Source organism: Micromonospora sp. NPDC047467 (assembly GCF_040643095.1).
Taxonomy (GTDB): domain Bacteria; phylum Actinomycetota; class Actinomycetes; order Mycobacteriales; family Micromonosporaceae; genus Micromonospora.
Genome location: NZ_JBEYTO010000002.1, coordinates 331,499 through 388,884, shown reverse-complemented (window position 1 = coordinate 388,884; position 57,386 = coordinate 331,499). Strand labels below are relative to the sequence as shown.

The window sequence follows — 57,386 nt, the reverse complement described above, 5'->3', positions numbered from 1 at the left end:
CACGGACCTGAAGGGCCCGGACGGCAAGCGCGGCATCGACCTCTCCGGCCGCACGATGCACAACATGTACCTGGAGATGTCCAAGAACGCGTACACGGTCGCCGGGCAGGCCAGCCCGTGGATCACCGTGCCGCACTCGGAGGGCTGGTACGCGGCCTCGCGCTGCTTCCAGGACGAGAGCGGCAACTGGGTCGCCGGCCGCCAGCAGGCGATGAACGGCCACCCGGACAACCCGGCCGGCGCGGGCCGGCTGGCCACCGACGCGATCGACGCGCTCGCCGCGCAGGACCCCAACTTCCCGTGGGCCGACTACGACATCGAGGACCAGGCCGACCGGGACGGTGACGGCAACCTCTTCGAGCCGGACGGCGTGATCGACCACCTCGTGCTGGTGCACGCCGGGCAGGGCAAGTCCCGTGGTGGCGGCACCGAGGGCACGTACGCCGTGTGGGCGCACTCCTCCTCGGTCGCCGGCGGTTACACCATCCCGGGCACCAGCCTGAAGGTGTCGAACTACATCGTGCAGCCCGAAGACGCCGGCGTCGGCGTCTTCGCCCACGAGTTCGGCCACGACCTCGGCCTGCCGGACCTCTACGACACGTCCGGCAACGCCGACTCCGACGTGGACTTCTGGGACCTGATGGCCTCCGGCTCACACTCGGGTGAGATCTTCCAGGCGCTGCCCACGCACATGGGCATCTGGGACAAGTGGGTGCTCGGCTGGGCCGACCCGCTGACCGTGACGCCCGGCTCACGCCCGCGCACCGTGGAGGTCGGGCAGACCTCGCGTACGCCCGTACGCACCGAGGACGGCATCAAGGTCGACCTGCCGGACAAGGTGACCACGCTGGCCACGCCGCACAGCGGCACGAAGATGTGGCACAGCAACAACGACCAGGGGTGGGCCGACGTCAAGCTCAGCCGCTCCGTCGACGTGCCGGCGGCCGCCGACGCGAAGTTCTGGATGTGGAACAACTACATCATCGAGCAGGACTGGGACTACGGCTTCGTCGAGTTGTCGACCGACGGCGGCACGACCTGGGCCGAGCAGAAGGTCTACAGCGAGGCCGGCGCCGTGGTCACCACGCCCGACGGCTACCCCGACCCGAACGGCCGGATGAACGACTTCGGCGGCAAGAAGTACGGCCTGACCGGCAGCACCGACGGCTGGCGGCACGACTACGTGGACCTGTCGGCGCACGCCGGCACGACGGTCCAGGTGCGGCTGCGTCTGGCCACCGACGAGGCGTTCGAGGAGCGCAACTGGTTCGTCGACGACTTCTCGGTCACCGGCGGCGGCGCCACGACCTGGAGTGACGACGTCGAGGGCGGCGACAACGGCTGGACCGCCACCGGCGGCACCTGGGTCGACACCACCGGCGCGGGCTGGAAGGTGAGCAGTGGCACTGAGGTGCACGCGCACTACTACCTGGCCGAGTGGCGCAACTTCGACGGCTTCGACGAGGGCCTGAAGTACACGTACGACACGATCTACTCGCACGAGGCGTGGAAGGTCGACCGGATCTCGTACAACGCGCCGGGCATGCTGGTCTGGTACCGGGACACCGCGCTCGGCGACGTCAACCACGTCACCGGACAGATGACCGCCCTACCCAGCTACGGGGCGAAGGGCGGGCTGCTCATCGTCGACTCGCACTTCGACCCGTACCGGCGCACCGGCGAGGCGGCGGTGAAGGACCCGTCGGTGACGGACAACCTGCCCAGCCGTCCGCAGTCGTCGAACGCGGCGTTCTCGCTGAAGCCGACGTACCCCTTCACGGAGTGCCTGGAGGCGGCGGACGAGCCGTACAGCGCGTACTGCACGAAGTTCAAGGCGCTGCCGCCGGTGAAGGGTTTCACCGACGCCAAGGGCTGGTACCCGGGCATCGAGATGCGTGACGGTGCCGCGTACGCGCGGGACAACGACGCCTCGGTAGTGCTGCCGTCGCGCGGCAACGCGCCGTACACCACCCGGGTCACCTACCCGGACGGTCGCCCCGCGCCGGAGTTCTACGGCGTGACGCTGGGCGGCGGTGCGATCGTGCTGGGCACCGGCAACCCCGGGGACCAGGGCGTGAACTACGGCGTCTCGCTCACCATCAAGAAGGCGGCGAAGGACAACACGTCCGCCACGATCCACGTCACCTCGGCGAGGCAGTGACGGTTTCGCGCAACTGACAGCAGCGGTATCGGTGGGGCCGGTGGCGGGAACGCCTCCGGCCCCACTGTCGTACACCCGATCACGCTTATCGAAATGCATCGCTATATGCGCTCGCGGCTAATCGACCCTGGTCAACGCGCAGATGAGGCGCACGGGTGTGACGGTGAAAAGCATTCCCAACAAAATCTTGCAACAAATCGACGCGTTCGTCTTCCCAGCCGACCCAGCAGTGTCTATGTTCACCATTGGTCCCACTAGTGGGATCGATCTATCCCCGGCCCGTACCCCCGTTGGGTCGGTTCCCTCACACCGGAGGTACCACGTGCGCAAAGTCGCAGTGGGTCTGCTCGGGCTCTCACTGACGGCGACAGGCCTGGCGTTCGGCCCGTCCGCCTCGGCAGCGCCTGCGCCCAAACTGCCGGCAGCCTCGACCGCCGCCGAACCGCAGCTACTGAAGGACGAACTCCCCGACAAGCTCGAGGCCAAGCGCCGTGCGCTGCGCGAGCAGGGTCTCAGCGACGTGCTGAGCGGTCGCAGCAAGCCGATTCAGCGCAACGGCAGCACGGTCGTCAAGGTCGGCAAGGTCGGCAAGGGCCCCAAGGCAGGCCCCAAGGCAGGCCCCCAATCCGCCCCGCAGCCGACCCAGGACCAGTACGTCGAGCTCCAGCGCGAGCGGACCGACAAGATCTTCGTGATCCTGACCGAGTTCGGTAACCAGCGGCACCCGTCCTACCCGGACAAGGACCTGAACCCGGACATCGCCGGGCCGACCACCTTCGAGGGGCCACTGCACAACCAGATCCCGCAGCCCAACCGGGCCGTGGACAACTCCACCATCTGGCAGCCGGACTTCAGCCCGGACCACTTCCGCCAGCTGTACTTCGGCACCAACCCCGGCGACGAGTCGCTGAAGCAGTACTACGAGGCCCAGTCCTCCGGCCGCTACACGGTCGAGGGCCAGGTCACCGACTGGGTCAAGGTCCCGTACAACGAGGCCCGCTACGGTCGCTCCGACGACCCGAAGGCCGACGACGACCCGACCGGCGACCCCGCCGTCTGCGGCGACAGCGTCTGCTCGAACAACTGGGCGCTGATCCGCGACGCGGCCAACCAGTGGGTCGCCGACCAGAAGGCCAAGGGCCGGACGGACGCGCAGATCGCCGAGGAGATGCGGTCCTACGACCAGTGGGACCGGTTCGACTACGACGGCGACGGCGACTTCAACGAGTCGGACGGCTACATCGACCACTTCCAGATCGTCCACTCCGGCGGCGACCAGGCCGACGGTGACCCGCACCAGGGCGAGGACGCCATCTGGAGCCACCGCTGGTCGGCGTTCAACAGCTCGCCGGTCGGCCCGCCGAACTTCCCGATCGGTGGCACCCAGATCGGCAACACCGGCGTCTGGATCCGCGACTACACGATCCAGCCGGAAAACGGTGGCCGCAGCGTCTTCTACCACGAGTACGCCCACGACCTGGGCCTGCCGGATGACTACGGACCGGCCGACAACAACAACGAGCACTGGACCCTGATGGCCCAGAGCCGGCTCGGCGCCAAGAACGACGCCGGCATCGGCGACCGTGGCGGCGACCTCGGTGCGTGGAACAAGCTCCAGCTCGGCTGGCTCGACTACGAGGTGGTCGTGGCGGGGCAGAAGCGCACCCTGGACCTCGGCCCGCAGGAGTACAACTCCGCCAAGGCGCAGGCCGTGGTGGTGGTGCTACCCCAACGGGAGTACACGTTCAACTACGGCGCACCGTTCGAGGGCTCCAAGCAGTACTTCTCCGGTAACGACGACGACCTCAACCAGACCATGACGAGGACGTTCGACCTCACCGGCAAGTCCTCGGCGGCACTGTCGCTCAAGGGCAAGTACGCCATCGAGGAGAACTACGACTTCCTCTACTTCGAGGCCTCGACGGACGGCGGCCAGACCTGGGTCGACCTGGACGGCACGGTCAACGGCCAGCCGATCGGCGTCGACGGCGCCGGCCGCCCGGCCCTGGACGGCAGCAGCAACGGTGCCTGGGCGGACATCAACATCCCGCTGACGTCGATCGCCGGCAAGGTGGCGCAGGTCCGCCTGCACTACGTCACCGACGGTGGTGTCGCCGATGGCGGCTTCTTCGGTGACGCGATCACCGTGACCGCCGACGGCCAGACGGTGTTCAGCGACGGTGCCGAGACCGCCAACGCGGGCTGGGCCCTGAGCGGTTGGTCGGTGGTCGGCGCTACCTACAGCCGGCTGTTCGACAACTACTACATCGCCGGCAACCGGTCGTACGTCTCGTACGACAAGTACCTGAAGACGGGCCCGTACTTCTTCGGGTACGCGAACACCCGCCCGGACTACGTGGACCACTACGCGTACCAGGAGGGCCTGCTCATCTCGTACTGGAACACCCGCTGGACCGACAACAACACCGTCGCCCACCCGGGTGAGGGTCGGAACCTGTACATCGACGCGCACCCGCGCCCGATCTACAACCTGACCGGTGCCCCCTGGCGTGCGCGCATCCAGGTGTACGACGCGCCGTTCAGCCTCAAGAAGGCCGACTCGTTCACGCTGCGCCTCAACAGCCAGCCGCAGTACATCCGCGGTCAGGATGCGGAGCCGCTGTTCGACGACACCAAGAAGTACTTCTACGAGGAGCTGCCGAACCACGGCGTCAAGCTCCCCGCAGCCGGTGTCAAGATCAAGGTTCAGGAGCAGAACGGCACTTCGATGAAGATCCGTATCTCCTAGTTCCTCAGCAGTGACGACAGCGGCGCCCGGGCTTCCCCGGGCGCCGCTGCCGCTTCCGGCACCGGCGGGCCGACCATGCCTGGCCTCGCCTCCCGCCGGAACCGCAGCACCCTGATCAGCGTCAAAGAGGCGTGCCGACAACCGCCCGCGCCCTGGTCCTGCTCCTTCCACTGCTGACCATGGTCGCGTGCGCCAGCCCCGGGGACGGCGGCACGCCACCCGAGGACCGCCCCGCCCCATCCGCCACCCCGCCCCCGCCGAGCGCGACCCCGACGCCATCGCTCGCCCCGCCCAGCCCGTCAGCACCGACCGCCACCGCCGCTCCGGTCCGGCCGCCGCTGTCCGCCACCGAGCCGCCGACGATGCGTCCACCCGTCGCCAAACCGAGCCCGCCCAGCGACCTGCGGCAGACCGACCTGGTCAGCGGCACCGTCACCCGGGGCGGCACCGGGCCCTGCTACGGGCTCGTCAGCGAGGACGGAATCGAGTACGCCCTGCACGGCCCGGACGCCGGCGAACTACGGACCGGGAGCTTCGTCACGCTGCGGCTCGGCCCGGCGCGGGCACGCATCAGCTGCGGCCCGGGCCTGGCACGAAGCATCGTGTCCCGGTGAGCCGTCGAACGGTTGCCGACTGAACAGCGGCCACGGCGGACGGGCCCGGGCCGCGCGCTGGGCCAGGGCACCTAGGCTGGGTGCATGACCGACCAGCGCGGCGATGCCGTCGACGAGTCCTGCGTCCTCACCGAGGGGCCATGGACGCACCGCTTCGTCGGCGCCAACGGCAGCCGCTTCCACGTGGTCGAGGCCGGCACCGGCCCGATGGTGCTGTTCCTGCACGGCTTCCCCGAACACTGGTGGGCCTGGCACCAGATGCTTCCCGCGATCGCCGACGCCGGCTTCCGGGCGGTCGCCGTCGACCTACGCGGCTACGGCGCGAGCGACAAACCACCCAGGGGGTACGACGGCTACACGCTCGCCGCCGACATCGCCGGGCTGATCCGCGCGCTCGGTGAGCGGTCGGCGACGATCGTCGGCAGTGGCGTCGGCGGCATGGTCGCCTGGACGGTGGCCTCGTTCCACCCATCCCTGGTCCGCCGGCTGGTGGTGCTGGGGGCACCGCACCCGCTGCGGCTGCGCGCCGCCATCTTCGCCGACCCGCGTGGTCAGTTCGCCGCCTCCACCCCCGCGTTGAAGTTCCAACTCCCCCGCTACGAGCACGTACTGACCCGGGACGGCGCGGCGGCCGTCGCGGAGATCCTGCGCCGCTGGAGCGGGCCACGGTGGGCGGCTGGGCCGGACTTCGAGGCGTACGCCGAGCGGTGCCAGGAGGCGATGCGTATCCCCCAGGCCGCGTTCTGCGCGTTGGAGGGGTACCGCTGGGCGTTCCGCTCGCTGCTGCGGCTGCACGGTTACCGGTTCGTCCGCCTGATGCAGAAGCCCCTGGTCACCCCGACCCTGCAACTGCACGGCGCACGGGACGTCGCCGCCCTGCCGCGGACCGCCCTCGGTTCCGGCCGGTACGTCGTCGCACCGTACGAGTGGCGGCTGCTCGACGGGGTGGGGCACTTTCCACACCTGGAGGCCCCGGACCTGGTGCTCGGCGAGATCCTGCGCTGGGCCAAGTCCTGAGCTCAGACCCGCTGTTCCCGCAGGTCGGTGACCTCGGCGGCCGGCGCCCAGCCCTGGTAGACACCGAAGTCGAAGACCTCCAGCCGCATCGCCTCGGCCACCGGCCAGCGACCACCCGTGTACTCCACGCGAAGCCAGGCGTCGTGCTCACCGAGCACGATGAACGGCTGCCCCTGCCACGTGCAGGTGGTCCGCACGTACGCCAGGTCCTCGATCTCGCTCGCCGGCAGCACCCGCACGTACCGGCCAGGACGGACCTCCTCGAAGCCCTCAGCCGGCTCCGGCTGGTACAGCCGGATGTCGTCGCCGTCCGGGCTGGCCTGGTACTCCCGGCCCCGCCAACGGGCCACGTAGCCGTCCCGCATCACGCCTCCCCGACCCGTCGCCACACCACCGCGTCCGTGTCGAGCACCGCGACCACCCGCTCGGTGCCGTCCCCGCCGATCCGCCAGAGCTGCGCGCCGTGCGGGAGCCGCACGCTGTCCACCTTGAACTCCGCCACAACGTCGCTGCTCTCGCCCGGGGCGAAGCCGTTGCCGCGAAACGGCGGACGCTCGATGACCCAGCCCTCCATGGCACGCATCGCCGCCTCGTTCTGCCCCCCGTACGGGATCCGGTAGAGGCTTGGCCGGTGAGCCGGCCAGCGCAGCACGTAGATCTCCTCGGCGTCCCGTACGAACGGCGATTCCGGATAGCTGAGACCGAGCGCGTCGTGCAACTGGGCCGGCGTGGTCAGGTGGGCCAACTCCCCCGCGCGGTGCACGAAGCCGGAGACCCGGTCGTACCCGCGCTCCAGGTAGTACGCGAGCTGGCTCGGCGCGATCGCCTTCTGCATCACTGTCGGTCGGGTCGGGTCGACGGCCGCCGGGGCGTACCGGGGACGGGCGGTGGGTTCCTCCACGGCGGCCGGCTCCTGCGGATCCACCTCGAGGTCGTCGCCGAGCCCCACCTCGGCAGCCCAGTTGGCCAGCGCGACGATCTGCTCGCCGGGCAGCTTGGCGCCGACCGGAGTGCCCGGATTGACGGCGAACGACCAGTCCTCGTCCGGCCAGCGCCGGATCAGCTGGGCGAACTTCACCCGGACCGTGTCGACGTCACCCTCGGCATGGTCGGCGAGGCGCTCGGGCGAGGTGTAGACCACGACGTACGTCTCGCCGTCGAGCTGCGCCGTGCGCCAGACGAATCCCGGGTCACCGGGCCGGCTGCCGCGCGCCGAGTCCGGTGCCGCCGGCAGTAGGACCCGGGCCAGCAACAGGGTGGACAGGAACGTGTCCGTGCTGCCGGCACCGGCTGCGTTGAGCAGGTCCTCCTCGACCGTGTTGGCCGGCTCGAACTCCACCGGCGCGGGTCCGTCGGCTGGCGGGCGTTGCCCGTCCGCGACCGTGCGCTCTCCGCTGTCGGCGGCGTCCGCGTCGGTGCGTGCCGTCTCCGGGCCGCTGCCCACGAGGGGTCGGTGAGGCGTTGCATCGACGTCCGCGTCACCGATCCGGTCCGCGTCTGTCTCCGGGCCGCCGGTCCAGCCCGCACCGCTCATGCCGACCGGCGGTACGCCGAGGTCGGCGGGATCGTCCGGGGCACCGACGCGCTGGTCGGCTCGCGAGCCACCCAGGTCAGCATCCACCGGGCCGCCTCCGGCACCCTGGCCCACATCCACCGGGCTGCCCCCGGCATCCTGGCCGGCGTCTGCCGGTGCGAACAGGATCGGGCCGGTGGCCGCAGGTTCGAACAGACCCGCGTCGGATGACGTGGTGCGGAACGAGGGCGGCGCGTCGAACAAGGAAGGGTCGGGAGCGGGCGCGGGAGCCGAGTCCGGAGCGGTCGCGCTGAACAGGGACGAATCGGGAGCGGGCGCGTCGGGCGGAGCCGAGTCCGGAGCAGCCGGGCCGAACGGGGCCGGGTCGGGAGCGAACGCGCCGAACGGTGGTGGGGCGGGGGCCGGGTCGGGCCGTCGGGGCGCCTCGACCGGGGCGTCGGCCTCGGGCACGTCGGTGAGATCGCGGGACGCGACGATGGTGCCCTCGATGACGATGGGCGTGAAGCCGCGGCGCGAACCGAGTGGACCGGAGACCGGTTCCGCGATGGTTGGCGGCAACTCCTCAGCCGGCTCGAACCGTCGCGGATCGACCGGCCGGCCGCGCGGGATCGCCTGGGTCTCGTCCGCCGAGGGAGCGGGTCGGGCCAGCGGAGGCTCACCTGCGGCCGGACCGGGCACCCGGAAGGCACGGGTGGGCTCCTGAGCCAGCGGATCGGGCCGACGGGGCGGCAGAGGCTGGGTGAGTTCTTCGTTCGCCGCGGGTGCTCGTACCCCTCGGGGTGCACCCAGGTCGCCGGCCGGCGGCCGTGGCGGCCGGGCGGTGTTCGGTGGCGGCATCGGGAAGGCCCGGGTGGCACCGTCGTCGTCGGCGGGGCGGCGGCGCGGGAAGGGCTGGCTGCCACGGCTGAACCGGGACGGCGGCGCCGCACGGTCGCCGGAGCGGACGTCACCGGAGGTGGGGCCGGGCGGCCGGCCCCGGCCCGATGTCGGCTCGAAGAAGGAGCGCCGACCGTCCTGGGCGCTGCCGTTGGTAGCGGCCGGTCCGTCGGTGTCGGCAGCCGGTCGGCTCGCGGGCGGCCAGGCCCGACCGGGGGCAGAGGGGTCGTTCGGGACGACAACGGGCTGGTCGGGGGGAGTCAATGCCGCGTACCGGGACGCGCCGGGTACGGAGACCTCACCGTGCCGGGCGGGCCGGGGCGGGTCGGTCGGGTGCCGCTGACCGGCGTTGGGCATGTCGTCCACGCCGGATCGCCGCGACAGCTCACCCGGGCCGGGTGTGCGGGTCGACGCGCCCGGTCCCGGGGGCACCGCGCCCGTCTGCGCGGACCGCCCGGACAGGGTTACCGTCGGTTCCGACCCGGAAGGCGCCGGCCCGGTGACGGGTGCGGCGTCCCGGCCGGTCGCGCCGGCTCTGGTGCGGGCCAGGGTCTCCGCCCGTTCCAGTCGGGCACGGGCACCCATGGCGCGGCCGGGCAGCCGGACATCCCCCCGGGAGAGTTGCGAGACGAACCAGGCCGGCAGGTAGCCCTCGACAGGCAACCCCGGGTTGACCGCGAGCCACCACTCGTGGTTGGGCCACCCCAGGGCGAGGTCGGTGAACGGGACACGCCGGGTGCTGCCGGCGTGCTCGCCGAGGCAGGCTCGCAGTGCGGCGGCAGAGGTGAAGGCCAGCACGTGGGTCCGGCCACCCGTGGTCCAGGTGCCCCAGCCGGAGGGCGCCTGACCGGGCAGCGCCGGCGCGGAGACCGGCAACAGCAGATCAGTGCGGGACAGGAGGCGGAAGTAGAGCTCCTGATCGTTGGCGCGCAGCGCGTCCCGCATCGCCACCTCGGCCTCCGTGGCCGGCTCCCATTCGGTCACGGCCACCTCTCCTTCCGAGAACAGGCCACAGGTATCGCGTACAACCTACAAGGTGGTATCAAGATCACAATGGCTGGCCGGCGGCGGCCCGCCGGGGTGTCGGCGAGGCGATAACATCCCGTTCCGTAGCCGACACGATACGGAGGCCGTCGATGTCGCGGTCGATTGCGCGTCCGGTCCTGGCCGGTCTGTCGGTCGCCCTGCTGACCGGCACGGCCCTTCCGCCCGCCGATGCCGACGCCGCCGTCCGGGAGGTGCCGGCCTGCACGACCCCACTCGCGCCCGTCCGGCCGGTCGCGGCCACACCCTGGCCCCAGCAGCGGTACGACCCCGCACGGCTCGCGCCGCTGACAAACGGCGCCGGAGTGACGGTCGCGGTGGTCGACTCCGGGGTCGACCGGGTGCACGCTCAACTGGCCGGGCGGGTGCTGGCCGGCACCGATCTGCTCGATCCCGGCGGGGACGGCGGGCGGGACTGCGCCGGCCACGGCACCGGCGTGGCGAGCATCATCGCGGCGGCCCCTCGACCCGACATCGCCTTTCACGGCCTCGCCCCGGGTGCCCGGATCCTGCCGGTACGGGTGAGTGAGCAGCAGGTGGTGCAGGGGCGGGAATCGGGACGTACGGTCAGCGCCGGCGAGTTCGCCCGCGCGATCCGGTGGGCCGTCGACCACGGCGCCGACGTGGTGAACCTCTCCGTGGTGCTGTACGTCGACGACCCGCAGGTCCGCTCCGCCGTGCGCTATGCCGTCGACCGGGACGTGGTGCTGGTGGCCGCAGCCGGCAACCTGCACGACAGCGGCGACCCGCGCCCGTTCCCCGCCGCGTACGACGGGGTGCTCGGGGTTGGCGCGATCGGGTCGGACGGCACACGGGCGACGTTCTCCCAGATCGGCGCGTACGTCGACCTGGTCGCACCGGGCAGTGACGTGCTGGTGGCCGCGCCCGGTCAGGGCCACCAACGGGTCGAGGGCACCAGTTACGCGGTGCCGTTCGTGGCCGCGACCGCGGCGCTGCTGCGGTCGTACCGGCCCGAGTTGACCGCCGCTCAGGTGGTGGAGCGGATCGCCGCGACGGCCGATCCGGCACCCGGCTCGGGGGACGGTGGCGGGTACGGCGCCGGTGTGCTGAACCCCTACCGGGCGGTCACCGAGACCGGCGGCGACCGGGATGTTGCCCCTCGGCCGGTTGCCGCGCTCGCCGACGACCGGGCCGACCCGGCGTTGCTCGCCCGTCAGGCTCGCCGGGCGACGGCCCGGGACCGGGCTCTGGGGGTCGGCGCGGTGATCGGCGGGACCGCCGTCGCCGTGGTGTTGCTCGCCCTGGTGCTGCCCCGAGGGGCACGCCGACGTTGGCGCCCGGCCGACCCGGCCTGACCCCGGCACCGCGCGCACCAGCATCGGCTCAGCAGCGGCGCACCGGCGCCCTCCCGGGCCGCGCACACCAGCACCGCGCATCCCGGCACCGTGCACCCCCGGCATTTCGCCGAGCCACTTCTGGATGAGGAGCGGCCGGGGGCGCTGACCCGGGCACGGTCAGCGCTCCCGGGCCGCCGGGTTCACTGGAACAGCCCGGTGTTCTTCTTCTCGGTGTCCAGATAGTCCGCGGCGGAGTCGTCCACCGCCAACTTGATGGCACGCAGCATTGCCTGTAGGTCCTGCGAGGCGGACCGCCACCGCGCCTGGCGCTGCTCGTACGCCTGTTGGGCCCCGCCCGTCCAGCCCGCCACCAGCGGGGCTGCGTCCCGTTCGAGCTGACCGAGCTGCGAGTCGAGCGTGTTCAGCGCCCTTTGGATGTCCGCGCCGGCCTGTTGCAGCGCGGCGAAGTTGACGACCAGCACACCATTGTCCATCGGAGCTCCCTCCCGAACGGGTCAGAGCGGCAGTTGGATGCCGCCGCGGTTGGTGCCGGCCAAGCGGCTGGCCGCCTCGTCGTCCGAGACGTCGTACTGCCGGCCGGCGGTGCGGATGGCCCCGGCGGTTTCCCGCAGCGCCCGGTGCAGCGCCGCCTGGTCCTGCGACCACTGCCGCTTGACCTGCTCGAAAGACCGCCCACCGGCGCCACGCCACGCCTGTTGCAACACCTCCAGCTCGGCCAGCAAGCCGGTCAGCATGGACTGCAACGACTGGTCCGCCTGCTCGAACTTCGCGGCGGTCTGCTGCATCACCGCTGCTTCTGCCTGGGTCTGAGACACCCGGACGTCACCTCGTCTCCTCGGTCGTTTTCTGGCCGTCGGCGCGCTCACCGTGGGGGCGCGCCGCTCGCGTGGCCCGGTCGATGAGCACGGTGGACGCGGGTCAGCGATGAACTTCGTGGCTGACGGTAGCGGCCCGGTTGCGGTTCTGCTACCCCGCAGGTCTCCCCTGTGGACAACCACGGCAGCCATCGGTCGCCTACGATGTGCCGCAGCCACGTCGCGGCGCGTGACGGGTCGCCGGGCGACCCGGCCGCCTCGACACCGGTCCACACTGGTCGAGGAGGCACGGTGCCGGCGATCACCACCGGAGGGCCGCAGCCGGCGGTTCCGCTCGGCTCCAACCGGGGCACGGCCGAGGGCACCGGCCAGCGCGACGCACTCCGGTCGTCCATCGCCCGCTGGGTCAGGGCCGGGCAGCGCCCGGACGGCGGGATGCGCGCCGGCCAACTGGTCGCCGGGCAGGTCGCCGTCGCACTCGTCCTCGCCGCTCTGGGCCGGGGCATGCCGGTCACCCTCGCGGCCCTGCTGGCGGCGGTCCTGCTGGTGGCGGTCGCCTGGGTCCGGGTTCGGGGCCGGTGGCTCTTCGAGTGGCTGGGCACGGCCGGTGGGCACCTGACCCGACGCCGGGCACTGGCCGGGCAGGCCGGCGCCGCAGAGTTGCTCGACCTGGTCGCCCCGGGTGCGGTGATCCGCTCCACGGAGCTGTCCGACGGGCCGGCGGCGGTTCTGGAGGACACCGGCGGCATGGTGGTGGTGTTGGAGCTTGGCGACCCCGGGGACCTGCTGGGTGACGCGTCCCGGGCGATCCCCGCACCGGCCGCGCTGCTGCCCCCGCCGGGTTCGGACGTCCCGCCCCTGCGGATCCAGTTGCTGCTCTCCGGAGCGCCGGCACCCGTGCCGGCGGCGGGCGGCACGGTCGGTACGTCGTACCGGCAGCTCACCGACGGCCGACTCGCCGGACGGGAACGGGCGGTGCTGGCGGTCCGGGTGCTGCGGGTGGACGGCTGGTCGGAGGAGGATCTGCGCCGGGTACTCGCCGGCACGGTGCGCCGGATCGTCCGTCGGCTCGGGTCGCTGACCGCCCGGCCCCTCGGCGTGCCCGCGGTGCTGCGCGTCCTGGGCGAACTGGCCCACCACGACGGCCACCCGGTGCGGGAGTCCTGGCCGGTGCTCCGGTCCGGCGCCCTGGCGCAGGCCACGTTCCGGCTGGTCCGCTGGCCGGAGGCCGGCGGTGCGGGTGCGCGGCGGCTGGTGCCCCGGCTCCTCGCGTTGCCGGCGACCGCGACCACGGTGTCCCTCTGCGCCGGTCCGGCCGGCGGCGTCGGCGCGACGCCGACCGAGCTGACGGTACGCCTGGCGGCCGGTACGCCGGCCGAGCTGACCGTGGCCGCCGAGGCGCTGGACCGCCTGGTGACCGGCCTGGGCGGTGGGCTGCGACGGCTCGACGGCGCGCACCTGACCGGGCTGGCCGGCACGCTGCCGTTGGCGCTGGCCGCCGCCGGGGCGCAGCCGGGGCCCGCGCTGGACGACTGGGAGTTGACCCTCGGCGGGGCGGGGATGATGGTCGGCACGAATCGGCACGGCGGTGCGGTCACCGTGCGGCTGTTCCGGCCGGAGAGCACCCGCGTGCTGCTGGTGGGTGGGGTGCGTGCCGCCCAACTGGTGGCGCTGCGGGCGATGGCGCTGGGCGCGCTGGTCGTGGTGCAGACGGCGCGACCGCGTGCCTGGGAGCCGTTCGTGCGGGGCGTGGGTGCCCCGGGCGGCACGATCCCGCTGATCCCGCCGGGTCGACCGGTCGCCGAGGGGGTGGGCACGGCGCTACGGCCGTTGCTGCTGGTGGTCGACGCCGGTCCGGTGCCGGCGGAGACCGAGCCGGGTCCTCGGTGGCGGGCCACCCTCGTGGTGCGGGACGAGCTGACGCCGGCTGATGTGGACGCATTGAGCCGCGCCGACCTGGCGGTGCTGCAACCGCTGCACGCGGCGGAGGCCGCGCTGGCCGGTGCGGCGTTGGGGCTGGGCGGGTCGGCCGACTGGCTCACCCGGATCCGGGACGACATGGTGGCGGTGGTGAACCGCCGAGCCCTGCGCTGGGCGCTGCTCCGCCCCACCCCGATCGAGGCCCAGCTGATCGGCCGGCCAGCGCGGGGGTGAGGCATCTCCGCATGGTCAACCGGCGGGTTACGTCGCCGGCTGGTCCGTGGCACGATCCCGGCCATGGGTTTTCTGAAGGGGTTGTTGATTCGGCTGGCCACGACGGCGCTGGCCTTCTGGTTGGCCACACTGTTCATTCCGGGCATCGACCTGGAGTCGAGCTCCACCACCGAGACGGTCACCACGCTGCTCCTGGTGGCGGCGATCTTCGGCGTGGTCAACGCGGTGCTCCAGCCGATCATCAAGACTGTCGGCTGTGGCTTCTACCTGCTCACTCTGGGCCTCATCGCGCTGGTGGTGAACGGGCTGCTGTTCCTGCTCACCAGCTGGATCGCCGACCAGGCCGGCCTGCCGTTCTCGGTGGACGGCTTCTGGCCGGCCGCCGTGCTCGGTGCCCTGTTCGTGAGCATCGTGACCTGGATCCTCGGCGCCGTCCTCGACCGGGACTGACCGACAACCGACCACCACCGACCCGTGCCGCCCGGCTCCGACGGAGCCGGGCGGTTTGCTGACCAGACTCCGGGAATTGGTCGGCGCGGGGGCCGACCGGGTCGGTTAGCGTCGCCGACGTGTTCTCTCTGACCCGCGGCGACGGCCACCTGATCAGCACCGATCCCGCCCGGCTCGACCTGGCCCTGGTCCATCACTGGCTGTCCACCGACGCGTACTGGGCGCTGGGGCGGGATCGGGAGACGCTCGCGCGGGCGTTCGCCGGGTCGCTGCCGTTCGGCGTCTACCGGCCCGAGGACGGCCGCCAGGTCGCGGTGGCCCGGGCGGTCACCGACGGTGCCACCTTCGCCTGGCTCTGCGACGTGTACGTCGACCGCGCCGCCCGGGGCATCGGGCTGGGCGGTTGGCTGGCCGGCGCGGTCCGCGACCATCTGGCCGATTTGGGCGTACGCCGGATCCTGTTGTGCACCAACGACGCGCACGAGGTGTACGCGCGGGTGGGCTTCACGCCGCTGGAGGTGCCCGAGCGGTGGATGCAGCTCGACCGGCGTCCACCGGTGACCCAGGTCACGGGAAAGGAACAAGACAGCGGTTCACCCCTTACGGTGGAGGCGTGACGCCTCTCCGCCTGGGATACCTCTACGGCTTCGGCGCGTACCTGATCTGGGGTTTCTTCCCGCTCTACCTCAAGCTGCTGCGACCCGCCGGCCCGCTGGAGATCCTCGCCCACCGGATCGTCTGGTCCGTCGTCTTCGTGGCGCTGCTGCTCGGCGCGCTGCGCAACGTCGGCTTCCTGCGGGCGCTGCTGCGCCGGCCCTGGGCGGTGGCCGGGATCGTCACCGCCGCCGCGCTGATCGCGGTCAACTGGGGCACCTACATCTACGGGGTCAACTCCGGCCGGGTGGTGGAGACCGCGCTCGGCTACTTCATCAACCCGCTCGTGGTGGTGCTGCTCGGCGTCACGGTGCTGCGGGAGCGGCTGCGCCCGCTGCAGTGGGTGGCGTTGGGCATCAGTGGGTCGGCGGTCGTCGTGCTCACCGTGGACTATGGCCACCTGCCCTGGCTGGCCCTGACCCTGGCCTTCAGTTTCGCCGGCTACGGCCTGGTCAAGAAGCGGCTCGGGCTGCCCGCCGCCGAGGGGCTCTTCGTCGAGTCTGCGGTGTTGGCGCTGCCCGCGCTGGGCTACCTGGCCTGGCTGACCCGGCGCGCCGAGCTGACCTTCGGGCACGTCTCGGCCGGGCACACCGCGCTGCTGGTGCTGGCCGGCGCGGCCACCGCGATCCCGCTGCTGCTCTTCGCCGGTGCGGCCAACCGGCTGCCGTTGACCGGCCTCGGCATGATCCAGTATCTGGCGCCGATCCTCCAGCTCGGCTGCGGTGTGCTGATCTTCCACGAGCCGATGCCACCGGCCCGCCTCGCCGGCTTCGCGCTGGTCTGGCTCGCCCTCGGCGTCTTCACCGCCGACGCTGTCCGCCACGCCCGCCACAACCGTGCCCGCACCCGCGCCGCCGTCACCGTCGAGGTGCCCGTCCCGACGCCCTGACCGGCGAGGTCAGGGGACCGCGTAGGTGAGCAGAGGCGTCCCGTCGGCTCGCTGGAGTTCGACGCTGACCAGTTCGGCGTCGGTGAAGCGGGTCATGCCGGTGAACTGGAGGTCGTCACCGGGAGCGGCGAGCCAGGAGCCGATCTGCTCGCTGGCGCCGTTCGGGCCGCGCGCCACCAGCCGGAACGGGTACGCCTTGCCGTAGCTGGTCCGCGCGTCGTACCCGCAGTGCATGGTCACCTCGGTGCCCCACCTGCTGCGGATCAGCCCGATCTCGGCGTGCACCGGCCCGGTGGAGGCCACCGGTCGCATGGCGACCATCGACACCTGCGGGCCGGGGCGGTTGCTCTGCGCGCCGGGAGTGGCGGGCGGGGCGGGCGGGCGGGGCAGCACGGCGGCTGTGCCGACACCGACCACCAGGGCCAGCGCGGCGGCGGCCAGAGCGGTCAGCGCGTACCGCCGACGCGTCGCGGCCCGCTCGCGGCGGCGCCGGCCGCGGGCCTCCTCGAGCAACGCGGGCGCCCGGGGCGGAGCCGGCGGCGGCAGGAACTGCTCCAGCCCCGCCGGGTCGAGCCGGCCGAGCAGCCCCGGCAGGACGGCGATCTCGGCGACCGCGTCGCGGCAGGACGCACAGCCGCCGAGGTGCCGCTCGTACGCCGCACGCTCCGCGGGTGCCAGGGCGCCCAGCACGTACGCGCCGTCGTCGTGCGCGAACTCGCACCGCGTCATCCCGTCACCCCCATCTCGGCCAGGACCAACCGTAGTGAGCGCAGCGCATAGTGGGTGCGCGACTTCACGGTGCCCGGTGGCACACCCAACCGGGACGCCGCCTCGGCCACCGACCGTCCCTGATAGAAGCACTCGACCAGCACCTCCCGGTGGGTCGGGGTGAGCCGGTTCAACGCCTCGGCGACCGTCCACGCCTCCACCGCGCGCTCGGCCTCGTCGACGGCGTCCGGCGGCTCGGGCAGCTCGTCGGTGAACACCTCGCCGACCCTGGTGGACCGGCGCCGCCAGGCGTCGATGGCCAGGTTGCGGGCGGTCGTGAACAGCCAGGCTCGTACGGAGCCGCGTCGCGGGTCGAGGGACTCGGGGTGCCGCCAGGCCCGCAGTAGCGTCTCCTGCACCAGGTCCTCGGCCCGCTGACGGTCGCCGTTGACGAGCCGCAGGGCGTGCGCGTAGAGCGCCTCCGCGTGCTCGTCGTGCAGCGCCCGGAGCAGTTGGGCGTCGTGGTCGCTGATGGCGGTCTCCTCACTTCCGGCGCGGGTCCGGCGGTGCGTCCGCTCGGGAATACGTGCCGTCACGCCGATCGGTTCAGCCCGAGGTCAGCCGGTTGCGTGGCGGCCCGCGCCGCGGAGGTGTTCACGTCTGGTTCACACGGGGGCCGACGAGCGCTCACCGCGTCCTTTTAGCGTCCGGCAGGTACGCCCCCCGATGACTGTTCCGGTGTGCCACCGACCTTCCCAGGAGGCTTCCCCCCATGAGCGACCGTCCCCGGCTGCTCCCGCTGGTGGGCGCCACGCGTCACGGCAGCCGTGATGCCATGACCTGTCTCTATCGCTGCGGCAACGCCTGTGAGCACCCCGTGGCGAACACGTCCGACAACGCGTACTTCGGTGATGTGGTGAACGCGGAGGTCTCCCGGCGCGGCGTGGTCCGGGCCGGCGCGGTCGGCGCCCTGGTCCTCGGTTTCGGCGGCGCGGCGGCCGGTGCGACCCCCGCTCTGGCCGCCCCCGCCACCCCCGACGTGCCGGAGGCCTTCGGCTTCGGCCGCCCCAGCACCGGTGTCGGCAGCGGTGCGCTCACCTTCAAGCCGATCCCGCCGAACAAGTTGGACACCTTGGTCGTGCCGAACGGTTACGACCACGCCGTGGTGATCAAATGGGGTGACCCGGTGGTGCCGGGCGCGCCCGAGTTCAACGTGCACCGTCAGACCGCGGCGGCGCAGTCGAAGCAGTTCGGCTACAACAACGACTTCGTCGGCCTGCTGCCGCTGGACAAGCGCGGCAACCGGGCGCTGCTCGTGGTCAACCACGAGTACACCAACGAGGACCTGATGTTCCCCGGCTTCGGTGGCCTGGACGGGCTCTCGGTCGAGCAGCTGCGCACCGCCATGGCCGCCCACGGCATGTCCGTGGTGGAGTTGGAGCGGGTCGCCGGCACCGGTCAGTGGAAGCCGGTCGACAAGGGCCGCCGGCCGTACAATCGGCGGATCACGGCGCTCGGCACCAAGTTCGACCTGACCGGCCCGGCCGCCGGCTCGGCCTGGCTGAGGACCGCCGCCGACCCCAAGGGCCGCACTGTCGTCGGCACGCTGAACAACTGCGCCGGTGGCGTGACCCCGTGGGGCACCGTGCTGTCCGGCGAGGAGAACTTCAACCAGTACTTCGTCGGCGCCGACGCCGCCCCGGCCGAGCTGAAGCCGAAGCTGGACCGCTACGGCATCAGCACCGCGTCCCGCTACCCCAGCGGCAGCCGCAGGTGGGAGCGCGCCGACGAGCGCTTCGACCTGGCCCGGCACCCGAACGAGGCGCACCGGTTCGGCTGGATCGTCGAGATCGACCCGTTCGACCCGGAGAGCCGTCCGCGCAAGCACACCGCGCTGGGCCGGTTCAAGCACGAGGGCGCGAACGTGATCGTCGCCAAGGACGGGCGCGTGGTCGCGTACATGGGCGACGACGAGCGGTTCGACTACCTCTACAAGTTCGTCTCGGACAAGAAGTTCCTGAAGGGCAACTCCTGGGCTGCCCGCAAGCACAACCTGACCCTGCTGGAGTCCGGCACGCTCTACGTCGCGAAGCTGGACCAGAGCAGCGCCGCCGAGATCGACGGCTCCGGCAGGCTCCCCACCGACGGCGCGTTCAACGGCCGGGGTCGCTGGATCAAGCTGGTGAGCGGCAACCGCTCGTTCGTCGACGGGATGACCGCCGCGGACGTGCTCACCTTCACCCGGCTGGCCGGTGACAAGGTCGGCGCGACCAAGATGGACCGCCCGGAGGACGTCGAGGCCAGCCTGCTCACCGGCAAGGTGTACGTGGCGCTGACCAACAACACCAGCCGGGGCGTCGGCAGCAACCCGAAGGCGGACGAGGCCAACCCGCGCAACGCCAACAAGCACGGGCAGATCCTGGAACTGGTCGAGGAGCGCGGCGACAACACCGCCGAGACCTTCGCCTGGTCGTTGCCGATCGTCTGCGGCGACCCGACCGACCCGTCGACCTTCTTCGCCGGGTACGACAAGACGAAGGTCTCCCCGATCTCCTGCCCGGACAATGTCGCCTTCGACGCCACCGGCAACCTGTGGATCTCCACCGACGGCAACGCGCTGGGCAGCAACGATGGGCTCTTCGCCACCGCCGTCGAGGGCCCGGAGCGGGGTCACCTCAAGCAGTTCCTGACCGTGCCGCTGGGTGCCGAGACGTGTGGCCCGTTCATCACCGGCGACAACCGTTCGCTCTTCGTCGCGGTGCAGCACCCGGGTGAGATCACCGGCGCCTCGGTCGAGAACCCGGCCTCGAACTGGCCGGACGGCGACTACGCCAAGCCGGGCGTGGTGGTCACCTGGCGGCTCGACGGCGGCCCGGTGGGCAGCTGACGTTGCTCCGGCGGTCCGGCGCTGGACCGCCCCGAAGGGCCCTCTCCCCGCCTGGGAGAGGGCCCTTCGGCGTCGGACGGGTCAGTGGTCGGCGGCGATGCCGTCGGCGACGGCACGGGCCACCGTGAGCAGCTTGGCCCGGACGACCCGGGCGGAGGTCATCATCTCGCTCGCCGGGAGGGCGCAGGCCAGTACGACCCGACGTTCCATGTCCTTGTCCGGCGCGACAAGCACCGCCGCGCAGGCCACCCCCTGCCGGAACTGCCCCAGCTCCAACTGCATCCCGCGCCGGTCACCGGCGGCCAGGTCCGCCTCGAACGTCTCGGTGGTGGTCAGCGTGGCGGTGGTGAACGGGCGCATGCCGTACTCACGCAGGTAGCGGAACCGCTGCTCGGTGGTCAGGGTGGCGAGCAGGGCCTTGCCCAGGGCGGTCGCGTGCGCCCCCTCGTCGAACCCGGGGACCAGATCCTCCAGGTAGGGCGAGCGGTGCCCCTCGGCCATCGCCGTGAGGGCGACCTGACCGCCCACGAACCGGCCCAGGTAGTGGCTGTAGCCGGTGTCCACGGCGGCCCGCCGCAACGTCTCACCCACCACGGGAGGGCCCCGGAACGCGGTCACCAGCTCCCGGTAACGGTCGGCGACCTCCAGCCCCACGATGTACGTGCCGTCCTCCCGACGGATCACGTAGCCCTCGTAGGCCAGTGTGCGGACCAGGTGGTAGGTGGTGGCCACGGTCAGCTCGCACCGCCGGGCGATCTGCTTGACGGTCAGGCCCTTCGGGGCGCGACCGACCGACTCCAGGACCCGGAGTGCTCGGGACACACTGCGGATCAGGTCCGAAGGTTCTGCCAAGGGGTCGCGCACAACCACCTCCGCCGCCGGGGACTTACACCATATGAAAAACAGGGCGGGTGCGAAATGCCTGTTCGGATCGAGGATGCCAGATCACCATCCACTGTTCGTGAACCGCCAGTCACCCAGCGTGGCCCGAGTATGACTCGCGTAGGTTTGCCGGCGATGACCGACACAGCCCTCACCCCCGCTCCGGACCGCGCCCGGACCCGCCCGATCCGGGCCAGCGCCGGTGCCGTCGTCACCACCGTGGCCTGCGTGCTGCCCGTCTTCCTGCTCGGCGGCCTCGCCGTCCAGATGGGCGCCGACCTCGGGTTCTCCCCGGCCGGCCTGGGCCTGGCCGTGGCCGTCTACTTCGGGGTCAGCGCGCTGGCCTCGGTCCCCTCCGGCCGCCTCGTCGAGCGGTACGGCCCGGCCCTGGTGGCCCGCTGCGGCATCCTGCTGTCGGCGGGGTCGATGCTGGCCATCGCGGCGCTCGCCCGGTCGTACCCGGCGCTGCTCGGGCTGCTGGCGCTCAGCGCCGCCGCGAACGCCCTCGGCCAACTGGCGAGCAACGCGGCGCTGGCCGAACATGTGCCGCCGGGCCGACAGGGGCTGTCGTTCGGCGTCAAGCAGGCGGCCGTTCCGGTCTCCACCCTGCTCGCCGGGGCGGCAGTGCCCACCATCGCGCTCACCGCCGGCTGGCGCTGGGCGTTCGTGGCCGCCGCCGTCACGGCTCTGACGACGCTGCCCGCCGTACCCCGGCAGGTGCCAGGCCGAGCCCGGCGGGCCGCCGCCGCACGTGCCGGCCAGGCCACCACGGCGCTGGTGGTGATCGGCGCGGCGGCGACGTTGGCGGCGGCGGCCGCCAACGGGCTGGGCACGTTCCTGGTGGACTCCGCCGCCGCCCGGGGCCTGTCACCGGGCCTCGCGGGCCTCACCCTGACCCTGGGCAGCGCGGTCTGCGTGGCGGCCCGGGTGGGCGCCGGCTGGCTGGCCGACCGCCGCGCCAGCGGTCACGTCGCGCTCATCTCCGGCATGCTGGTGGTCGGTGCCGCCGGGCTCGGGCTGCTCGCGTTGGCCGGCACCGTGCCGCTGGTGGTGGGTGTGGTGCTCGGCTTCGGCCTGGGGTGGGCCTGGCCCGGCCTCATGAACTTCGCGGTGGTCCGGCTGCACCCGCAGGCACCGGCCGCCGCCACCTCGATCACCCAGACCGGGGTGTACGCGGGCGGCTGCCTCGGCCCGTTGACCCTCGGCCCGCTCGCCGCGCACCTCGGCTATCCGACGATGTGGGCCACGGCGGCGGTGTCCATGCTGCTCGCCGCCGCCCTCATGCTCACCGGAAGCCGCCTACTGCACCGCCCTGCGCAGCCCTCGTGAAGCTGACGCCCGGCCACGCGACGTGTCAGTGGGTGCGGGGTCAGCTGGTGCGGTCGGCGATGTAGTCGCAGAGCGACTCCAGGGCCTCACGCGACGGGGTTACGGGGAGTGGGGCCAAGCGGGCACGGGCGTCCTCGGCGTAGCTGCGCACGGTCTCCCGGGCGCGCTTGAGCGCCGGGCTCTCCCGCAGCAGCCCCAGGGCCTCGGCGTGCAACGCGTCATCGGTCAGCGGGCCGGTCGCCAGGATCTCCCGCAGTCGCACCGAGGACGCGTCGGAGTCGTCCGCCGCGCAGGCGTAGAGCACCGGCAGCGTCGGGACGCCCTCGCGCAGGTCCGTGCCGGGCGTCTTGCCCGACTGCTCCGATTCGGAGGCGATGTCCAGCAGATCGTCGGAGAGCTGGAAGGCGACGCCGATCGTCTCGCCGTACCCGGCCAGCGCCTCGACGTGCTCGCTGGAGGCCCCAGCGAACATGCCGCCGAAGCGGGCCGACGTGGCGATCAGAGAGCCGGTCTTCTCGGCGATCACACTCAGGTAGTGCGCCACGGGATCGTCGCCGGGGCGCGGGCCCACGGTCTCCGCGATCTGGCCGTGCACCAGCCGGGCGAACGTCCGCGCCTGCAACCGCACGGCCTCGGGCCCCAGGTCGGCCGAGATGTCCGCGGCGCGGGCGAAGAGGTAGTCGCCGACCAGGATGGCGACGGAGTTGGTCCAGCGCGAGTTGGCGCTCGGCGCACCCCGGCGCACGGCCGCCTCGTCCATCACGTCGTCGTGGTACAGAGTGGCCAGGTGGGTGAGCTCCATCACCACGGCCGCCGGGACCACCTGCGCGCTGGTGGGATCGCCGAACTGTGCGCCCAACGCCACCAGCAGCGGCCGGAACCGCTTTCCGCCAGCCTCGACGAGATGCCGGGCGGCCTCGGTCACGAACGGGTCGGCGCTGGCGACACTGGCCCGCAGCTCGACCTCGACCTTGTCCAGCAGGCCCAGCACGGACGCCTCGACGCGGGGATCGGCGAGATGGAGGCCGAGCGCGCCGAACTGACTCGTGCTCACCCGACCCCGGCGACCGCCGGAACCGGTGGCACCTGAACGCTCGCCAGCCGGAATCACCACGCTATCAACCATGCCACACGCGTTCGACCTGCTCCGGGTCGGGGATACGACCAAGGGCCGACACGCCGTTAAGCGTGCCGGCCCCGGTGGCCGAGGTTCGCCTCAGCGCACGAATTCGGCGGCTCCGTTGGCCAGGTCCAGCAGCGGCGCCGGGGCGATACCCAGCGCCAGAGTGGCCAGCACGCCGATCATCAGCGCGGCGGAGGTGAGCCCGCCGGGCACGGTGACCGTCGGCGTGGACTCGCCCGGCTCGGAGAGCCACATCATCACCACGACCCGCAGGTACGGGAACGCCAGCACCATGCTGGTCAGCACACCCGCGATCACCAGCCAGGCGTGACCGCCGTCCAGCGCCGGCCCGAAGACCGCGAACTTGCTGGTGAAACCGCTGGTCAGCGGGATACCGGCGAAGGCCAGCAGGATGAACGTGAACAGCCCGGCGTAGAACGGGGAACGCCGGCCCAGCCCCGCCCAGCGCGACAGGTGGGTGGCCTCCCCGTCCTCGTCGCGTACCAGGGTCACCACCGCGAACGCGGCCAGCACCGAGAAGCCGTACGCGACCAGGTAGAACATCGTGCCGGAGAGACCGTCGCGGCTCGGCGCCAGCACACCGACCAGCAGGTAACCGGCGTTCGCGATCGAGGAGTACGCGAGCAGCCGCTTGATGTCGGTCTGGGTGACCGCGAGCACAGCGCCCACCAGCATCGTCAGCACCGCCACCGCGCCGAGCACCGGGGTGAAGTCCCAACTGGCACCGGCGAACGCCACGTGGAAGACCCGCAGCAGCGCGCCGAACGCGGCGACCTTGGTGCAGGCGGCCATGAAGCCGGTGATCGGCGTCGGAGCGCCCTGGTAGACGTCCGGCGTCCACACGTGGAACGGGGCCGCCCCGGCCTTGAAGAGCAGACCGATGGCGAGCAGCGCCATGCCGGCGAAGAGCAGCACCGGACTGGCCGGCGACTCGGTCACCGCCGCGTTGATGGTGGCGAAGTCGACCCCGGCACCCCGGCCCGGGATCCCGGAGGTGAAGCCGTAGATCAGGGCAACCCCGAACAGGAAGAACGCCGAGGCGTACGCGCCGAGCAGGAAGTACTTCATCGCCGCCTCCTGGCTCAGCAGACGCCGGCGACGGGCCAGCGCGCAGAGCAGGTACAACGGCAGGGAGAAGACCTCCAGCGCGATGAACATGGTCAGCAGGTCGTTCGCCGCCACGAAGATCAGCATGCCGCCGATCGCGAACGTGACGAGCGGGTACACCTCGGTGAGCCCGTTGCGCCCCGCGGCCTGCCGCCGGTCGTCGGCCGACTCGGCGGTGACCGCGGCCTGCGCCACGAAGGCACCGCCCCGCTCCACCGAACGGTCACCGATGAGCAGCAACGCCATCGCGGCCAACACCAGGATCGCGCCCTGGAGGAAGAGCGTCGGCCCGTCCACCGCGATGGCCTGGCCAGCCGTGATGAGCCGGTCGTCGGCGTTGAGGACCACCATGGTCAGCGCGGCGAGGACAGCCAGCAGCGCCAGGGTCAACTGCACCACGTGCCGCAGCCGCCGGGGCACGAAGGCCTCCACCAACACACCGAGCAACGCGGTGCCCAGCATGATCAGAATCGGGGCGAGCGCCGCGTAGTCGAGCGACGGCAGTTTCAACTCGGTCACTTTGCCGCCTCCTGGACGGTGCCCACCGACGGGGCGGGGTCGGTCCTGCCGATGTCGTCCATGGTCGCCTGGACGGCGGGGTTGATCACGTCGGTGACCGGCTTGGGATAGAAGCCGAGCAGCACGATCAGCGCGATCAGCGGGGCGACCACGACCTTCTCACGCAGGTTGAGATCCCGGCGCATCCCGTCGATCTTGGTCAGCGCCGGGTTGAGCGTGCCCTGCGTGGTGCGCTGCACCATCCACAGCACGTACGCGGCGGCCAGGATGATGCCGAGCGTGGCGATGACCGCCACCGGCTTGTTCACCGTGAACGTGCCGATCAGCACCAGGAACTCGGAGATGAACGGCGCGGTGCCGGGCAGCGCGAGCGAGGCGAGACCGGCGAAGAACAGCACCCCGGCGAGCACCGGGACCAGCTTGCCCGCGCCACCGAAGTCGCTGATCAGCGACGAGCCACGCCGGGCGATCAGCATGCCCACCACCAGGAAGAGCAGGCCGGTGGCCAGCCCGTGGTTGAGCATGTAGAGCACCGCGCCGGTGCCGGCCTGGGTGGTGAAGGCGAAGATGCCGACCCCGATGAAGCCGAAGTGCGCGATCGAGGTGTACGACACCAGCCGCTTGAGGTCGTTCTGGCCAACCGCCAGCAGCGCGGCGTAGACGATGCCGATCACGCCCAACGCCAGCGCCCACGGCGCGAACCACTTCGACGCCTCGGGGAACAGCGGCAGGCAGTACCGCAGGATGCCGAACGTACCCACCTTGTCCAGGACGCCGACCAGCAGCGCCGCGGCACCCGCCGGGGCGGCACCACCGGCGTCCGGCAGCCAGGTGTGGAACGGGAAGAACGGGGCCTTGATGGCGAACGCGAGGAAGAACCCGAGGAACAGCCAACGCTCGGTGCCGGTGCTGATGTCGACCTGCGAGAGCGCCTGCCAGTCGAAGGTCTTCCCGCCGACCACCCAGAGCCCGATCACCGCGGCCAGCATGAACAGACCGCCGACCAGCGAGTAGAGGAAGAACTTCACCGCCGCGTACTGCCGCTGATGGCCGCCGTAGCTGCCGATCAGGAAGTACATCGGCACCAGCATGACCTCGAAGAACACGTAGAACAGGAAGACGTCGGCGGCGGCGAAGACGCCGATCATCGTGCTTTCGAGGATCAGCAGCAGCGCGAAGTAGACCGGGATGGACCGCTTGGAGGACTCCGCGTCGTGCCAGGACGCCAGGATCACCAACGGCACCAGCACCGCGATAAGCATCAGCATCACCAGGGCGATGCCGTCCGCGGCGAAGGTGAAGCTGACGCCCCAGTTCGGGATCCACGAGTACGACTCGCGGAACTGGAACCGGTCACCGCCAGCGTTGAAGCTGACCCACATCACCACCGAGAGCACCAGCACCAGCAGCGACCAGCCGAACGCCACCTGCTTGGCCAGCTCCGGCCGGCGGCGCGGCAGGAAGGCCACCACCAGGGCGCCCACCAGCGGCGCCACGGTGAGCACCGAGAGGAACGGGAAGTTGGACATTATGCGGCCTTACCTCCGTCGTGGATGCGTACTCCGCCGGCGGGGGCGGCCGGAAAGAGGTCGATCACGCGAACCACCCCGCCTGCACCGCCAGGAACGCCGCCATCACCAGCAGCGCACCGGCAAGAATCGAGGTGGCGTACGAGCGGACGAAGCCGGTCTGCATGCGCCGGAGCCGGGCCGAGCCACCGCCGACAGCGGCGGCGAGCCCGTTGACCAGCCCGTCGACGCCCCGGTTGTCGAGGAAGACCAGCGCCCGGGTGAGGAAGATGCCCGGCTTCTCGAAGACCGCCTCGTTCACCGTGTCGGTGTAGAGGTTGCGCCGGGCGGCGGTGACCAGCACCCCGGCCGGCTGCGGCGCGGTGGCCGTACCGGCCCGGAACAGGAACCAGGCCAGCCCGGCGCCGAGCACGGTGACCAGCAGCGACAGCGTGGTGATCACGGCGTGCGAGAGGACCGCCTCGTGCTCCCCGTGCTCGCCGCCCAGCCCGGCGGTTGCCGTCAGCCAGTCCGGCACCGACGTGGCGAGCAGGAAGCCCGCACCGACCGAACCGACCGCCAGCAGGATCAGCGGGATGGTCATCAGCTTCGGCGACTCGTGCGGGTGCTCGATGTCCTCGGTCCACCGCTTCGGACCGTGGAAGGTGAGCACGAACAGCCGGGTCATGTAGAACGCGGTCAGCCCGGCGCCGAGCAGCGCGGCCCCACCGAACAGCCAGGCCGTCCAGTCCTCCCGCTCGAAGGCGGCCACGATGATCGGCTCCTTGGAGAAGAAGCCGGAGAACGGGAACATGCCGATGATGGCGAGCCAGCCCATCATGAACGTCAACCAGGTGACCTTCATGTACTTCGACAGCCCGCCGAAGCGACGGATGTCCACCTGGTCCTTCATCCCGTGCATGACCGAGCCGGCGCCCAGGAACATGTTGGCCTTGAAGAAGCCGTGCGCCAGCAGGTGCACGATGGCCAGCGCGTACGCGCCACCGCCCAGGCCGACGCCGAGGAACATGTAGCCGATCTGGCTCACCGTCGACCAGGCGAGCACCCGCTTGATGTCGTCCTTGGCCGCGCCGATGATGCAGCCCATCAGCAGGGTGAGCGCGCCGACGCTGACCACCACGAGCTGGAGCGTCGAGTTGGCGGAGAAGATCGGGTTGGACCGGGCGATCAGGTAGACGCCCGCGGTGACCATGGTGGCGGCGTGGATGAGGGCCGACACCGGGGTGGGGCCCTCCATCGCGTCCGGCAGCCACGCCTGGAGCGGGAACTGGCCGGACTTGCCGGCCGCGCCGAGCAGCAGCAGCAGGCCGAGCACCAGCACCGTGGTGCTCGTCAGCGCGCCGACGCCGTTGAACACCTCGTCGTACTGGGTGGTGCCCAGCGTGGCGAACATGATGAAGATGCCGATGGCCAGGCCGGCGTCGCCGACCCGGTTCATCAGGAACGCCTTCTTGCCGGCGGTGGCCGCGCTCGGCCGCCCGTACCAGAAGGAGATCAGCAGGTACGACGCCAGACCGACGCCCTCCCAGCCGAAGTACAACATCACGTAGTTGTTGCCGAGCACCAGCAGCAGCATGGCCGCGACGAACAGGTTGAAGTACGCGAAGAACCGGCGGCGGCCCGGGTCGTGCGCCATGTACTCCACGGCGTACAGGTGGATCAGGAAGCCCACGCCGGTGATCAGCAGCACGAAGACCGCGGCCAGCGGATCGAACAGCATGCCGAAGTCGACTCGCAGGTCACCGACCGCGATGAAGTCCCAGAGGCTCAGCTCGACCGACTTGTTCTCCAAGCCGCGCAGCTGGAAGAAGAAGGTCAGGCCGAGCACGAACGCGGCGCCGATGGCGGCGACGCCCAACCAGTGCCCCCAGCGGTCGGCCCGCCGGCCGAGCAGCAGCAGGACGGCGGCGCTGACCAGCGGGATCGCCACCAGCAGCCAGACGCCGCCGAGCAAGCCACCTGCCGATGCGTAAGCGACGTCGCCGAGCGGCGCCGCTGCGGCGTGCGCCAGATTCTCTTCCACTGCTTGCCCCTTAGTACTTGAGCAGGTTGGCGTCGTCGACACTCGCGGAGCGTCGAGTCCGGAAGATCGACATGATGATCGCGAGCCCGACCACGACCTCGGCCGCGGCCACCACCATCACGAAGAACGCCATGATCTGGCCGTTGAGGTCACCGTTGATCCGGCTGAAGGTGACCAGCGTCAGATTGGCCGCGTTGAGCATCAGCTCCACGCACATGAACAGCACGATCGCGTTGCGCCGGACGAGCACCCCGGCGGCGCCGATGGTGAACAGCACCGCGGCGAGGACCAGGTAGTAGTTCGGCTCGACCGAGAAGAACGATTCCATTACTTGTCCGTCCCCTTCAGCGAGGTCTCCTCGGCGGTCAGCTCGCGCTGCGGAAGGATCGCCGGGGTGCTGCGGTCGGTCAGGCGGCCGTCGGGCAACCGGGCCGGGGTGGCCACCGAGGAGGACGTCGCGAAGACGCCGGGGCCGGGCTTGGGGCCGGGGTAGTTGCCCGGCGCGAAGCGAGCCCGCATCGTCGACGGCTGGTCGACCTTGTCCTGCTTACGCCGCTCGATGTGCGCGAGCACCATGGCACCGACCGCCGCGGTGATCAGCAGCGCCGACGTCAACTCGAACGCCAGGACGTACTTGGTGAAGAGCAGCCGGGCGATGCCCTCCACGTTGCCCTCCGCGTTGGCCTGCTCCAGGCCGACCGCGGTGGTGCCGTCCAGCGCGTGGTAGACGCCGCTGCCGATCAGGCCGGCGAAGCCCACGCCCAGCACGATGGCGGCGACCCGCTGGCCGCGCAGCGTCTCGATCAGCGAGTCGGAGGCGTCCCGGCCGACCAGCATGAGCACGAACAGGAACAGCATCATGATCGCGCCGGTGTAGACGATGATCTGCACCATGCCGATGAACGGCCCGGCCTGGAGCACGTAGAACACGCCCAGACAGAGCATGGTGAGCACCAGCCAGAGCGCCGAGTGCACGGCGTTGCGGGCGGCCACCATCCCGATCGCGCCGACCAGCGCGAGGGGCGCGAGGATCCAGAAGGTGACCTGCTCGCCGCCGGACACCCCGCCCGCCGCGGCCAGCACCGTAGACGTGGTCATGCTCCCTCTCCCTTGCCGGCCGCCGCGCGCTGGGCGGCCTGCTCGGCGCCCGGGAACGTCACGCCGGGGTGCTCCTCGACCTGGTAGCGGCCGGGGCCCATCGGGGACGTCTCGGCACCGGCGGAGGTGCCCGGGTTGTCCAGCGCGCCGACGTAGTAGTCCTTCTCGCTGTCGCCCAGCCGCATCGGGTGCGGCGGCTGCTCCATGCCTTCGAGCAGCGGTGCCAGCAACTGCTCCTTGGTGAAGATCAGGTCCTGCCGGTTGTCCCGGGCCAGCTCGTACTCGTTGCTCATGGTGAGCGAACGGGTCGGGCAGGCCTCGATGCACAGCCCGCAGAAGATGCACCGGGCGTAGTTGATCTGGTAGATGCTGGCGTACCGCTCACCCGGCGAGAAGCGCTGCTCGTCGGTGTTGTCGCCACCCTCGACGTAGATCGCGTCCGCCGGGCAGGCCCAGGCACACAGCTCGCAGCCGATGCACTTCTCCAGGCCGTCCGGGTGCCGGTTGAGGATGTGCCGCCCGTGGTAGCGCGGCGCCGAAACCGGCGGCTTGAACGGGTAGTCGGTGGTGACGACCTTCCTGAACATGTGCGAGAAGGTGACCCCGAATCCCTTGAACGTTCCGGTGATCGCGCCCACGTCACACCTCCCTGGAGTCCGAGCCGGCGATGTTGGCCGGCTCCCGCTCGGCGACCACGCGCGTGATACGCGGGCTCGGTGGTACCTGTAGATCCATCGGTGGCAGCGGGAAGCTGCCGTACGGCCGGCTGTCCACCTGTTCCTGCGTCGTCGGCGTCGGCGTCGGCTTGCGGTTCGGCCAGAACAGCGTGGCGATCAGCAGGATGCCGGCCGGGATGCCGACCGCGATGAGCTTGCCGCGCGAGTCCCAGTCCTCGATGGAACGCAGGCCCGCCAGGACCAGGATCCAGACCAGGTTGATCGGCAGCAGCACCTTCCAGCCGAGCCGCATGAACTGGTCGTACCGGAGCCGGGGCAGCGTGCCGCGCAGCCACACGAAGACGAAGACCAGCGCGATCACCTTGCCGAAGAACCAGAGCATCGGCCACCAACCGGAGTTGGCGCCCTCCCAGATCGTGATCGGCCACGGCGCGTGCCAGCCACCGAGGAAGAGCGTCACGGTGAACGCCGACATCGTCACCATCGCGACGTACTCGCTGAGCATGAAGAGCGCGAACTTCAGCGAGCTGTACTCCGTCTGGAAGCCCGCCACCAGCTCCGACTCCGCCTCGGGGAGGTCGAACGGCGCCCGGTTCGTCTCACCGACGATGGCGATGAAGAACATGACGAAGCTCGGCAGCAGCAGGATCCCGTACCAGCCGGGCGCGTGGATCGTGGCGCCGCCGATGCTGAGCTGGGTGGCGTCTCCCTGGGCGGCCACGATGCCGCTGGTGGACATCGTGCCCGCGGTCATGAACACCGCGACGACGCTCAGGCCCAGCGTGACCTCGTAGGAAACCAGTTGGGCGGCGGAGCGCAGGCTGCCGAGCAGCGGGTACGTGGAGCCGGACGCCCAGCCGCCGAGCACGATGCCGTACACCGCGAGCGACGACAGGGCCAGCACCAGCAGGACGGCCACCGGCACGTCGGTGACCTGCAGTGGCGTCCGGTGCCCGAAGATGCTGACCATCGGGCCGAACGGCATCACCGACAGCGCGGTGACCGCGCAGACCACCGAGATCACCGGCGCGAAGAAGTAGACGACCTTGTCCGCCGCCTTCGGGAGGATGTCCTCCTTGAAGGCCAGCTTCAGGCCGTCGGCGAGGGTCTGCAGCAGACCGAACGGACCGACCTGGTTGGGGCCGGGCCGCACCTGCATGAAGCCCACCACGCGCCGCTCGAACCAGACGCCGAGCAGAGTGGCCAGCACGGCGAAGACGAACGCGAAGAGGATCTTGATGAGGACCAGCCACAACGGATCCTGGCCGAAGTCGGCCAGAGTCGGGTCCTGGGCGAGGTAGGACGGACTCACTGGTTACCCCCAGCGTTGAGGAGCGGACCCGGGAGACCGGTCTCGTCGGCCGCCACCCGCCCGGCCGGCACGGCCACGCTCGGTGCGGGGACCGAGATCCGGACGACCGTGCCGGACGTCGCCCCGAGGCTCCGTCGCACGGTCGAGCCCGGCGAGTTCGTCGGCAGCCAGACAACGCCGTCCGGCATCTCGGTGAGCGCCGCCGGCAGGGTCAACGCCCCCCGGTCGGTGCCGACCGTGACCGCGTCGCCGTCGACGACACCGAGCGCCTCGGCGGTGCCCTTGCCCAACCGGACGACCGGCGGGCGGGCGGTGCCGGCGAGGTGCTCGTCGCCGTCGGTCAGGCTGCCGAGGTCGACCAGCTGGTGCCAGGTGGCCAGTACGGCCTCCCCGGCGCGCGTCTGCGGCGCCGCGCCGGGCGACACCGACGGCGGGGCCGGCCGAGACGTACGCGTGGTCGGCAGCGAGCCCAGTTCGCGGCGCACGCTCGGCACGTCGGCCGTGCCGAGTCGCACGTCGAGCAGCGCCGCCAGCGTGTCGAGCACGCGGCCGTCGGTCATCGCCGCGGTCTTCAGCACCGCTTCGAACGGACGCAGCCGGCCCTCCCAGTCCAGGAAGCTGCCAGCCTTCTCGACCACCGGCGCGATCGGCAGGACCACGTTCGCCCGCCGGGTCACCGCGCTGCCGCGCAGCTCCAGGCTGACCAGGAACGGCACCGCGTCGAGGGCGGTCTCGGCCAGTCGCGGGTCGGCCAGGTCGGCCGGGTCGACCCCGCCGACCACCAGCGCGCCGAGCTGCCCGTTGGCGGCCGCCGCCAGGATGCCGTCGGTGTCCCGACCGGCCTGGCTCGGGATCACCCCGGCCGGGATGTCCCACGCCTCGCCCAGCTCGGCCCGCGCGGCCGGCTCGTTGACCAGCCGGCCGCCGGGGAGCAGGTTGGGCAGGCAACCCGCGTCGACAGCGCCACGGTCACCCGCGCGTCGCGGCACCCAGGCCAGCTTCGCGCCGGTACGCCGGGCCACGTCCGCCGCGGCGGAGAGCCCGCCCGGCACACTGGCCAGCCGCTCGCCGACGATGAGGATCGCGCCCGGCGCGCTCAGCGCCTCGGCGACGGTGGCGTGCTCGGCGAGCACGCTCGCCTCCTCGCCCGGCACCACCCGGGCCAGCTTGGCGCCGAGCTTCTCCAGGCCGCGGGTGGCGAACGGCGCCAGCGCGTACACCGTCAGGGTCTTCTTCAGGTACGCCTTGCGCAGCCGCAGGAAGAGGATCGGGCACTCCTCCTCCGGCTCCAGGCCGACCAGCACCACCGCCGGCGCGTTCTCCACGTCGGTGTAGGTGACGTCGGTGACCCCGGCGACCGAGCTGGCCAGGAAGTCGGCCTCCTCGCGGGAGACCGGCCGGGCCCGGAAGTCGATGTCGTTGGTGTTCAGTGCCACCCGGGCGAACTTCGCGTACGCGTAGGCGTCCTCGACGGTCAGCCGACCGCCGGTGAGCACCGCCGTGCCCTGGCCGCTGTCGCGGGCAGCGCGCAGCCCTTCGGCGGCCACGGTGAGCGCCTCACTCCAGGACGCCTCGCGCAGCTCACCGGTGCTGTCGTCGCGGACCAGCGGGGTGGTCAGCCGGTCGGTGGCCCGGGTGTACTGGAAGCCCCAGCGACCCTTGTCGCAGTTCCACTCCTCGTTCACCGCCGGCTCGTCGCCGGCCAGCCGGCGCAGCACCTTGCCGCGCCGCCAGTCGGTGCGCTGCCCGCAGCCGGCCGAGCAGTGCTCGCAGACGCTCGGGCTGGAGACCAGGTCGAACGGGCGGGCCCGGAAGCGGTACTGGGCGCCGGTCAGCGCACCCACCGGGCAGATCTGCACGGTGTTGCCGGAGAAGTAGGAGTTGAACGGGACGTCCCCAGCGTCGCCCTCTTCGCCATACGCGTCGTCGCGGTAGATGTTGATCTCCTCGGCGGACGACCGGCCCATCAGGTCGATGAACTTGTCGCCGGCGATCTCCTCGGAGAACCGGGTGCAGCGCTGGCAGAGCACGCAGCGCTCGCGGTCCAGCAGCACCTGGCTGCTGATCGCCATCGGCTTCTCGTACTCCCGCTTGTGCTCGTGGAAGCGCGAGTCGGTACGGCCGGTGGACATCGCCTGGTTCTGCAGCGGGCACTCGCCGCCCTTGTCACACATCGGGCAGTCCAGCGGGTGGTTGAGCAGCAGCAGCTCCATCACCCCCTCCTGCGCCTTCTTGGCGACCGGCGAGGTGAGCTGGGTCCGTACGACCATGCCGTCGGCGACGGTCTGGGTGCAGGAGGCGACAGGCTTGCGCTGCCCCTCCACCTCGACCAGGCACTGCCGGCACGCGCCGGCCGGGGCCAGCAGCGGGTGGTCGCAGAACCGGGGGATCTCGGTGCCCATCTGCTCGGCGGCCCGGATCAGCAGCGTCCCCTTGGGAGCGGTGACCTCGACGCCGTCGATGGTGAGCGTGACCGTGTCGGTCTGCTTGGCTACGTCCGTCATCAGTGAGCTCCAACCAGCTGCTTGTCGGAGAGCTTCGGCGCGGTACGTCCCTCGATGTAGTCGAGGTAGTCCTGCTTGAAGTACTTCAGCGACGAGGTCACCGAGCTGGTCGCGCCGTCACCGAGGCCGCAGAACGAGCGGCCGAGGATGTTGTCACAGGTGTCCAGCAGGGTGTCCAGGTCCTCGTGGGTGCCCTGACCTGCGAGGATCCGCCGGTAGACACGCACCATCCAGTAGTTGCCCTCGCGACACGGGGTGCACTTGCCGCACGACTCGTGGTGGTAGAACTCCAGCCACCGGTAGGTCGCGTAGACCGGGCAGTCCTGGTCGGAGAAGATCTGGGTGGCCGTGGTGCCGAGGATCGAGCCGGCCGCCGCCACCCCCTCGAAGTCCAGCGGCACGTCCAGGTGCTCGGCCGCGAGCAGCGGGGTCGACGAGCCGCCCGGCGTCCAGAACCTCAGGTTATGGCCGGGCTGCATCCCGCCGGCCAGCTCCAGCAGCTCGCGCAGCGTCACGCCCATCGAGCACTCGTACTGGCCGGGGTTCACGATCCGGCCGGAGAGCGAGTAGATCATCGGCCCGGACGACTTCTCGGTGCCCATGGACTTCCACCAGTCGGCCCCGCCGAGCACGATCGGCGGCACGCTGGCGATGGTGCCGACGTTGTTCACCACCGTCGGGCTGGCGTACAGGCCGTGGGTGGCCGGGAACGGCGGGCGCAGCCGGGGCTGGCCACGGAACCCCTCCAGCGAGTCCAGCAGCGCCGTCTCCTCGCCGCAGATGTACGCCCCGGCGCCGGAGTGCACCACCAGCTCCAGGTCGTAGCCGCTGCGCAGGATGTTCCGGCCGAGGTAACCCTTGTCGTACGCCTCCTGGACGGCGTTGCGCAGCCGGCGCGCGGCGTGCACCGCCTCGCCACGGATGTAGATGTAGGCGCGGTTGGCCCGGATCGCGTACGACGCGATGATCACGCCCTCGACCAGCGCGTGCGGGTCGTGGGTCATCAGCGGCAGGTCCTTGCAGGTGCCCGGCTCGCCCTCGTCGGCGTTGACCACCAGGTAGTGCGGCTTGCCGTCGCCCTGCGGGATGAAGCCCCACTTGAGACCGGTGGGGAAGCCCGCGCCACCCCGCCCGCGCAGCCCGGAGTCCTTGATCAGTTGGATCAGGTCGTCCGGGTGGGCCTTGAGGGCCTTGCGCAGCGCGGCGTAGCCGTCCAACTGCTCATAGGTGCCGATCCGCCAGGCGTCCGGCGACAGCCAGCGCTTGGTCAGCACCGGCGTCAGCTTGGCCAGCGTCTCCTGGCGGGGAGTGGTCACTTCTGGGCCCCCGTTTCGTTCGCGGCGGCGGAGTTCGCGCCATCGGCGCTCGCCGACGCTTCGGTGAGGTTGCGCTCCTGCGCGCCGGTGGAGTCGCCGGCGGGCTTGCGGTCGCTGGCCGGCGCGTTGGCCGCCGCACCGGCGGCCTCCGCCTTCCGCGCGTCGCGCGGGGCCGGCGGCGAGGTCTCCGTGGCCGCGGCGGGCGCCGGCTTGGCGGCGGCCTTCGCCTTCGCCGCCTCCTTGTCCGCCTCGGCCTTGCTGCGGATCGGGGTGTTCGGGTCGAAGCCCGGCACCGACACGCCGTGCTCCTGCGCCAGCCGCAACCCGCGCAGCGTGGCCTCGCCCGGTCCGCCGTCGGCGACCGCGCCGTCGCGCTCGTCGGCGAAACCGGCGAGCTGCACCGCCATCTCCTTGAGCGTGCAGAGCCGGGCGCCGCGGGTCGGCATCGGCCGGCCACCGGCGCGCAACTCGTCGACCACACCGACCGCAGTGGACGGGTCCACCCCGTCGAAGAAGTCGTAGTTGACGGTCATCACCGGGCCGTAGTCACAGGCCGCCAGGCACTCGGCGTGCTCCAGCGTGATCTTTCCGTCGGCCGTGGTCTCGTCGTGCCCGACGCCCAGGTGCTCGGTGAGGGTGTCATAGACCTCCTGGCCACCCAGCACGTTGCACATGGTGTTGGTGCAGACGCTGACCAGGAAGTCACCGGTCGGCTTGCGCTTGTACATGGTGTAGAAGGTGGCCACCGCGCCGACCTGCGCCTTGTTCAGGCCGAGCACCTCGGCGCAGAACGTGACACCGGCCGGAGAGACGTAGCCCTCCTCCGACTGGACCAGGTGCAGCAGCGGCAGCAGCGCCGAGCGGGACCGGTCCGCCGGGTAGCGGGCGATGATCTCGCGCGCCCGTTCCCGGGTCTCGTCAGTGAAAACGGTCATCGGTCACAACCACCCATCACGGGGTCCAGCGAGGCGCCGCCGGCGATCACGTCGGCGATCAGGCCGCCCTCGGCCATCGCCGGCAGGGCCTGGAGGTTGACGAAGCTCGGCTCCCGGTAGTGCACCCGGTATGGCCGGGTGCCACCGTCGGAGACCGCGTGCACGCCCAACTCGCCGCGAGGCGACTCGATGCCGACGTACACCTGGCCGGGCGGGACCCGGAAGCCCTCGGTGACCAGCTTGAAGTGGTGGATCAGCGACTCCATCGACTGACCCATGATCTTCGCGACGTGCTCCAGGGAGTTGCCCATGCCGTCGACGCCGATGGCGAGCTGGGCCGGCCAGGCGATCTTGCGGTCGGCGACCATCACCGGGCCCGGCCGGAGCCGGTCCAGTGCCTGCTCGACCAGCTTCATCGACTCCCGGATCTCGGCGAGGCGGACCAGGTAGCGGCCCCACACGTCACCGTCGGGGTGCGTCGGCACGTCGAACTCGTACGTCTCGTAGCCGCAGTACGGCATGGTCTTGCGCAGGTCCCACGCGAGCCCGGCGGAGCGCAGCACCGGCCCGGTGATGCCGAGCGCCACGCACCCGGTCACATCCAGCACCGCGACGTTCTTGGTGCGCTCGGTCCAGATCGGCTGGCCGGAGAGCAGGTCCTCGTACTCCTTGAGCTTCTTCGGCATCATCTTGAGGAAGTCGCGGATCTTGACGATCGCCTCGTCCGGAACGTCCTGCGCCACACCGCCCGGCCGGACGTACGCGTGGTTCATCCGCAGGCCGGTGATCGTCTCGAAGATGTCGAGGATGTACTCCCGCTCGCGGAAGCCGTACAACATGATCGAGATGGCGCCCAGCTCCATGCCGGTGGTGGCCAGCCAGACCAGGTGCGACGAGATCCGGTTGAGCTCCATCATCAGCACGCGGATGGTGGTGGCCCGCTCGGTGATGTCGTCGGTGATGCCGAGCAGCTTCTCGACGGCGAGGGCGTACGCCGTCTCGTTGAAGATCGGGGCGAGGTAGTCCATCCGGGTCACGAAGGTCGAGCCCTGCACCCAGTTGCGGTACTCGAGGTTCTTCTCGATGCCGGTGTGCAGGTAGCCGACGACCGAGCGGGCCTCGCGGACCGTCTCGCCCTCCAGCTCCAGGACCAGTCGCAGCACCCCGTGCGTGGACGGGTGCTGCGGACCCATGTTGACCACGATCCGCTCGTCGTGGAGCGGGTCGGTGCCCGAGACGACCGTGTCCCAGTCACCACCGGTGACGGTGAAGACCCGACCCTCGGTGGTCTCGTGCTCGGTCGCGTAGTTCGACGTCGTCACTGGTACGACCTCCTCCGGTCCGGCGGCGGGATCTCGGCGCCCTTGTATTCGACGGGCACCCCACCGAGCGGGTAGTCCTTGCGCTGCGGGTGGCCTTCCCAGTCGTCCGGCATGAGGATCCGGGTCAGGCTGGGGTGGCCGTCGAAGACGATCCCGAACATGTCGTACGCCTCCCGCTCCTGCCAGTCCGCCGTCGGGTAGACGGCGGTCACGCTGGGCAGGTGCGGCTGCTCGACGGAGACCGCGGCCTCCAGGCGGACCCGACGCCGGTACGTCATCGAGGTGAGCAGGTAGACCACGTGCAGCCGGCGCTCGTCGGCACCGAGGTAGTCCACACCGGACACCGAGGAGCACAGCTCGAAGCGCAGCGCCATGTCGTCCCGCAGCACCTGGCAGACCTCGGCGATCCGCTCCGGACGGACGTGCAGGGTCAGCTCACCCCGGTCGACGACGACCTTCTCGATCGCGTCGCCGAAGGCCGGGTACGCCTCCTCCAACGCGTCGCGGACCTCGTCGAAGTAGCCGCCGTAGGGCCGCGCGGCCTCCTCGATCGGCTGGCGCTGGCGGACCAGGCCGCCGTAGCCGGACACGTCGCCGGTGCCCTGGTTGCCGAACATCCCGCGGCCGGCCGGGCTGGACGGCGGGTACTCGGCCGGCGCGGTGCCGCTGGCGCCGGCCGGGGTGACCGGCACCGGCACCCCGCCGTCGTTGGGCTTGTCGGTGGGTGACGTCATTTGGGGCCTACCTGCGGGTGGAGGTGGTTCTGGGCGTTCATCCAGTTCTCGATCCGCAGCTGCTCCTCGCGCCCCTCGCGGACCGCCTGGGTCCACTCGGCACGCCGGGCCTTGTCGCTGCGGTACGAGGACGGCATGGAGCCGTACGGCACGACCGGAACGTCACCGCGCTCCTGGCGGGCCGCCAGCATCTTGCGACCGTTCGCGCCGAGCGGCTCGTACATGATCTTCTCGCGGAGCTTGAGGATCGCGTCGATGAGCATCTCGGGCCGGGGCGGGCAGCCGGGCAGGTACATGTCGACCGGCACGACGTGGTCGACACCCTGCACGATCGCGTAGTTGTTGAACATGCCGCCGCTGCTGGCGCAGACGCCCATCGAGAGCACCCAGCGGGGCTCGGCCATCTGGTCGTAGATCTGGCGCAGCACCGGTGCCATCTTCTGGCTCACCCGGCCGGCGACGATCATCAGGTCGGCCTGCCGGGGCGAGGCCCGGAAGACCTCCATGCCCCAGCGGCCCATGTCGTAGTGCGGACCACCGGCGGCCATCATCTCGATGGCGCAGCAGGCCAGGCCGAAGGTGGCGCCCCACACGGACGACTTCCGGGACCAGTTGACCAGCTTCTCCACCGAGGTGAGCAGGACGCCGGCGGGAAGCTTCTCCTCGATGCCCATCTGACGTTCCTTCCTCAGTCCCAGTCCAGGCCGCCGCGCCGCCACACGTAGGCGTACGCGACGAAGACCGCGACGATGAACAGGACCATCTCCACAAAGCCGAAGATCGGCAGAGCGTCGAACGAGACCGCCCAGGGGTAGAGGAAGATGATCTCGATGTCGAAGACGATGAAGAGCATCGCCGTCAGGTAGAACTTGATCGGGAACCGACCACCGCCGATCGGCTGGGGGCTCGGCTCGATGCCGCACTCGTAAGCCTCGAGTTTGGCCTTGTTGTATCGACGGGGACCGGTGAGACGGGCGGCGCCAACGGAGAACAGCGCGAACGCCGCGGCGAGGGCGAAGAGCCCGATGATCGGTGCATAAGGCGAGAGCGACATCTTTTCTCCTGCTCGTCCTTCCCTGCCCTCAGTGCTTGACGAAAATCACACTATTCACGTCCCTCGCGGTGGCTGCCGCCGGGGGTCGATCTCCATCCCGCTCAGGGCTGTGACCAGCACCGATACGGTTTGTCCAGCCGGTCCCCCGCCAGCGTCGGCGATGGCGGGGAGCCGCAGTCATCGATCGCATTACACGGCCGGAGCCGCCTTCGTCATCGCGTTGATGACCCGGTCCATCGCGTCCCCGCCACGGGGATCGGTCAGGTTGGCCAACAGTTTGAGCACGAATCGCATCAGCGTCGGGTGCGGCATTCCGTGCTTGGTGGCGATCCGCATGATCTCCGGACGGCCAATCAGCTTCACGAAGATGCCGCCGAGGCGGTAGTAGCCACCGAGCCGGGCCTTCAGCTCGTTCGGGTACGCCATCAGCGCCCGCTCCCGCTCCGGGCCGGCCGGCCGGGCGAGGGCCTGGGCCACAACCTCCGCGGCCAACTCGCCGGACTCCATGGCGTACGCGATGCCCTCGCCGTTGAACGGGTTGACCATGCCGCCGGAGTCGCCGACCAGCAGCACGCCGCGCGTGTAGTGGGGCACCCGGTTGAAGCCCATCGGCAGCGCCGCGCCGAGGATCGGGCCCTCGGCGTTGGCCTCGTCGGTCATCCCCCAGTCCTCGGGGGTGTTGGCGAGCCAGTCGGTGAGCAGCCTGCGGTAGTTGGTCTTGCCGAACGCGGAGGACGAGTTGAGCACGCCGAGGCCGACGTTGACGCGGCCGTCACCGAGGCCGAAGATCCAGCCGTACCCGGGCAGCAGGTTGTCGCCGCTGTCCTTGCTGCGCAGCTCCAGCCACGACTCCAGGTAGTTGTCGTCGTGCTTGACCGGTGAGCGGTAGTAGCGGCGGACGGCCACGCCGATCGGCCGGTCCTCCCGCTTGGCCAGCCCGAGCGCGAGCGGGAACCGACCGGAGACCCCGTCGGCCGCCACGACCAGCGGAGCGCGGAAGGTGGCGGGCTCCTTGCCCGGCCCCACCTCCGCCTCGACGCCGGTCACCCGGCCGTCGTCGTCGAGCACCGGGCCCAGCACGTTGACGTTGGTGCGCAGTTCGGCGCCGGCGGCCACCGCCCGCTGGGCGAGCAGGTCGTCGAAGTCGAGCCTCGTACGCACCAGGCCGTAGTTGGGGAAGCTGGCCAGGTCGGGCCAGTCCAGTTCGAGGCGTACGCCGCCGCCGATCACCCGCAGGCCCCGGTTGTGCAGCCAGCCGGCCTCGGGCGACGTGTCCACGCCCATCCGGATGAGCTGCCGCACCGCGCGCGGGGTCAGCCCGTCGCCGCAGACCTTCTCCCGAGGGAACTCGGTCTTCTCCAACACCAACACCCGTGCGCCGTGCCGGGCCAGGTGGTACGCAGTCGCTGATCCACCGGGACCGGCGCCCACGACGATGACGTCGGCGTCGTGTTCCACCGCGGTCATTCGCGCCTCCTCCCGCACGCTCGTGAAATGCTTCACAAGCCAGACGGGACGAGTGTATGACCGGTGTCATACCTGCGCAGCGCCAGGGGTACCTAACTCGCTGGTGTTACAGCCGGTGACCGTCCACAGTGGGCAGCTGTCAGGCCCGACTGGGCGCGTCGAGGCCAGCGTCGACCCGGATGGATTCCGGCAGATGCTCACGTAACGCACCCCCGGCCGCCCGGTCCAGCGCGGCCAGCACCTCGGCGACCACCTGCCGGACGTCCGCGGGGTCGGCACCGGCCAGCGCACGCAGTTGCGCGATGAGTTCGGCCGCGTCGTCGTCGGTGGCGGCCACCGGGTCCGCCGGGTCTGCTCCGGTCATGCCGACGAGCGTACCGGGCAAAGTGGACTAAATGCCGGTATTGGCGAAACCCGAATTATGTCCAGATCGGGTCGTCGTCCGCGACTACTCGCGGATCCCCCGGTGCAGGGCGACCACGCCGCCGGTCAGGTTGCGCCACGCCACGCGGCCCCACCCGGCCGCACCGACCCGTCCGGCCAACGCGGCCTGATCCGGCCATGCCCGGATCGACTCGGCCAGGTAGACGTACGCCTCCGGGTTGCTGGACACGCTGCGGGCCACCGCCGGCAGGGACCGCATCAGGTACGACAGGTAGACCGTCCGGAAAGCCGGGTTGACCGGGGTGCTGAACTCGCAGACCACCAGCCGTCCGCCCGGCCGGGTGACCCGGGCCAGCTCGCGCAGGGCCGCGTCGGTGTCGTTGACGTTGCGTAGCGCGAACGAGATGGTCACCGCGTCGAAGCTGGCGTCGGCGAACGGCAGCCGCAGTGCGTCCCCCGCCAGCAGCGGCACCTCGGGCCGAGCCCGCTTGCCCGCGTACAACATGCCCAGCGACAGGTCGGCGCCGACCGCGTACGCCCCGGACTGGGCCAGCTCACGGGTCGAGACTCCGGTGCCCGCGCCCACGTCCAGCACCCGCTCACCCGGCCGCAGGCCGAGCGCGGCGCGGGTGGCCCGACGCCAGGACCGGTCCTGACCGAAGGAGAGCACCGTGTTGGTCAGGTCGTAACGCTCCGCCACGCCGTCGAACATCGCGGCGACCTCGTGCGGCTGCTTGTCCAGGCTGGCTCGCTGGCCCTGCGGGGTACGGCTCACCCCTCCACTCTGCCAGCCGCCGTCCGCCCAACGACCGCTGGGTCCGCGTACCCCCGGCCACCTGGGAGCGTCCGCGCGGGCGTCGCGCGACGAACAGGCACACGCACGGCACGGCCGGCGCGCGGGACACAGGCGGCGCAGCCGGCGACGCGGCACGGCCAGCGGCGCGGCGCGCGGCTGTGCCCTGGCACGCGAAAGGGCGGGGTGGTCGCCCACCCCGCCCTCGCGTTACGCCTCGGTCAGTCGGTCGACTTCTCGTCGCCCGGGGCGACCAGGACGACCTTGCGCCGACGGGAGAGCACCAGCAGCGCTCCGCCCACGAGCAGGATGATGCCGCCGATGCCGCCGATCAGGCCGACCTGCACACCGGTCACCGGGAGACCGCCACCACCGGAACCGCCACCGGCGGCCGGCGACGTGGTCACGCCGGGGGACGTGGTCGCGTCCGGCGACGTCGTGCCGCCCGGGGTCGGGGTGGCCGTCGGGTCCGCCGTGGGCGTCGCCGTCGGGGTCGGAGTCGGGGTGGGCTGCACGGTCAGGTCGACGAAGACGTCGAACTGCGCGCTGTTGTCCACCTCGTCGGCCTCGGTGAACGCCCGACGCTGCGCGCCGGTGGCCACCTTCGGCTGCTCCTCGGGGCTGCCCGCGGCGGCGTCCAGACCGAAGGCCCACAGGAAGCCGGGCCGGAGCACCGACTCGGTCACGTCCGCGCCGACCTTCACCCGGACACCGGCGGTGTAGAACTGCCCCGGCTTCAGCACCACGCCGCTGTCCTCGCAGTACGCGTTCGCGAAGCCACCCAGCGGCTGCTCGACGCAGCCCTCCGGCAACTCGGCGAAGGTGACGCCGGCCGGCAGGGTGATCCCGTACGCCACGCCTGTCGCCTTGCGACTGCCGTCGTTGTAGATCGCCCAATCCAGCGGTGCGGTCTCGCCGGGCTTCAGGGGCCGGAGGTTGGGCTCGCCCGCCTCGTCCCCGTCCACCGTCACGTTGGCGTAGACGTCCTGCACCCAGGCGGTCAGGTCGTAGCCGGGCTCGGTGACGGTGATCTCGTGCTCGACGGTGTTGTCGTCGAGGTCGGGGTCGGTGGTGGCCGAGCTGATGGTGACCACCAGCTTTCCGGCGTCACCACGACCACCGGTGGAGAAGAGCGGGATGCCGAAGTCCTCGGTGGTGCCGGCGGCCAGATCGCCGAGCAGGCAGCTGAAGGTCGTGCCGGTGACGTCACACCCGACCGGGACGAGGAACCCGACCTTGCGGTTGAGGCCCTTGGTCTCCACGGTGACCCGGACGTCCTTGGCGTCGACCGTGCTCCGGGTGTTGTCGACCTGGAACTTGAACGGCTTGGCCTTGGCCTCCGTGACGCCCTGTGCCAGTTGGTAGCTCAACGGCTGGAGCGCCAGGTCGGCCTCGGCTGCGGCCTGCGCCGGGGCGGCGACGGTGGCCAGGCCACCGGCCGCGAGCAGGGCCACGACGCCGGCGCGAGCCAGGGTCGAGCGGTGGAACGCTGTCATCGGTCCCCCGGGGGATAGGGAAGAGAAAATGTGTGGAACGAGCGGACGTTATCGAAGGTCGATCTCCCGCGCCACCGTGGGAGACGGTTTTCAACCGTCCGGACCGGACCGGACAAACGGTACGGGCGGAATGGTCACCCATCCCGCCCGTACCGCCGTGCGTTATATGAACGACCCCTCACGGGTCGATGGAGGACCATCCCGGAACAGCACCCATCCGACCGCGTGAAACGGTGGATGGTGAGACGGATATGAGCCCGGACGGTAGCCGCCCACGATCATCTCCACCAGCCCCGCAGCGGGCAGCCTGGCGCTGCGACGACAGGGACAACCCGTACCGCCGAACCGGCCGCGCGGGTGCACGACCCCCGGTCAGCCGAACGGCCGGGCCACGACAAGCCCTCAGTTGACCTCGACCAGCGGGAGCGACCGGCCGGCACCGCCGCCGGGCAGCGCGATCGACGAGAAGTGCGAAACCACCCGCTCGTCGGTCGGGTCGTCGGCCGGCGTGTGGTGCACCGCCAGCCGGTTGTAGAGGGTGTCCCGCTGCGCCGGGATCCGGTCGGCAGAGCGGATCATGCCGATCAGCTCGTGCAGGTTGGAGCGGTGCCGGGCGCCGGCCGAGGAGATGACGTTCTCCTCCAGCATGATCGAGCCGAGGTCGTCCACGCCCATGTGCAGGGCGAGCTGCCCGACGTCCTTGCCGGTGGTCAGCCAGGACGCCTGCAGGTGCGGCACGGTCTCGAAGAAGAGGCGGGCCACCGCGACCAGACGCAGGTACTCCAGCGTGGTCGCCTGCGTGCGGCCCTTGAGGTGGTTGTTCTCCGGCTGGTACGTCCACGGGATGAACGACCGGAAGCCACGGGTGCGGTCCTGCACGTCGCGGATCATGCGGAGGTGCTCGATCCGCTCGGCGTGCGTCTCGCCGGTGCCCATCATCATGGTGGCGGTCGACTCGACGCCCTGGCGGTGGGCCAGCTCCATGACCTCCAGCCAGCGCTCGCCCGACTCCTTGAGCGGCGCGATGGCCCTGCGCGGGCGCTCGGGCAGCATCTCCGCGCCGGCACCGGCGATGGAGTCCAGGCCGGCGGCCTTGATCCGGGCGATGGCCCCGTCCAGGCTCACCCCGGACACCTTGGCCATGTGCAGGATCTCGCTGGGGCCGATCGAGTGAATGGCCAGCTGCGGGTACGCCTGCTTGACCGAGGAGAACAGCTCCTCGTAGTACTCGACGCCGTAGTCCGGGTGGTGCCCGCCCTGGAGCATCACCTGGGTCGCGCCCAGCTCGACCGCCTCGGCGCAGCGACGCAGGATTTCCTCGGTCGGGTGGGTCCACCCCTCGGAGTGCTTCGGCGCCCGGTAGAACGCACAGAACTTGCACGCCGTCACGCAGACGTTCGTGTAGTTGATGTTGCGGTCGATCAGGTAGGTGACGACGTTGTCCGGGTAGCGCCGCCGGCGCACCGCGTCCGCCGCCTCGCCCAGCGCGTGGAAGGGCGCCTCGGTGTAGAGCAGCAGGGCCTCCTCGGGCGTGATCCGCCCGCCGTCCGCGCCACGCTGCAGGATGTCGTCGATCTCCCGGCTCACCGTCACGCCCCCGAGCCTACGTCGGCCCTCCGGCGGCCGGCACGCCCCTCCGTCACCGGTGACGTGTCAGGACGCCGAACCTAGTGTCCGCCCTCGCGCTGCGTTGCCCCACCCACCGATGCACGCCGATCACGAGGATCCGACGGCTGTCACGACGCCGACCGCGCCGGCACGCAGACGAGGAAGGCGGCCCGGGACACGCGGTCGAAGGACCAGCGACCAGCCGGCACGGCGAGTCTCACAAGACAGGTACAGATCCCTCATCAGCCAGCCCAGATCGTCAGTCTTTGACGTCTGAGGACCCGAGAAGGGGTATCATTGCAGGTGTTTGCGGATTGGAGTGAGCTACAGGATGCTGCTGCGCTTCCGGGCGACCAACTTCGCCTCACTGCGCGACGAGGCCGAGCTGAGTCTCATCGCCAGCGACGAGCACCCAGATCTCGCCATCCGACCAGTGCCACGGGACAAGCTGGGCGTGCTGCCCGTAGTGGGCATCTTCGGCCCGAACGCCTCCGGCAAGTCCAACATCATCAAGGCCCTCGGCTTTGCCCGTGACGCGGTTCGACTCTCCCATCAGCGGTGGCTGCCGGAGGAACCGATCCCGGGCCGGTGGCCGTTCCAGCTCGACATCGACAGCAGTGAGCAACCGAGCGAGTTCGTGTTCGACTTCGTCGTCGAGGACGTCCGGTACGAGTTCGGCTTCTCGTTGGACGATGAGGTGATCCGGCAGGAGTGGCTGTACGCGTTTCCCAAGGGGCGGCGGCAGATCTACCTTGAACGCGACGGCGGCTCGCTGCACTTCGGGAACCATCTGATCGGCCCCCGTGAGCTGATCGCGGAGACGGTACGCCCGAACAGCCTCTTTCTCTCCGCCGCAGCCGCGCTCAATCACCCACAGTTGGGCCGGATCTATCGCTGGTTCAGCCCACGCCAGATGATCTCGCCAGGCGACGGATCAGCTGCTCGCCGCCCTCCGCACGTCTTGCCGGACCAGCGGATGCTCGCGCTTCTTCGCTTCGCGGACCTAGGCATCGTCGGCGCGGCGGTCGTTCAACGGGAGCCGGATCCGGGCCGCGCGCCGGCAGAGCCACAGATCGAGTTCCTCCACTCGGCCGGCACCGAGAACGGGGAGGCCGCTCTGCCCTGGCAGTGGGAGTCTGCCGGCACACGCAGTTGGTTCGATCTGCTCCAACTGGCCGTGCGGGCCCTCGATGCCGGCGGGTTGCTGGCAGTCGACGATTTGGGCAGCGATCTGCATCCGCTCCTCACGACCGAACTGATTCGCCTCTTCCATCAGCCAGACACCAACCCACACGGCGCACAGCTCATCTTCAACAGCCACGATGTCGGCCTCCTCGGCCGCCATCGGGACATCCGGCTCAGCCGGGATCAGGTCTGGCTCACCGAGAAGGACAGCGTCGGCGCGACCCGGCTCTACCCCCTGACCGACTTTCGGGTGCGTGGTGGCCTCGATGACGTCGAGGGTCGATATCTGAAGGGCCGCTACGGTGCGGTGCCCTTCCTGGACCACGAGGTGCTCGACCGCCTCGTCTCACCGAATCGCGCGGCCTGAGCAACCGGGTAAAACTCCAAACCCCTAAAAACCAGCCATTGAAGTTTAGTGGCTCAGTGGCTAGGGTTCTCCCATGCTCCTTGTCGATCTGCCCGACACCCCGGCAGCACGTTGATGGCTCGGGCCAGCAAGCCGCTGCGGCGTCAGCCCGGAAGCCGACAGGAGCGGCAGACCTACCTGATCTGCTCCGAAGGCAAAAACACCGAGACCCTGTACTTCAAGGGTCTGCGCCGCGAACTACGGGCCAGCAACGTGCGGATCGTGGTCACTTCCGGCCAGGGCGAGCCGTACGGCGTCGTCGAGAAGGCCATCGCCGAAGTTGAGAGGGCCACCGCAAGTGGCAACGATTACGACCGGGTGTTTTGTGTCATCGACGTCGAGGCTCCCCCTACGCACACCCATGCCCGGCTCGACGCCGCGCTCAGGCTAGCCGCCCGGCACGGCATCATCTGCGTCGTCTCTAATCCCTGCTTCGAGCTCTACCTTCTCTTGCATTACCAGGACGTGTCTGCCTACCTGACGACAGAGGAAGCTGGCCGTCTGCTCGAAAAACACCCATGCGGTTACCGCCGGAGAGGCAAACTGCTGAACTTCGAGGCCCTGCAACCGGGCCGAGCCGAGGCGCACCGGCGGGCAGCCCGGCTGGATCGGTCGCACGCGGGGCAACCGGTCCCTGCCCGCAACCCATGGACCTCCGTGCCGGACTTGGTGACCGAGCTCGAATCAGCCGCCGCGCGGCACCCCCAACGACCCCATGCCTGAGGAGCAAGCCGTGCCGATGCACGAAATCCAAGTAGACGATCAGGTGTACGAACTGCTCCAGCGACACGCACGACCCTTCGTCGATCGGGAAAACGACGTACTTCGCCGGCTGCTGAGAATCGACAGTAGCCCCGGCACCGCGAAGAGTCAGCGGCTGGGCGGCGGGGATCTCAGCAGTCTGATCGACGCCAAGCTTCTGGCACCGGGCGACGATCTCGTCCACGTCCAGACACGCAAGGGTCTGACCCACCGAGCGGTGGTGACTGAAGACGGCAGCATCCGGCTACCCGACGGGTCCACCTACGCGAAGCCATCCCCCGCCCTCAAAGCGTGCGTAGGCCACGACATCAACGGCTGGGGTCAGTGGACACACGCCGCGACCGGCCGGTCACTTCACGAACTTCGCGAGGAGCTGCGGCAACGGTGAGCCTGCCACTCGTGGCCAAGCGTCACGCGTCGTAGTCGACCGTGAGCTTGTCGGTGGTCGGGCTGGACTGGCAGGTCAGCACGTAGCCCGCCGCCAGCTCGTCCGGCTCCAGCGCGTAGTTACGGGCCATCGTGACCGCACCGTCCACGACCTTCGCCTTGCAGGTCGAGCAGACGCCACCCTTGCAGGCGTACGGCAGCTCGCCGCGCACCTTCAGCGCGGCGTCCAGCACCCGCTCCTCGCGACCCATCGTGAAACTGGACGACCGACCGTCCAGCACGATCGTCACCTCGGCTCCGGCGCCGGCCTGATCGACGGGACGGCGGACCGGCTCCGGCGGCGCGTCGACGTGGAACAGCTCGGTGTGCACGGCCGACTCGGGCAGCCCTCGACCGGTCAACACGTCCCGGGCGTCGACCACCATGGCGTACGGGCCGCAGAGGAACCACTCCTCGATGACGTCACCCGGCACGATGGTGTCCAGCAGACGGCCCAGCCGCTCGGCGTCGATCCGCCCGGAGAGCAGCGGCGACTCGCCCTGCTCCCGGGACAGCACGTGCACCAGGTGCAGCCGGGTGGGATAGCGGTCCTTCAGGTCGGCCAACTCCTCGGCGAACATCACGGTGTTCGCCGTGCGGTTGCCGTACACCAGGGTGAAGGTGCTGGCCGGCTCGGCGGCCAGAGCCGTCGCGACCAGCCCGAGCACCGGGGTGATGCCGGAGCCGGCGACGACCGCGCCGTAGTGCCGCACCCGGTCCGGCGCGAACGCCGTGGTGAAGGTGCCCAGCGGCGGCAGCACCTCGACCGTGTCGCCACCGCGCAGCGCACCGCACGCGAACGCCGAGAACGCACCGCCGGGGATCTCCCGCACCCCGATCCGCAACCGGCCGTGCCGGGCCAGGTCGTCGGGGGTGGAGCAGATGGAGTACGACCGGCGCACGTCCGTGCCGTCGTCGGTCACCCGGCGCACGGTGAGGTGCTGGCCCGCGCGGAACGCGAAAGTGTCCCGCAACTCCTCCGGTACGGCGAACGTGACCGCCACCGAATCGTCGGTGAGCCGGTCGACGGCGGAGACCGGCAGCGGGTGGAAGACCGGCCGACGGCGGACCGGCCGGGAGATGGTGACTGTCACAGTGCCTTCAGGTGGTCGAAGGGTTCGGAGCAGGAGCGGCACCGCCACAACGCCTTGCACGCGGTGGAGCCGAACCGGCTGACCTGCTCGGTCTCCGGCGAGCCGCACTGCGGGCAGCGGACCGCGAGGGTCAACGACACCACGCCGGGGGCGGGCACCGGCGCAGGCGGGGCGATCCCCGCGGCGGCGAGCTTGACCCGCCCACCGTCGGAGATCCAGTCGGTGCTCCACGGCGGGCTGTAGACCGTGCGGACCTCGACGTCCGGGTGACCGGCACCGGCGAGCGCACGCCGAATGTCGGCCCGGATCACGTCCATGGCCGGGCAGCCGGTGTAGGTCGGCGTGATGGTGACGGTGACCCGGCCGCTGGCCGGATCCTCGTCGACCGCGCGCAGGATGCCCAGCTCGTCGATGGTGATCACCCGGATCTCCGGGTCCACCACCGACGCGGCCGCCTCCCTGGGATTCACCACTGCGCTCCAGGGTGGGCGCGGTGCAGCACCTGCATCTCGGCGAGCAGGTAGGACAGGTGCTCGGTGTGCACGCCGGCCCGCCCGCCGCCCGGGGCCCAGCCGTCCTCCGGCCGGGTGAGCGTCGCCTCGGCCAACACCGGGCCAACGGTGTCGTCGAACGCCGGTCGCAGGGTGGCCGGGTCGACCGGCGCCGCCGGGTCTACGGCGAACAGTTCATGGGTGTACGGCCACACCTGGTCGACGGCGGCCTGCATCCGACGGTGCGACTCCTCGGTGCCGTCGCCGAGCCGCTTCACCCACAGCGCGCCGTGGTCCAGGTGGTACGCCGACTCCTTGCGCGCCTTCGCGCCGATCGCGGCCAGCCGCTCGTCCGCGCATCCGGCGAGCGCCGTGTAGAGCGGCAGCTGGTACGCCGCCAGGAAGAACAGCTTCGCCATGGTCACCGCGAAGTCGCCGTTGGGCAGCTCGACCAGGAGCACGTTGCGGAACTCGCGGTCGTCGCGCAGGTACGCCAACGTGTCCTCGTCGCGGCCTGCGCCCTCCAGCTCACCCGCGTACGACAGCAGCAGGCGGGCCGCGCCGAGCTGGTCGAGGGCGATGTTGGCCAGCGCGATGTCCTCCTCCATCTCCGGCGCACGGGTGGTCCACTCGGCCAGCCGCTGCGCCGCGATCAACGCGTCGTCGCCGAGGGCGAGGGTGAAGTCGTACGGCCCGTTCACGCCGCCACCCCGCTGAGCCGGCTGGTTCGCTCGCTCCGCTCGCTCACAGGTGAGCCACCCCGTCCGGCACCTCGTAGAAGGTGGGGTGGCGGTAGACCTTGTCGGCGGCCGGGTCGAAGAAGGCGTCCTTCTCGTCCGGGCTCGACGCGGTGATCGCGCCGGCCGGCACCACCCAGATCGACACGCCCTCCTGCCGGCGGGTGTAGAGGTCCCGGGCGTTGCGCAGGGCCAGCTCGGCGTCGGGGGCGTGCAGGCTGCCGACGTGGGTGTGCGAAAGCCCGCGCCGCGCCCGCACGAAGACCTCCCACAGCGGCGAGTGTTCGGTGCTCACGCGGCTACCTTCTCCCTGTTCTCCGCCCGCTTGGCGGCGTACGCCGCGGCGGCCTCGCGTACCCATGCGCCGTCGGCGTGTGCGGCCCGGCGGTGCGCCATCCGTTCCCGGTTGCACGGCCCGTCGCCGGAGATCACCCGCATCAGCTCGTCGTAGTCCGGCTGGGTGTAGTCGTACGCCTGCCGCTCCTCGTTCCAGCGCAGGTCGTCATCGGGGATGCGCAGCCCGAGGATCTCGGCCTGCTGGACGCACATGTCGACGAAGCGCTGACGCAGATCGTCGTTCGAGAAGCGCTTGATCTTCCAGGCCATCGACCGGGTGGAGTGGGTGGAGTCGCCGTCCGGCGGGCCGAACATCGCCAGTGACGGGTACCACCAGCGGTCTACTGCGTCCTGGGCCATCGCCTGCTGCCCCGGGGTGCCGTGCGCGAGGGTGTGCAGGATCTCGTAGCCCTGGCGCTGGTGGAACGACTCCTCCTTGCAGACGCGGATCATCGCCCGCGCGTACGGGCCGTAGGAGCAGCGGCACAGCGGCACCTGGTTGACGATCGCCGCGCCGTCCACCAGCCAGCCGATCGCGCCCACGTCGGCCCAGGTCAGGGTGGGGTAGTTGAAGATCGAGCTGTACTTCTGCCTGCCGTCGAGCAGCAGCTGGACCAGCTCGTCACGGCTGATGCCGAGGGTCTCGGCGGCGGCGTAGAGGTAGAGCCCGTGGCCCGCCTCGTCCTGCACCTTGGCCAACAGGATCGCCTTGCGCTTGAGCGACGGCGCCCGGCTGATCCAGTTGCCCTCCGGCTGCATGCCGATGATCTCGGAATGGGCGTGCTGGGCGATCTGTCGGATCAGCGTCCGGCGGTACGCGTCGGGCATCCAGTCGCGCGGCTCGATCTTCTGCTCCGCGTCGACCACCTCGGCGAAGTACGCCGCCAGGTCCTCGTCGGGCGCTGGTCCGCCCCGGCGCTGACGCGCGGCGGCCGCACGCAACTCGGCCTCGGCCGCTTCGACCTCGCCGAGCAGGCCAGCGCCGGGCGCGTCGTCCGATCCGGAGAAGTCGCTGCCATACATGAGGCAAGTGTTACAGCTTGCGCCTTGATGCACTAGGGGGTGTAACAGGAAACCCGAGTCACCTTCCGTCACGGATCGGCACTTTTTAGCCACGCATCGCTACCGACTCGCCTATGACTTAGATCACTGCCTCAACGTGAAACCTCACACAAGACACATATAAGCCTGATTTCCCACCGATACGGCGTGTTGCCAGGTGTCGGACCCTGCCGCCCGGCCGGTCCGGACGTAGACTTCTGCCGGTCAACCGATCGGCTGTCGCCAATCGTCGGTTCCACAGAGGCCACCTCCCCCGTGGCTCGGCGAACGCACCGATCGCCCCGGACAACAAGCCGGTCCCCCCGGCCCTGACATCTGGAGCTCACCCAAATCATGCGATCTCGCGTGACCATGGTGTTCGCCGTCGTGGCGGTCCTTCTCGGTGGCGTCCTGCTGGTCCCCGCCGCGTACGCCCGACTCTCCGACGGCGGCAGCAGCGGAGGCGGAGGCGGCGCCGCGAGCGTCGCCGCGCCCTCGCCCACCCCGCCGCCACCACCCACACTGGCCGCTGGCCCGGTGTCGGTGGCCTTCAAGGGCCAATTCTTCTCGTGGGCGCTGATGGATCGGGAGACCGGCAAGATCTCCGGGTCACCGAACATGACCGCGACCAGCTCCACCGAGTCGATGATCAAGGCGTGGATCGTCTCGGACTATCTGCGGCAGCTCGGTGACAAGGAGCCGAGCGAGGCCCTCAAGAAGATGGCCGTCACTGCCATCCGGGACAGCAACGACGGGGCCGCCAACAAGGTCTACGCCGCTGCCGGTGGCTCCTACAAGCCACTGCCGAACGGGCAGCCCAGCCCGGTCATCCAGCGGGCGATCACGATCTGCGGGCTGACCGACACCAAGCGGGGCAATGTGCCGAAGTACGAGGGCTACTGGAGTTTCACCAGGATGTCTCCCCGCGACGCGGTCCGGCTCGGCGACTGCATCGCCAGCGGTAAGGCCGCCGGCCCGAAATGGACCAAGTGGGTGCTCAACGAGATGAGCAAGGTTCGCGGCACCACCGCGGACAAGGACCAGAAGTCCGATTCGGGTGGTGGGCGCTGGGGGATCATCGACGGTCTGCCGAAGTCAATCACCGCGCAGGGCCCGGTCAGCATGAAGAACGGTTGGACCCCGCTCAACTACGACGGCAACTGGCACGTCACCTGCCTCGCGGTCAACGACAAGTGGAGCCTCGCGGTGATGCTGCGCTACAACTACGCCAAGCTCCCCCTGGACTACGGCGCGCAGGTCTGTGCCAGCGTGGCCACCCAACTCGTCACCCCGCAGCCGGGCGCCGCGCTGAAGGTGCCGCAACAACCGGACGCGCTCTGATGGCCGGCAACCGTCGGGCTGACCGACGCGGCGGCGGCGACGCGGCCCCGCTGCGGCTGATCGCCATCGCGGTCATCCTGACCGGGCTGGTGCTGGTGTCGCTGCGACTGCTGCCCGGGTCGCCATTCGAGTCCGCCGCCGCCGCCAAGTGGGGTGATTCCGACGCTGCCAGCCGGTCCACCGGCGCGGCCACCAACCGCAGCGCCCGCCAGCCGGCTTCGCCGTCGCCGAGCCCCAGCCCGTCGCTGGAGCCGCTGCCGTTCGCGGCCAAGGACCTCAACCTGGACATCGAGGGCTGGTACGCCTGGAGCGTGCTCGACCGCCGCACCGGGAAGATCATCGGCTCGAAGAACATGGACGAGACCAGCACCACCGCCTCGATGATCAAGTCGTGGATCGTCGCCGACTACCTGCGCCGCACGGCCGAAGACGGCGATTCGCCGAGCGACGCGAAGCTGGACGACGCCACCAAGATCATCCGGGACAGCGACAACACCCGCGCCGAGCAGTTCTACAACTCAGTCGGCCGAGACGCCTCGATCCGGCGGCTGATCTCCATGTGCAAACTCACCGACAGCAGCGTCGCCCCCGACAAGGGCTGGAGCCGGACGGCACTCTCCCCCCGCGACACCGCCCGGCTGGGCAACTGCATCGCCACCGGCACCGCCGCCGGGCCGAAGTGGACCAAGTGGCTGCTCAACGAGATGGAGCTGGTCCGCGGCGCGGGAGACTTCGGCATTCGCAAGGCCTTCCCGGCCGCCGAGCAGAAGCAGATCGCCATCAAGAACGGGTGGATCGACCGCACCCAGGAGCAGGAGATGCACATCAACTGCCTGGCCATCGGCGACACCTGGACGATGGGCGTGATGGTCAAGTACCCGATCGACATGGGCTACGACTACGGCATGAAGAACTGCGAGAAAATCACCGAGGCGCTGCTCCGCCCCGCCACCTGACCCACCCTCCCGCGCCCTGCGGCGCGGTGGCCCGGCGGCTCAGCCGGCGAAGAACTCCGGGCCACCGTCCGGCAGCGCCGGCACCTCACCGATCGCGGCGGCGCGGCGGGCGAACTCCCGCAGCCCGGCGACCTGCCGGTCACCGAGCGAGAAGTCCAGGGTCCGGAAGTACGTGGCAAGCGTCGCGGCGTCGAACGTCTCCCACCGCGCCGCCGCCTCGGCGACCTGGTCCAACTCGGCGAGGCAGAGGTCCCGGGAGCGCAGGAACGCCTCGTGCACCTCCTTGACCAGGCCCGGGTGGGCAGCGGCGAAGTCGCGACGAACCGCCCAGACGGCGAAGACCATCGGCAACCCGCTCCACTCCCGCCACGCCTGCCCAAGGTCGGTGACCATGAGACCCCGCTGCGGCGCCTCATGGAGCGCCCGCAGCGCCACGTCGCCGATCAGCACCCCGGCGTCGGCCTCCAGCAGCATCTGGGTCAGGTCCGGTGGGCAGCGGAAGTAGTCGGGGCGTACGTGGTAACGCTCGGCGAGCAGCAACTGGGCCAGCATCACCCCGGTCCGCGAGGTCGAGCCGAGCGCCACCCGGGTGCCATCCAGCTCGGCGAGAGGTCGGGTGGAGACCACGTTGACCGAGAGCACCGGACCGTCGCTGCCCACGGCCAGATCCGGCAGGAGCAGCAACTCGTCGGCGTGCCGCAGGTACTCCACCAGCGAAATCGGCCCGATGTCCAGGTCACCGGCGACCAGCGCGGCATTCAACTGGTCGGGCGAATCCTTGTGCAGGTCCACGTCGAGCAGGGCACCGGAGCGCATCAGACCCCAGTAGATCGGCAGGCAGTTCAGGAACTGGATGTGCCCGACCCGCGGGCGTGCGATGCGCTCAGCCATGACCCGACCGTATCCCCGCCCTCTGGCTCCGGCTCGCCGGGCCGGCCCGAAGTGGCCAACCCCGCACCCGGCTGGCGCTCTCGTCCGCCGGGCGAGCCACGCTCGGGTACGGCCGGATCGCCACTCACCGGCCCGCGTAACGCCCGGGCGACGATCGGCACGAAGGCCAGCACCACCAGCAACCCAGCCGCGCCGGCCGCCGCGATCAACGGTCGGGGCGGAACTCCCGTGAGCAACACGCCACCGACCAGGTAGCCCGCCATCGAGCCACCCTGCACCGCCGCGCCATAACTGGCGTACGCGCGGGCACGCATCGCCTCCGGCACCCGACGAGCGGTAAGAAGGTTGGCGAACACGTTCTCCGCGCCGTTGGCCGCGCCGGCCACCAACCAGAGCGGCACCAGCAGAGCCGCCGCCGGCACCGTCGCCCCCAGCAGCACCATCAGGCTGCACCCACCCAGCGTGACCAGCACCCCGCGCACCAGCGCACCGTCGTCGTGGAACCGACGTGCGAGCCGCGCCGCGTACCAGCCGCCCGGCAGCATGCCGGCCATCCATGCTGCGCCGACCAAGCCGTACGTGGTGGCAGAGCCGTTCAGCGTCTCCCGAATGAAGAAGACCTCGATCACGTTGATGCCGCCGACCGCCGCGATCACCACGGCAGTGCTCACCACCATGACGAGCATCAACGGATCCCGGCGCAGCCGCCAGCCCTGGGCCGTACCACCGAAGGACGCCATCGCACCGGCGACGGCCACGGCCGGCGCGGCCCCGGCCGGCACGGACCCGGCCGACGCGGCCAGCGCGGCGCCGGCCGGCATGGTCGGCACGGCCCCGGTCGACGCGGTCGACGCGGTCGGCGCGGTCGGCGCGGTCGACGCGGTCGACGCGGTCGGCGCGGTCGGCGCGGTCGGCGCGGTCGGCGCGGTCGGCGCGGTCGACGCGGTCGACGCACTCCTGGCCAGCACGGTCCTGGTCGGCGCGGTCGGCGCGGTCGGCGCGGTCGGCGCGGTCGGCGCGGTCGGCGCAGTCGGCGCGGTCGGCGCGGTCGGCGCGGTCGGCGCGGTCGGCGCGGTCGGCGCGGTCGGCGCGGTCGGCGCGGTCGGCGCGGTCGGCGCGGGCTTGGCCGACGCGGCCGACGCGGCAACGGCGGGTGCGGTCCGTGCTGCGGCGGTGGTCGGGCGGCCGCCGCGACGAGTCCGCAGCAGGAGGCCGGCGACCACCAGCGCCAGGTAGGTCGCGGCGTCGACCAGCAGCGGTACGCGGGTGCCGAACTGCCCCACCAGCAGCCCGGCCAGCACCGGACCGCCGAGCGCGCCGAGGGAGACGGCGGTCTGACTGATCGCGCTCGCCCGGGGCAGGTCAGCCGGGCGGACCATCGCTGGGAGCAGCGCCGCCAGGCAGGGCTGGGTCACCGCGAGCCCGCAGGCGAGCAGCGTGACCAGACCGACGACCAGGACCGGGTGGCTGGTGACGGCGAGCATCGTGCAGATGGCGGCCTGAGCCACCCCGACGGTCACCAGCAGGGTGCGGCTGTCCACCCGGTCGGCGACGCGGCCGGCGAGCGGGGCGAGCACCACCAGCGGCAGGGTGGCCGCGAGCAGCAGCCCCGAGACGGCGAGCCCACCGGCGCCGGCTCCCTGCAGCGCCAGAGCGAGCGCGGTGGCGGCGAGGAAGTCGCCGCAGATCGTGGTCCCGCGTGCGGTGGCGGCCAACCAGACGTCCGTCCAGCGCGACTCAACAGTTGTGAAGGACATGCTTCGAAAATAATCCTTCACAACTGATCGACACAACCCCCTCAGGCCAGCGGCACCACCCGGTACTGCACCGCCACCGAACGAGCGCCCTCCGGCGGGTCGGATCGCCGACGAGGGTGGTACGGCCTGAGCAGCGCCACGACGGCCTCGTTCAACTCCGCCAACTCCTCCGCCGTCAGCAGGACCAGCGTGTCGTTGAACAGCGCAACGTCGTACCACTCGGCGGGCTCATCCCCGGCGCGCCGCAACCAGTCCCTGGTCCGCTCCATGGCCCGGACGGCGTGCGCCTCCACCAGCGCCTGCTCCGCAGCCCGCGCCTCGGGCCCGGCCTCGCGGCCCGCGTCGACCATCCAGCTGACATTCGACGTACGCCACACGCGCTCGCGGGCGTCCCCCCGGCTCGGCGCCTGCTCCACCAGCCCGAACTTCGCCAGCGCCCGCAGGTGGTAACTGGTCGCACTCGGCGACAGCCCGACGATCTCCGCGCACTCGGTGGCGGTGCCGCCACCCTCGCGGCTGCTCAGATACTCGATGATCGTGATGCGGGCCGGATGAGCCAGCGCCCGCATCACCTGCGGGTCACTGATCATTCGGCGCGGCTCGGGACGGGCGTCGGTCATGACCCCATGATCCCGGCCGCCCACCCGACCCGCCATCACCCCGCGCTCTGCCGGCACACGTCCGGCGTCCACGACCCGCGCTGAATGGCGGCGGCCAGCGACAGTGACGGCAAGCGACGGCGCTGGTCGGCGGCGGAGTGGCAGCGACCGGCGGTGCGGCGATCGGCGGAGGACGCTGCTGCAGCCGGCGGAGGACGTGGCTGCGGCGGCGACCGGCAGCGCGACGGCGCGGGTGCGGC

Annotated in this window: 51 protein-coding genes (1 of these 51 cut by a window edge); 16 read left to right on the top strand and 35 right to left on the bottom strand. The window is 70.9% G+C overall.

The window, feature by feature from the left end; genetic code table 11:
- From ABZ780_RS06020 to ABZ780_RS06005, 4 genes are all read left to right on the top strand, one after another.
- Positions 1-2,161, top strand: partial view of an immune inhibitor A domain-containing protein gene (locus tag ABZ780_RS06020; protein WP_357484617.1) — the 3' portion only. Its footprint begins 635 nt before the window's first position; only the last 2,161 of its 2,796 coding nucleotides appear in the window; its start codon lies beyond the left edge, outside the window; the stop codon is at positions 2,159-2,161.
- Positions 2,162-2,498: 337 nt separating this feature from the next.
- A complete protein-coding gene (locus tag ABZ780_RS06015; protein WP_357485313.1) occupies positions 2,499-4,910 on the top strand; it encodes an immune inhibitor A domain-containing protein in 2,412 nt (803 codons plus the stop codon).
- A gap of 131 nt (positions 4,911-5,041) precedes the next feature.
- Positions 5,042-5,524 (top strand): hypothetical protein, encoded by a 483-nt coding sequence (locus tag ABZ780_RS06010; protein ID WP_357004026.1) that lies wholly within the window; start codon positions 5,042-5,044, stop codon positions 5,522-5,524.
- A gap of 84 nt (positions 5,525-5,608) precedes the next feature.
- Complete coding sequence (locus ABZ780_RS06005) at positions 5,609-6,541, top strand: alpha/beta hydrolase (protein WP_357484615.1); 933 nt, start codon at positions 5,609-5,611, stop codon at positions 6,539-6,541.
- Positions 6,542-6,543: 2 nt separating this feature from the next.
- On the opposite strand, the gene ABZ780_RS06000 is transcribed toward ABZ780_RS06005, so the two are convergent.
- Positions 6,544-6,909, bottom strand: coding sequence for a hypothetical protein (locus ABZ780_RS06000; RefSeq protein WP_053652250.1), 366 nt, complete (start codon positions 6,907-6,909; stop codon positions 6,544-6,546).
- On the bottom strand, positions 6,906-9,935 hold the full coding sequence (locus ABZ780_RS05995; protein WP_357484612.1) for an SseB family protein: 3,030 nt from the start codon (positions 9,933-9,935) through the stop codon (positions 6,906-6,908). The genes ABZ780_RS06000 and ABZ780_RS05995 overlap by 4 nt, the downstream gene beginning before the upstream one ends.
- Positions 9,936-10,087: 152 nt before the next feature.
- On the opposite strand from ABZ780_RS05995, the gene mycP reads away from it, so the two are divergent.
- Positions 10,088-11,311 carry a type VII secretion-associated serine protease mycosin gene (mycP, locus tag ABZ780_RS05990; protein ID WP_357484610.1) on the top strand — a complete coding sequence of 408 codons (1,224 nt, stop codon included), beginning with the start codon at positions 10,088-10,090 and terminating at the stop codon, positions 11,309-11,311.
- Positions 11,312-11,493: 182 nt separating this feature from the next.
- On the opposite strand, the gene ABZ780_RS05985 is transcribed toward mycP, so the two are convergent.
- The gene (locus tag ABZ780_RS05985) at positions 11,494-11,787 is read right to left on the bottom strand and encodes a WXG100 family type VII secretion target (protein WP_357004015.1); all 294 of its coding nucleotides are present in this window, start codon (positions 11,785-11,787) and stop codon (positions 11,494-11,496) included.
- Positions 11,788-11,808: 21 nt separating this feature from the next.
- Positions 11,809-12,129 (bottom strand): WXG100 family type VII secretion target, encoded by a 321-nt coding sequence (locus ABZ780_RS05980; protein WP_357004013.1) that lies wholly within the window; start codon positions 12,127-12,129, stop codon positions 11,809-11,811.
- A gap of 435 nt (positions 12,130-12,564) precedes the next feature.
- On the opposite strand from ABZ780_RS05980, the gene eccE reads away from it, so the two are divergent.
- The 4 genes from eccE to rarD all read left to right on the top strand — a co-directional run bounded on the left by eccE (position 12,565) and on the right by rarD (position 16,276).
- Positions 12,565-14,283, top strand: coding sequence for a type VII secretion protein EccE (gene eccE / locus ABZ780_RS05975; protein ID WP_357485312.1), 1,719 nt, complete (start codon positions 12,565-12,567; stop codon positions 14,281-14,283).
- A 63-nt stretch (positions 14,284-14,346) separates the two neighbouring features.
- On the top strand, positions 14,347-14,733 hold the full coding sequence (locus ABZ780_RS05970; RefSeq protein ID WP_357004011.1) for a phage holin family protein: 387 nt from the start codon (positions 14,347-14,349) through the stop codon (positions 14,731-14,733).
- Between the two features lie 119 nt (positions 14,734-14,852).
- The gene (locus ABZ780_RS05965) at positions 14,853-15,350 is read left to right on the top strand and encodes a GNAT family N-acetyltransferase (RefSeq protein ID WP_357484607.1); all 498 of its coding nucleotides are present in this window, start codon (positions 14,853-14,855) and stop codon (positions 15,348-15,350) included.
- Positions 15,347-16,276: an EamA family transporter RarD gene (gene rarD / locus ABZ780_RS05960; RefSeq protein ID WP_357484604.1), complete on the top strand. Its 930-nt coding sequence runs from the start codon at positions 15,347-15,349 to the stop codon at positions 16,274-16,276. Before ABZ780_RS05965 ends, rarD begins: the two co-directional genes overlap by 4 nt.
- Positions 16,277-16,285: 9 nt before the next feature.
- Here rarD and ABZ780_RS05955 read toward each other — a convergent pair whose 3' ends face one another.
- Both ABZ780_RS05955 and ABZ780_RS05950 read right to left on the bottom strand, forming a co-directional pair.
- Positions 16,286-17,005: a zf-HC2 domain-containing protein gene (locus ABZ780_RS05955; RefSeq protein ID WP_357004002.1), complete on the bottom strand. Its 720-nt coding sequence runs from the start codon at positions 17,003-17,005 to the stop codon at positions 16,286-16,288.
- Entirely contained in the window at positions 17,002-17,517 is a 516-nt protein-coding gene (locus ABZ780_RS05950) for a sigma-70 family RNA polymerase sigma factor (RefSeq protein WP_082377138.1), read from the bottom strand. Before ABZ780_RS05950 ends, ABZ780_RS05955 begins: the two co-directional genes overlap by 4 nt.
- Positions 17,518-17,756: 239 nt before the next feature.
- On the opposite strand from ABZ780_RS05950, the gene ABZ780_RS05945 reads away from it, so the two are divergent.
- Positions 17,757-19,871, top strand: a complete 2,115-nt coding sequence (locus tag ABZ780_RS05945) for a PhoX family phosphatase (protein ID WP_357484602.1) — start codon at positions 17,757-17,759, stop codon at positions 19,869-19,871.
- Between the two features lie 81 nt (positions 19,872-19,952).
- On the opposite strand, the gene ABZ780_RS05940 is transcribed toward ABZ780_RS05945, so the two are convergent.
- Positions 19,953-20,735, bottom strand: a complete 783-nt coding sequence (locus ABZ780_RS05940) for an IclR family transcriptional regulator C-terminal domain-containing protein (RefSeq protein ID WP_357003998.1) — start codon at positions 20,733-20,735, stop codon at positions 19,953-19,955.
- 153 nt (positions 20,736-20,888) lie between these two features.
- Here ABZ780_RS05940 and ABZ780_RS05935 point away from each other — a divergent pair, with 153 nt between their 5' ends.
- A complete protein-coding gene (locus tag ABZ780_RS05935) occupies positions 20,889-22,082 on the top strand; it encodes an MFS transporter (RefSeq protein ID WP_357484599.1) in 1,194 nt (397 codons plus the stop codon).
- A 40-nt stretch (positions 22,083-22,122) separates the two neighbouring features.
- Here ABZ780_RS05935 and ABZ780_RS05930 read toward each other — a convergent pair whose 3' ends face one another.
- The 20 genes from ABZ780_RS05930 to mqnC form a co-directional block, all read right to left on the bottom strand.
- A complete protein-coding gene (locus tag ABZ780_RS05930; protein WP_357484597.1) occupies positions 22,123-23,208 on the bottom strand; it encodes a polyprenyl synthetase family protein in 1,086 nt (361 codons plus the stop codon).
- A 90-nt stretch (positions 23,209-23,298) separates the two neighbouring features.
- Positions 23,299-24,852, bottom strand: coding sequence for an NADH-quinone oxidoreductase subunit NuoN (gene nuoN / locus ABZ780_RS05925; RefSeq protein WP_357003991.1), 1,554 nt, complete (start codon positions 24,850-24,852; stop codon positions 23,299-23,301).
- Complete coding sequence (locus ABZ780_RS05920; protein ID WP_357003989.1) at positions 24,849-26,381, bottom strand: NADH-quinone oxidoreductase subunit M; 1,533 nt, start codon at positions 26,379-26,381, stop codon at positions 24,849-24,851. The genes nuoN and ABZ780_RS05920 overlap by 4 nt, the downstream gene beginning before the upstream one ends.
- A 64-nt stretch (positions 26,382-26,445) precedes the next feature.
- Positions 26,446-28,404 carry an NADH-quinone oxidoreductase subunit L gene (gene nuoL, locus ABZ780_RS05915; RefSeq protein ID WP_357003987.1) on the bottom strand — a complete coding sequence of 653 codons (1,959 nt, stop codon included), beginning with the start codon at positions 28,402-28,404 and terminating at the stop codon, positions 26,446-26,448.
- Positions 28,405-28,414: 10 nt separating this feature from the next.
- The gene (nuoK, locus tag ABZ780_RS05910; protein ID WP_306272991.1) at positions 28,415-28,732 is read right to left on the bottom strand and encodes an NADH-quinone oxidoreductase subunit NuoK; all 318 of its coding nucleotides are present in this window, start codon (positions 28,730-28,732) and stop codon (positions 28,415-28,417) included.
- Positions 28,732-29,502, bottom strand: coding sequence for an NADH-quinone oxidoreductase subunit J (locus ABZ780_RS05905; RefSeq protein WP_357003983.1), 771 nt, complete (start codon positions 29,500-29,502; stop codon positions 28,732-28,734). Before ABZ780_RS05905 ends, nuoK begins: the two co-directional genes overlap by 1 nt.
- Positions 29,499-30,140: an NADH-quinone oxidoreductase subunit NuoI gene (nuoI, locus tag ABZ780_RS05900; RefSeq protein WP_357484594.1), complete on the bottom strand. Its 642-nt coding sequence runs from the start codon at positions 30,138-30,140 to the stop codon at positions 29,499-29,501. The genes ABZ780_RS05905 and nuoI overlap by 4 nt, the downstream gene beginning before the upstream one ends.
- A gap of 1 nt (position 30,141) precedes the next feature.
- Positions 30,142-31,491, bottom strand: coding sequence for an NADH-quinone oxidoreductase subunit NuoH (gene nuoH, locus ABZ780_RS05895; protein WP_357003979.1), 1,350 nt, complete (start codon positions 31,489-31,491; stop codon positions 30,142-30,144).
- Entirely contained in the window at positions 31,488-33,995 is a 2,508-nt protein-coding gene (locus ABZ780_RS05890; RefSeq protein ID WP_357484591.1) for an NADH-quinone oxidoreductase subunit G, read from the bottom strand. The genes nuoH and ABZ780_RS05890 overlap by 4 nt, the downstream gene beginning before the upstream one ends.
- Positions 33,995-35,311, bottom strand: coding sequence for an NADH-quinone oxidoreductase subunit NuoF (nuoF, locus tag ABZ780_RS05885; protein ID WP_357003975.1), 1,317 nt, complete (start codon positions 35,309-35,311; stop codon positions 33,995-33,997). Before nuoF ends, ABZ780_RS05890 begins: the two co-directional genes overlap by 1 nt.
- Positions 35,308-36,246, bottom strand: coding sequence for an NADH-quinone oxidoreductase subunit NuoE (nuoE, locus tag ABZ780_RS05880; protein WP_357484588.1), 939 nt, complete (start codon positions 36,244-36,246; stop codon positions 35,308-35,310). Before nuoE ends, nuoF begins: the two co-directional genes overlap by 4 nt.
- Positions 36,243-37,568 carry an NADH-quinone oxidoreductase subunit D gene (locus tag ABZ780_RS05875; RefSeq protein ID WP_357003972.1) on the bottom strand — a complete coding sequence of 442 codons (1,326 nt, stop codon included), beginning with the start codon at positions 37,566-37,568 and terminating at the stop codon, positions 36,243-36,245. The genes nuoE and ABZ780_RS05875 overlap by 4 nt, the downstream gene beginning before the upstream one ends.
- A complete protein-coding gene (locus ABZ780_RS05870) occupies positions 37,565-38,302 on the bottom strand; it encodes an NADH-quinone oxidoreductase subunit C (RefSeq protein WP_357484586.1) in 738 nt (245 codons plus the stop codon). The genes ABZ780_RS05875 and ABZ780_RS05870 overlap by 4 nt, the downstream gene beginning before the upstream one ends.
- A complete protein-coding gene (locus ABZ780_RS05865) occupies positions 38,299-38,976 on the bottom strand; it encodes an NADH-quinone oxidoreductase subunit B family protein (RefSeq protein ID WP_357003966.1) in 678 nt (225 codons plus the stop codon). Before ABZ780_RS05865 ends, ABZ780_RS05870 begins: the two co-directional genes overlap by 4 nt.
- A gap of 14 nt (positions 38,977-38,990) precedes the next feature.
- Positions 38,991-39,356, bottom strand: coding sequence for an NADH-quinone oxidoreductase subunit A (locus tag ABZ780_RS05860; RefSeq protein ID WP_357003964.1), 366 nt, complete (start codon positions 39,354-39,356; stop codon positions 38,991-38,993).
- A gap of 189 nt (positions 39,357-39,545) precedes the next feature.
- A complete protein-coding gene (locus ABZ780_RS05855; RefSeq protein ID WP_357003962.1) occupies positions 39,546-40,823 on the bottom strand; it encodes a geranylgeranyl reductase family protein in 1,278 nt (425 codons plus the stop codon).
- A gap of 139 nt (positions 40,824-40,962) precedes the next feature.
- The gene (locus tag ABZ780_RS05850) at positions 40,963-41,187 is read right to left on the bottom strand and encodes a hypothetical protein (protein WP_357003960.1); all 225 of its coding nucleotides are present in this window, start codon (positions 41,185-41,187) and stop codon (positions 40,963-40,965) included.
- Between the two features lie 84 nt (positions 41,188-41,271).
- The gene (locus ABZ780_RS05845; RefSeq protein ID WP_357484584.1) at positions 41,272-41,982 is read right to left on the bottom strand and encodes a demethylmenaquinone methyltransferase; all 711 of its coding nucleotides are present in this window, start codon (positions 41,980-41,982) and stop codon (positions 41,272-41,274) included.
- A 239-nt stretch (positions 41,983-42,221) separates the two neighbouring features.
- Positions 42,222-43,496 (bottom strand): LPXTG cell wall anchor domain-containing protein, encoded by a 1,275-nt coding sequence (locus ABZ780_RS05840; RefSeq protein ID WP_357484581.1) that lies wholly within the window; start codon positions 43,494-43,496, stop codon positions 42,222-42,224.
- Between the two features lie 402 nt (positions 43,497-43,898).
- The gene (gene mqnC, locus ABZ780_RS05835) at positions 43,899-45,089 is read right to left on the bottom strand and encodes a cyclic dehypoxanthinyl futalosine synthase (protein WP_357484578.1); all 1,191 of its coding nucleotides are present in this window, start codon (positions 45,087-45,089) and stop codon (positions 43,899-43,901) included.
- Between the two features lie 481 nt (positions 45,090-45,570).
- On the opposite strand from mqnC, the gene ABZ780_RS05830 reads away from it, so the two are divergent.
- From ABZ780_RS05830 to ABZ780_RS05820, 3 genes are all read left to right on the top strand, one after another.
- The gene (locus ABZ780_RS05830; RefSeq protein ID WP_357484575.1) at positions 45,571-46,656 is read left to right on the top strand and encodes an ATP-binding protein; all 1,086 of its coding nucleotides are present in this window, start codon (positions 45,571-45,573) and stop codon (positions 46,654-46,656) included.
- 114 nt (positions 46,657-46,770) lie between these two features.
- Complete coding sequence (locus ABZ780_RS05825) at positions 46,771-47,418, top strand: RloB family protein (protein ID WP_357484572.1); 648 nt, start codon at positions 46,771-46,773, stop codon at positions 47,416-47,418.
- A 16-nt stretch (positions 47,419-47,434) separates the two neighbouring features.
- Positions 47,435-47,845 (top strand): hypothetical protein, encoded by a 411-nt coding sequence (locus tag ABZ780_RS05820; protein ID WP_357485310.1) that lies wholly within the window; start codon positions 47,435-47,437, stop codon positions 47,843-47,845.
- A 22-nt stretch (positions 47,846-47,867) separates the two neighbouring features.
- Here the strand turns inward: ABZ780_RS05820 and paaE are convergent, their stop codons facing one another.
- From paaE to paaA, 5 genes are read right to left on the bottom strand one after another with little or no spacing between them, the layout of a single operon-like run.
- Positions 47,868-48,977, bottom strand: coding sequence for a 1,2-phenylacetyl-CoA epoxidase subunit PaaE (gene paaE / locus ABZ780_RS05815; protein ID WP_357484569.1), 1,110 nt, complete (start codon positions 48,975-48,977; stop codon positions 47,868-47,870).
- The gene (gene paaD, locus ABZ780_RS05810; RefSeq protein WP_357003943.1) at positions 48,974-49,450 is read right to left on the bottom strand and encodes a 1,2-phenylacetyl-CoA epoxidase subunit PaaD; all 477 of its coding nucleotides are present in this window, start codon (positions 49,448-49,450) and stop codon (positions 48,974-48,976) included. The genes paaE and paaD overlap by 4 nt, the downstream gene beginning before the upstream one ends.
- Entirely contained in the window at positions 49,444-50,169 is a 726-nt protein-coding gene (paaC, locus tag ABZ780_RS05805; protein ID WP_357484566.1) for a 1,2-phenylacetyl-CoA epoxidase subunit PaaC, read from the bottom strand. Before paaC ends, paaD begins: the two co-directional genes overlap by 7 nt.
- A 43-nt stretch (positions 50,170-50,212) precedes the next feature.
- Entirely contained in the window at positions 50,213-50,500 is a 288-nt protein-coding gene (gene paaB / locus ABZ780_RS05800; RefSeq protein WP_139585175.1) for a 1,2-phenylacetyl-CoA epoxidase subunit PaaB, read from the bottom strand.
- Positions 50,497-51,564, bottom strand: coding sequence for a 1,2-phenylacetyl-CoA epoxidase subunit PaaA (gene paaA / locus ABZ780_RS05795; RefSeq protein WP_357003935.1), 1,068 nt, complete (start codon positions 51,562-51,564; stop codon positions 50,497-50,499). Before paaA ends, paaB begins: the two co-directional genes overlap by 4 nt.
- A 372-nt stretch (positions 51,565-51,936) precedes the next feature.
- On the opposite strand from paaA, the gene ABZ780_RS05790 reads away from it, so the two are divergent.
- Together ABZ780_RS05790 and ABZ780_RS05785 are read left to right on the top strand one after the other, a co-directional pair.
- Entirely contained in the window at positions 51,937-52,923 is a 987-nt protein-coding gene (locus ABZ780_RS05790) for a hypothetical protein (RefSeq protein ID WP_357484563.1), read from the top strand.
- On the top strand, positions 52,923-53,879 hold the full coding sequence (locus tag ABZ780_RS05785; RefSeq protein WP_357484560.1) for a hypothetical protein: 957 nt from the start codon (positions 52,923-52,925) through the stop codon (positions 53,877-53,879). The genes ABZ780_RS05790 and ABZ780_RS05785 overlap by 1 nt, the downstream gene beginning before the upstream one ends.
- 39 nt (positions 53,880-53,918) lie before the next feature.
- Here ABZ780_RS05785 and ABZ780_RS05780 read toward each other — a convergent pair whose 3' ends face one another.
- Genes ABZ780_RS05780 through ABZ780_RS05770 form a run of 3 tightly spaced genes read right to left on the bottom strand, consistent with a single transcriptional unit; the run spans position 53,919 to position 57,147 of the window.
- Complete coding sequence (locus ABZ780_RS05780; RefSeq protein ID WP_357003927.1) at positions 53,919-54,770, bottom strand: menaquinone biosynthesis protein; 852 nt, start codon at positions 54,768-54,770, stop codon at positions 53,919-53,921.
- Complete coding sequence (locus tag ABZ780_RS05775) at positions 54,722-56,527, bottom strand: MFS transporter (protein ID WP_357484557.1); 1,806 nt, start codon at positions 56,525-56,527, stop codon at positions 54,722-54,724. The genes ABZ780_RS05780 and ABZ780_RS05775 overlap by 49 nt, the downstream gene beginning before the upstream one ends.
- Positions 56,528-56,568: 41 nt before the next feature.
- Entirely contained in the window at positions 56,569-57,147 is a 579-nt protein-coding gene (locus ABZ780_RS05770) for a winged helix-turn-helix domain-containing protein (protein ID WP_357484555.1), read from the bottom strand.
- Positions 57,148-57,386: the final 239 nt, after the last annotated feature.

What these genes read in the sequence shown, in the direction of transcription:
- ABZ780_RS06005 (WP_357484615.1), top strand. Translation starts at nt 5,609, where the DNA reads ATGACCGACCAGCGCGGCGATGCCGTCGACGAGTCCTGCGTCCTCACC.
- mycP (WP_357484610.1), top strand. Translation starts at nt 10,088, where the DNA reads ATGTCGCGGTCGATTGCGCGTCCGGTCCTGGCCGGTCTGTCGGTCGCC.
- ABZ780_RS05985 (WP_357004015.1), bottom strand. Translation starts at nt 11,787, where the DNA reads ATGGACAATGGTGTGCTGGTCGTCAACTTCGCCGCGCTGCAACAGGCC.
- eccE (WP_357485312.1), top strand. Translation starts at nt 12,565, where the DNA reads ATGCGCGCCGGCCAACTGGTCGCCGGGCAGGTCGCCGTCGCACTCGTC.
- ABZ780_RS05970 (WP_357004011.1), top strand. Translation starts at nt 14,347, where the DNA reads ATGGGTTTTCTGAAGGGGTTGTTGATTCGGCTGGCCACGACGGCGCTG.
- ABZ780_RS05955 (WP_357004002.1), bottom strand. Translation starts at nt 17,005, where the DNA reads ATGACGCGGTGCGAGTTCGCGCACGACGACGGCGCGTACGTGCTGGGC.
- ABZ780_RS05945 (WP_357484602.1), top strand. Translation starts at nt 17,757, where the DNA reads ATGAGCGACCGTCCCCGGCTGCTCCCGCTGGTGGGCGCCACGCGTCAC.
- ABZ780_RS05935 (WP_357484599.1), top strand. Translation starts at nt 20,889, where the DNA reads ATGACCGACACAGCCCTCACCCCCGCTCCGGACCGCGCCCGGACCCGC.
- ABZ780_RS05930 (WP_357484597.1), bottom strand. Translation starts at nt 23,208, where the DNA reads ATGGTTGATAGCGTGGTGATTCCGGCTGGCGAGCGTTCAGGTGCCACC.
- ABZ780_RS05920 (WP_357003989.1), bottom strand. Translation starts at nt 26,381, where the DNA reads ATGTCCAACTTCCCGTTCCTCTCGGTGCTCACCGTGGCGCCGCTGGTG.
- nuoK (WP_306272991.1), bottom strand. Translation starts at nt 28,732, where the DNA reads ATGGAATCGTTCTTCTCGGTCGAGCCGAACTACTACCTGGTCCTCGCC.
- ABZ780_RS05905 (WP_357003983.1), bottom strand. Translation starts at nt 29,502, where the DNA reads ATGACCACGTCTACGGTGCTGGCCGCGGCGGGCGGGGTGTCCGGCGGC.
- ABZ780_RS05890 (WP_357484591.1), bottom strand. Translation starts at nt 33,995, where the DNA reads ATGACGGACGTAGCCAAGCAGACCGACACGGTCACGCTCACCATCGAC.
- nuoE (WP_357484588.1), bottom strand. Translation starts at nt 36,246, where the DNA reads ATGACCGTTTTCACTGACGAGACCCGGGAACGGGCGCGCGAGATCATC.
- ABZ780_RS05870 (WP_357484586.1), bottom strand. Translation starts at nt 38,302, where the DNA reads ATGACGTCACCCACCGACAAGCCCAACGACGGCGGGGTGCCGGTGCCG.
- ABZ780_RS05865 (WP_357003966.1), bottom strand. Translation starts at nt 38,976, where the DNA reads ATGGGCATCGAGGAGAAGCTTCCCGCCGGCGTCCTGCTCACCTCGGTG.
- ABZ780_RS05860 (WP_357003964.1), bottom strand. Translation starts at nt 39,356, where the DNA reads ATGTCGCTCTCGCCTTATGCACCGATCATCGGGCTCTTCGCCCTCGCC.
- ABZ780_RS05855 (WP_357003962.1), bottom strand. Translation starts at nt 40,823, where the DNA reads ATGACCGCGGTGGAACACGACGCCGACGTCATCGTCGTGGGCGCCGGT.
- ABZ780_RS05850 (WP_357003960.1), bottom strand. Translation starts at nt 41,187, where the DNA reads ATGACCGGAGCAGACCCGGCGGACCCGGTGGCCGCCACCGACGACGAC.
- ABZ780_RS05840 (WP_357484581.1), bottom strand. Translation starts at nt 43,496, where the DNA reads ATGACAGCGTTCCACCGCTCGACCCTGGCTCGCGCCGGCGTCGTGGCC.
- ABZ780_RS05825 (WP_357484572.1), top strand. Translation starts at nt 46,771, where the DNA reads ATGGCTCGGGCCAGCAAGCCGCTGCGGCGTCAGCCCGGAAGCCGACAG.
- ABZ780_RS05820 (WP_357485310.1), top strand. Translation starts at nt 47,435, where the DNA reads ATGCACGAAATCCAAGTAGACGATCAGGTGTACGAACTGCTCCAGCGA.
- paaA (WP_357003935.1), bottom strand. Translation starts at nt 51,564, where the DNA reads ATGTATGGCAGCGACTTCTCCGGATCGGACGACGCGCCCGGCGCTGGC.
- ABZ780_RS05790 (WP_357484563.1), top strand. Translation starts at nt 51,937, where the DNA reads ATGCGATCTCGCGTGACCATGGTGTTCGCCGTCGTGGCGGTCCTTCTC.
- ABZ780_RS05785 (WP_357484560.1), top strand. Translation starts at nt 52,923, where the DNA reads ATGGCCGGCAACCGTCGGGCTGACCGACGCGGCGGCGGCGACGCGGCC.
- ABZ780_RS05780 (WP_357003927.1), bottom strand. Translation starts at nt 54,770, where the DNA reads ATGGCTGAGCGCATCGCACGCCCGCGGGTCGGGCACATCCAGTTCCTG.
- ABZ780_RS05775 (WP_357484557.1), bottom strand. Translation starts at nt 56,527, where the DNA reads ATGTCCTTCACAACTGTTGAGTCGCGCTGGACGGACGTCTGGTTGGCC.
- ABZ780_RS05770 (WP_357484555.1), bottom strand. Translation starts at nt 57,147, where the DNA reads ATGACCGACGCCCGTCCCGAGCCGCGCCGAATGATCAGTGACCCGCAG.